Source organism: Amycolatopsis sp. NPDC058986 (assembly GCF_042741125.1).
GTDB lineage: Bacteria > Actinomycetota > Actinomycetes > Mycobacteriales > Pseudonocardiaceae > Amycolatopsis.
Map to the genome: position 1 here is coordinate 1 of NZ_JBHYJW010000015.1, position 54,424 is coordinate 54,424.

Sequence of the window (54,424 nt, forward strand, 5' to 3'; positions counted from 1 at the left end):
CCTTACGGGCGTCTGACGCCCGTAAGGTGGCCTTAACGGCATTACGCGGCGGGGGTCTTGAAGGGGTCGTGTTCGGCGAGCAGTTTGTCGAGCCGCGCCTGGTCGACCCGGGTGACCACGGAGTTCTCGTCCTGCCGGTCACGCACGCATTTGGCCAGCGTGAACGCCGAGGTGACCAGGTACAGCATGCCCAGCGCGAGGAAACCACGGACCCAGCCGTTCACCGGCAGGAACACGATCCCGGCGCTGACCGCGACCAGCGCGAGACCGAACGACAGCGCCGCCTGGGCGAAGAACGCCGCAGTGGTGGACGACGCGGAGGAGACGGTTTTTGTCATGTCCTCACGGTCGCCGACCGGCCCCGCGAAGTCTTGAGTACGACTACTCGACCACCGGTCTCGAACCGGACACGGCTCAGAGCTCGTAGACGTCCAGCACCGTCGGCGCCACCGGGCTCAGGTGGGTGTCGGGGCGCTCGTTCACCAGCCCGCGCGCCATCCGGAACACGCGGAACTCGTTGTCGTGCTCGGTGTCCTGGTCGTCCCAGACGTGGAGCAGGCCGTACGAGCCCGCCGCCAGCTCGCCGACCCGGGTGAACAGCTCAAGCAGCCGCGGCCCGATCGTGCCGCCGTGCTTGTCGAGCCCGCCGAGGTGCAGCATCGGCATCCCCGCGCTCCAGCGCAGGTCCACCAGATCGACCATGTCGGCGTCACGGACGGCGCGATGTACTCGCTCGACGAGGCGCTCGAGCAGCGCGGCGTCGTCGTCCCCGCTCGCGGTCGCTTGGATCGTCACCCAGCCGTGGTATTCGAACACGCCGATGAAGGTAGCAGCGGACCTGCGCTTTCCGGGGCGCGGGCGGTCAGCTGGCCAGTGCGATCGGGGAACCGTTGCGGCGCAACACGTTCTTGAACACGCCCTCGCCGTGCCGCCCGAACGCGGTCAGCAGCGGCTCGCCGAACACGCACAGCGTCCGCTCCCACGGATGCCCGAGCGTGCCGAAGCGGAAGTCCTCGGCGAGGAACATGTGGTAGTCGACGCGGGGGAAGACCGGCACGGTCCAGTTGTCGGCGGCGGCCATCCGGTGCGGCCAGAACCGGTAGGACTGGTGCTGCCAGTGGAGCACCCACACCCACTCGTCGGGTCGCACGGACTCCTTCAACGCCGCGAGCGCGACATCGGCGACTTCGCGCTCCTCGACGGCGTACGGGCCTAGACGGAACTCGGGGGACGCGCGGTCGAGGTCGCCTGGCGAGAGGTCCCAGGTCTTGGACGGCGAGGGCTCGCGAAAGCCCGGCCAGGCGTGGGAGAACACGCTCGGCGCGAACCCGAGCTCGTCGTAGACCCAGTACCAGGCGGGCTCGTCGGCAACGCGGGAGAGGGGTTCCCAGGCAGCGTTCACATTCGACCTCGAAGCTTTCGGCCGGTTCAAGACTGCGGAAAGCTTCGTGTTCGTCGCCGAGATTGTCCAGTCCGGCTCCCGTCCCGCGCGAAATCCGTCACCCGTCCGGGTGCACCTCGCACGGTGACGGCCATGCCCTGATCGGGTCGTCGTACGAGTAAATCTCCAGCCAGGACAGGTAGCCGCCCTCGACGAACAGCACGATGCCGCCGCGAGGTGTCCCGTCGGCGGCTTCGATCCGCGCGGACGCGAACTCCCGCCGCGGCGCCTCGACCGGCGCCACCGCACCCTTGGCGACGTGCAGGTGCACGGTCGCGCAGCCGCATTCGCAGCCCGGCGACATGCGGGTGTGCGGCAGCTGCGCGCGGAGCCCGGCCGCGACCGGGTCGTCCGCGGGCAGCAGCCGGTCGAGGACGGCGAGTACCGCGCCACTCAGCGGGACCGGCACGGCACCTCCAGGTCTACGCGGCGTTCCACAGGGTCATGAACGCCGTGGCCTCGCTCTGCGCCCACGGCCGCAGCCGGGCGCGATCGCGGGGACTCAGCATGAACTCCTTCGCCCGCCGGACGTCGATGACCAGTGCTTCACCGCCCGGCAGCAGATCCGGCATGGCCTTCTCCATCAGCCAGAGTGCCAGCAGCGCGGCGTCCCTGGTGAGCGGCTCCTCCTTGAAGTACAGCCAGGTCGCGAACCGGCGGCCGTTGCTCTTGCGCAGGCCGAGCTGCGGGCTGATGCCGATCTCCAGCTCGCCGAGCACGCAGCGGGCCCGGCCGACCTCCACCAGCCGTGGGTTGCGCCGCCCCAGGTACCGCAGCCACCCCTCGGCGATGGCGGCGTAGTGCGGCTTCGTCCGGTCGTCGGCGGAATTGACCAGCGCGCGCAGGGCCACCTCGTCCTGCCCGGCCGCGCGCCCGGCGCGGACGGCGTTCGCCGCGCGGCGGTAGTAGTTGAACGCGGCCCGCGCCGGGTCCTCGTACAGCCGGCGCTGACGGCGGACGAACGAAGATCGCGCCGGACCCGAGCTCGCGCTGTAGCCCACGAAAGTGGGCAGGGTGATGTAAGCCATGAGGCCGCCTTTCGCCGCTTCGCCACCCGGCGCCCTGGTTGACCGCCGAGCGACATCTCCCCTGGACAACGCCAATTTTAGAACATACGTACGACAGTTTCGGCGGCCTTGCGGGTGACGCGGGAGAGGTCTTGCGGGCGTCACTCCTCGGCGATCCAGCGGAGGATCTCGCGGGCGGTGCGGGCCGGGGCTTCCCGCGGGACGAAGTGGCCGACGCCGTCGATCACGAGGCGCTGATAACGCTCGCCGAACAGCTCGGCCTTGCCCTCGCTGGTGGCGGGCAGGTTGTCGCGATCGTCGGCGCCGTGCAGCACCAGCGTGCGTACCCGGACGGCCGGGACCTCGGCGAGCCGCTCCTCGATGTCGTCGTACGCCGGGTCTCCGGCGATCTCGCCCCAACGGTGCAGGTACGCGGTGACCGTGATGTCCGGCCAGTCGTCGTTGTCCCAGGCGCTGGCGGCCGTGTCGAACTCGGCGTCGGTGAAGTCCCAGCCCGGCGACCAGCTCTCCCAGAGATACCGGCTGAACCCGCGCCGGTCCGTGCGCACGGTTTCCCTGCCCCGGCGCGTCGCGACGAACCACTCGTACCAATAGGCGTGGCCGAGCGGATAGGGCAACGGCGCGTGCGGGCCGCTCGCCCCGTGGCCCGCCGACATCGCGACCAGCGACCGGACCCGATCGGGGAACAAGGCGCCCACCACGTACCCGGCCCGCGCGCCCCAGTCGTGTCCGGCGATGACGACGTCGTCGAGTTCGAGGGCGTCGAGGAAGTCACGAAGGTCAGCGCCGAGCGCGCCGGCCTGCCCACTGCGGGGTTTGCCGGCCGAGTGGAACCGGGTCGGCCCGAAGCCACGCAGATGCGGCCGGTACACGCGGAAACCCGCGGCGGTCAGCACCGGCACGACCCCGTCCCAGCAGTGCACGTCGTCCGGCCAGCCGTGTACCGCCACTACGGCCTGACCGTCGGCGGGACCGTCCACTTCGTACCCGATCGCCAGATCGGCCGTCGTCACGAACTCCGTCATGTCGTCGGCCTACCCGACGGGAAAACGACGCAAACCGGCGGTCAGGCGCCGCGCGGCGGCCACGTTCCGGCGAGCAAGGACCGGGCCTGCTGGAGCAGCTGGTCCTCACAGAACGACGTCGGCGTGACGTCGGTCGGGATCCACGTTTCGAGCATCGCCGCCCAGCGGACCAGCTCGCGCAGCGCGGCCGGGTCACCGAGCCGTTCGCTCGACACGCGCAGCAGCCTGCCGCCCGGCAGCGGGGCGAGCCCACCCTGGACGAGGTCGTGCAGATGGTCACGGACGAGCGCCCACTCGTCGGCGTTCGCCGAGGTCATGGGTACAGCTTGTCAGTGCACGGTGAACGTCACGAGATCCGCGGTCTCGGTCCTGGTGAGACGCAGGAGGTCGACGGGGCGCCTGAGAACCTCGGCGGACGGGCCCGCCGCCTTCAGCACGACGACCTTCCGGATGCCGTACTTCTGCAGCACCGCGATGCTGTGCGCGTCCGGGAAGGTCTTCGAGGCCGCGACGATTTCCTCGTACTGCGGCGGAAAGTTGCCGGAGTAGCCGTTGGCCAGCTTCGGGAAGCCGTCGGTGGACCACAGCAGGTAGGTGTACTCGCTGAACGTGTCCGGCGACAGGCTCACCGGCAGAACGAGCATCGGCTCCCGCGACTGGGTGAAGGCCTGATGGAGATCCGGGGGCATCTCGGGCGGCGTCACGTGGGGCTGGCTCGGGACGCCTTCGAGCAACGCCCCCAGCGCGGGCAGGAGCAGCAGGAACGCGACCAGGCGCTTTCGCCAGGCGGACGGCGTCGGCGAGCGCTCGGCCCACAACTGGCCGAAGCGGGTGACCGCACCCGCCGCGAGCAGCGCAAGCAGGAGACTCACCCAGAGGATCAGCCGTCCGGGAGTGCGGAGTGCCTCCCAGCCCGGAAAGTGCTTCCACAGCAGGAGGTAGGTGAACTCGCCGCCGAAGAACGTCGTGCCGAGCGAGAGGATCGTCAGGACTGCCGTCGCGATGCCGAGACCGACCCGCACCCGGACCGGCCAGGCGCTCACCACCAGGCCCACCATCGCGAGCACCAGCACGACCAGCCCGGGGAACAGCAGTTTCTCCGCCGCGCCCGGCTCGGCGATCCAGGAGTGGTCGATCACGCCTTCGTGCCACATGTTGAACGGGGTGCCACGCCACACCGAGGTCTGGTTGGACGCGGTGAGCAGTCCCTCCGGCGGCGGGGAAAGCAGTTCGAGATCGTGCGCCGACCGTGTGAACCGGTAGCTGTCGACGACCCGTAGGTACGGTCGCGTCAGGAGGTAGGTGACGACGAGGAAGACCACGATCCCGACGCCGTTGGCGAGGTGGACGCGGCGGCCGAGTTCGCGCCGCTTCACCACCCCGGCCACGACGATCACCAGGCCCACCAGCCCCATCACGTAGACGAACGGGATGCCGATGGTGAACCCGAGGGTGACCTGCCAGGTGGCCAGCAACCAGCCGGCGAGCACCCACCACGGCCGGGCCCGCTCCGGCCGCAGCCCGGTCCGGAACGAGAACCCGTGGCCACGGGCCAGCGCGAAGAGCGCCAGCGCGATCCCGCCGGTGGAGAGGATGTTGAGGTGGCTGGCGTGGGCGAGCCGCCATGGCGCCCACGCGAACACCACCCCGGCCAGCGCCGATGCCTGCCAGCTTCCCCCCAGCTGCCGCGTCAGCAGGTAGCAGCCGATGAACGCGAGCGCGTAGGCGAAGACGTACGCGAGGTTGTAGCGCATGACCGCGGCGTCCGGGCCGTCGCCGAAGACGCTGAGCGGCAGGTAGCCGAGCAGGGTGTCGGAGAAGGCGAAGTTGTCCGGCGCCGGGAAGAACATGTTGGCGGTCCAGAAATCACCACCCCCGGTGAGGAAACGGTGCTGCCACGCCATTTCCCAGATCTGCAGGAACGGGTCGCCGATCCCGCCGAGGACCGCGGACGCCGGGCGCACGACGATCGGCCAGTTGAACACCACCGAGATCGCCAGCCCGGCGAGGACGACGAGCGTCCCTTCCCGCGAAAACCACCGGCCGACGGCGGTGAGCCGGGAGCCACGGCCCGAACCGCGCTCGACCGGAAGCGTGTCGGTGGTCAAGGGCCCCCCTTGCGCGTCCTGGCGGTCCCCGCGCCGCGACAAGGAAAGACGTGACCGTGCGCCGACCGCGCAGACGGACCTTAGTGGCTGTCCCGGTCAGCACTCCAGCCGGTCATCGCCCTACCGATTCAGCCCTGTGTGACCGATGCCCCACGCCGCATCCCTTGCTGCCCGGCCACACTCGACGTACAGTATTTTGTACGTCGAAGGGAGGGTGCTGATGAAGACCATGAGCTACTCCGAGTCTCGCGCGAATTACGCCGAGACGCTCGACTCCGTGGTGAACGACCGCGAAGAGGTCGTGATCACTCGCGCAGGACACGAGCCGGTCGTGATCGTGTCGCTCGAGGACTACCAATCACTCAAAGAGACCGCTTACCTGCTCCGCAGTCCCGAGAACGCGCGACGCCTGATCACCGCCATCGAGCGACTGGAATCCGGCGGCGGGACACAGCACGACCTCGTTGAATGAAACTGGTCTGGGACGAACTCGCCTGGAACGACTACCTCTGGTGGCAGACCGAGGACCGGAAGGTCCTCAAGCGAGTCAACGAGCTGCTCAAGGACATCCAGCGCAACGGCAACGAAGGAATCGGCAAGCCGGAGCGGTTGAAGGAAGGCCTCAGCGGCTACTGGTCGCGTCGCATCACCGACGAGCATCGGCTGGTCTACAAGATCGTCGGCGACGAGATCCGTGTGGCGCAGTGTCGCTACCACTACGGCAAGTAGCGGTAGCGACGCGCCAGGCTAGGAACCCTGAACGTCGAGGCCGATCGGGCAGCTCACACCGGTGCCGCCGAGGCCGCAGTAGCCGTTCGGGTTCTTGGCGTCCGAGAGGTACTGCTGGTGGTACTCCTCGGCGTAGTAGAACTCGCCCAGCGGCGCCAGCTCGGTGGTGATCGTGCCGTGCCCGGACGCGGTCAGCGCCGCCTGGAACGCCTCGCGGGAAGCCTCGGCCGTCGCCTTTTGCTCGTCGTCGGTGTAGTAGAGCGCCGAGCGGTACTGGGTGCCGAGGTCGTTGCCCTGGCGCATGCCCTGCGTCGGGTCGTGGCCCTCCCAGAAGATCTTCAGCAGCGTCTCGTAGGACACCTGGACCGGGTCGAACACGACGAGAACGACCTCGGCGTGCCCGGTCTGTCCACTGCAGACCTCCTCGTACGTCGGGTTCGGCGTGTGGCCGCCCGCGTAGCCGACGGCGGTGGAGTACACGCCCGGCGTCTGCCAGAAGATCCGCTCGGCGCCCCAGAAGCAGCCGAGCCCGAACACCGCCGTGCGCAGCCCTTCCGGGAACGGCGGGGTGATCCGCCGGTCGGTGAAGACCGCGTGCACGCCGGACACCGTGATCGGCTCCGCCCGACCGGGCAGGGCCTCGTCCGCACCCACGATTTGCGTCTTGTCTCGCCCGAACCACGACATACCTCAACTGTACGCAGTTCGCCGGGCACGGGCCGGTGCCGGAAAGCCGTCCATTCCCGGCGACCCGCAGGTGTGCGGACAGTACGCATGTCACACTGGTGCCCCATACGGGTGGCAGGGGGTGCGGGATGAGCTGGCAGGACGAGCTGCGCAGGCTGGACGCGGAGCTGGCCGCCGGTCGCCTCGGTCAGGCCGAACACCGCAGGCTGCGCGACGATCTGCTCGCCGAGGCCTCCGGGCGCACCGTGCCGTCACCGGTCGCGTCGCCGCTGCGGCATCCGGGGACCACCTGGCACAGCACCAATCCGGCCGCCCCGCCGCCCGAGGCCCGGCCGTGGCCACCGGCGCCGGTGCACCAGCAGCCACCGTCCCAGCCCACCCCGGCGCAGCCGCATCCGTCCCAGCCCACGCCCGCCCAGCAGCCGCCGTCGCAGCCGACCCCCGCACAGCCAGGCCTGACCCGTCCGGTGCCCGCCCAGTCGGTCCCGCCGATGACGATGCCGCTGCGGTCCTCCGGCCACAACGGCATGGCCTACAGCACCGACCGGCCGACCACCGCGCCCAGCCCTGCCGACGTCAACCCGACCCAGTACCTCCGCGTCGACGGCACTCCCGCGCAGGTCAGGCCGGACACCAGCCCGCTGCCGAGCCGGTTCCCGCCGCTGGTTCCCGAGCCGGTCGACGCCGGGAACGAGAACCGCTGGGACGACGAGCCGGCGACGCCGGAGCGGTCACGCAAGCTGCCGACGTGGTTGTTCCTCGCCGCCGGTGTGCTGCTGGTGCTCGCGCTGATCATCGGCGGCACGTGGTGGCTCGGCAGGCCCACCGGCACCGATACGGCGTCGAGCACCGCGCCGACCGGAACGAACGCCAACGCCGCGACGGGCAGCAGCATCGAGGACAGGCTCCCCGTGCTGCCCGGCACGCCGAACCCGAACAACTCGACGATGTCGGTCGCGAAGGGGCTCGAGACGGGCCTCTACCCGAACCAGACCGCCGACACCCTGACGAAGAACGGCGCGAGCGAGGTCATCTTCCGCGGCTCGGCCGACGGTCAGTCCAGCTACCTGCTGCTGGTGATCCCGACCAGCGGCCCGACCGGGGCCAAAGCGGTCGTCGACACGCTGCTCCAGAACGCCGTCGCGGGCGGGTTCACCCAGGTGCCCTCCGAGCAGCTGAAGATCGTCACCGGGTTCGACGGCAAGAGCACGCTCAAGACGACGTGGTACGCCTCGGGCGGCACCGTCGTCTACTTCGGCGCCGGTTACCCGAAGACGTCGGACTCGCCCGAGATCACCGCACGTCAGGACCGGATCCTGGACGCGGTGAAGAAGGTCCTGCCCCCGGGCTGAGACACCGTCACCCGGGCAGGTCACGATTCGACCCTCTGGGAGGGGCCCGAGGACGCTGAGTGCACAATGTGGGGGGTCTGTGCGGCTCAGGGCGCCGGCTCGAGGCGCTTCGTGAGAGAAGGGGGCCGGGTTTGTCCTGGCAAGAAGAACTTCGCCGGTTGGACGAAGAGCTGGCCGCTGGCCAGATCTCGGCCGATGACTACCGGGTCCGGCGGGACAACGTGCTGTCCTCGGCGGTCAGCTACGACCCCCAGGGTACCCCGCAGCAGGCGCCGGGGCAGGCGGACAGCACCCAGATCATCGCCCCGGTCGGCGGGCAGCCGCAGCAGGGCGCGCCCCAGACCGGCCCGCCGCAGCAGCCTCAGCAACCGCAGCAGGGGTCCACCGCGGACCGGACCCAGATCGTCAACGTGCCGGACAGCGCCGAGCGCACCCAGGCCGTCGGCCAGGGCACCTGGCAGGCCAACGCCGGTGAGGCGGAGCGGACCCAGGTCGTCCCGGGCGTCCCCTCCCCGCAGGGCGGCTTCCCCGCCCCGAACTCCGGTGGCTTCCCCGCGCAGCAGCAGCAACAGCCGCCGTACCAGCAGCAACAGCACCCGCAGCAGCCACCGCAGGCGCCGTGGAACGCGCCGAGCGGCGACAGCGTCCCGCCGTGGGGCGGCTCGGACTTCCCGCCGCTGTCCTCGACCGACCACAGCTGGGTCGGCCAGGGCCCGGAGCCGTTCGAGACGAAGCCGTCGAAGGGCAAGGGCAAGATCATCGGCATCGCGGTCGCGGTGGTCGTGGTCATCGCTCTCGGCGTCGGCGCCTTTTTCGTCTTCGGCAACAACGGCGACAACACCGCCCAGCCGCCCGCCAGCACGAGCCAGACCGCACCTCCGGCGCCGCCCGCGCCGAAGGACGACCTGGAGATCGCGAAGCTGCCCGGCACGCTCAAGGAGAAGACGGACTTCCCGTCGTTCGGCGACCTCGCGCCGCGGAAGGTCCTGACCGACGACGAGAGCGACGCGTACAAGGCCGCGGACGCCAGCAAGGCCCGGCTCGCCGTCTCGAACCTCCCGTCCGAGGTCCACGCGGTCGTGCTGACCGCCCAGACCTCGTCGCCGGCCGCCGCCCGCACCGCCGCCGACAAGCTCGCGCAGCTGCAGATCAAGTTCAAGATGCAGACCTACAGCGGCACCGTGCCGCCGGGCGTCGACGTCGTGCAGCTGGCCGGGCAGAACGGCGGCGCGTCCCTGATCCGGGCGCACTACGTCTACCGGAACACCGTCGTCCGCGTGCAAGTCGACGGCGCCGACCTCGCGTCGATCAGCAGCGTGTTCGACGAGATCCTCGCCGGGCAGCTGAAGGTGCTGCCGGCCAACACCTGACGTGTCCGGTAGCAAGCTCGGGGGGAAAAGCTTGCCGGACCGTCCGTATCGGAGCGCGGCCTGCACCGTGCTCACCCGGAGCCGGCTGGCCGCCGGTCGTGTGCTCGCCGAGAGCTATCTCGAGCACCATCCGGGCCACGAGTTCGTCGTCCTCGTGGTCGACGGCCCGTCGGACGGGACCTCGGGTCCCGCCGGGCTGCGGGTCGTCGGCCACGAGTGGCTCGACCTCGATTCCGACGAGTACCTGCGGCTCGCGACGTCCCACGCGGCCGACGGCCTGCTCGACGTGGTCAAGCCGCTGGCGCTGCGGAAACTCCTCGAAGACTTCGACGTCGCCGTGCTGCTCGCGCCGGAGATCGACGTCCACGCCTCCTTCGCCGACATCACCGCGCTCGCCGTCGAACACGGTCTCGTCGTGACGCCCTCGGTGCTCACCCCGTTTCCGCAGGACGAGCGCAAACCCGGCGACGTGCCGGGGATCTTCGACGGGTTCCTCGCGGCGGGCCGTGACGCCCGTGGATTCCTCGACCTGTGGGCCGAGCGGGCCCGGTGCCGGAAACCCCGCGCGCGGGTCCGGCACTGGTTCGACCTGGTCGCCGGGCTGTTCCCGCACACCATCGTCCGCGATCCCGGCCTCGCCCTCGGCTACTGGAATCTGCACGAGCGAGCCCTGGACGACGCGCCAGCGAAGTTCGTGGCGTTCCGCGGTTACGACCCCGAAACCCCGTGGCTGCTGAGCGCGGACACTCCCGAGCGACCCCGCGTGACACTGTCCGCGAATCCGTCACTCAGGCACCTTTGCGACGCTTACCGCGAGAAGCTGCTGGCTGCCGGACACGGCGAAGAGGTCCCGTACGGCTTCGCGGAACTGCCGGACGGGACCCCGATCACCCCGCAGATGCGCCAGCTCTTCCACGCGGCGTGGGTGAAGACGGACGAGGACCCGTTCGGTCAGTCCGCCGAGGAAGCACCGCCGCATCCCTTCGGTGACGACGGTGGAAAAGCGTTCCAGGACTGGCTTTCCGCGCCCGCCACCCCGCTCGAAAAGACCGCCGGGTTCAGCAGGCTGACCATGCGGGTGTGGGCGACGCGTGTCGATCTGCAGGCCGTGTTCGCGCACCCGACGGGCCGGGACGCGCCGGGGTTCCGGCAGTGGTGCTCGACCCACGGCGTCGACGAGGGTCTCGTGCCGTCCTGGGCGGTGCCCACCGAACCGGCCGCGCCCACCGCCCCGGTCGACGAGTTCGGCGTCAACGTCGCCGGGTACCTGACCGCGGAACTCGGCCTCGGCGAGATGGGCCGGATCGTGCACCGCGTCGTGCGGGACTCCGGCATCCCGATGGTGTCCGTTGTCGAGAAGCGGTCGCTGGCGCGTTCGGTCCGGACCACGGCGCTGGCCGATCCGGACACCGTCGGCGACCCGAAGTTCCCGCTGAGCCTCCTCGCGGTGAACTCCGATTTCGCCGAGCTGCTGCTGAACAGCCACCCCGACATCGGCCACGAGCGGTATCGGATCGGCCTGTGGGCGTGGGAGCTGGAGGACTTCCCGGAGTCCATGCGGGACGGTTTCGCGTTCGTCGACGAGGTGTGGACGCCGAGCGAGTTCGCCACGAAGGCGATCGCCGAGCACGCCCCGGTCCCGGTGAAGACCATCCCGCTGCCCGTCCCCGACCCCGGCCCGGTCTCCCGCGCGGCACGCGAACCCGGCGCGCCCGTCCGGTTCCTGTTCGCCTTCGACTTCAACAGCACGGGCGGCCGCAAGAACCCGTGGGGCGTGGTGACCGCGTTCCAGCGCGCGTTCCCCGGCCGCGACGACGTCCGGCTGGTCATCAAGGCCACCAACGGACATCTGCACGCGGCCACGGTGGAACGGCTGCGCTACGCGATCGGCGACGACACGCGGATCGAACTGTGGGAGCGCTACCTCAGCGTCGAAGAACTCAACGCGCTGTACGCCGAAAGCGACGCGTACGTCTCCCTGCACCGCAGCGAGGGATTCGGGCTGACAGTCGCGGAGGCGATGATCCGGGGGCTCCCGGTGATCGCGACGGACTACTCGAGCACGACGGAGTTCTTCGGCGCCGACGTCGGCTGGCCGATTCCGTACGAGCTGGTCAAGGTCGGCCCCGGCTGGGTGCCCTACCAGGAGGACGGCCACTGGGCCGATCCCGATCTGGACGCGGCGGCCGCGGCGATGTGTGAGGTCGCCGACAATCCGGCCGAAGCCCGGCGGCGCGGCGCGGCGGCACGCGACCATCTCCTGCGCACCCGGTCGATGGACATCGCGACGACGTGGGTGCGCGGGCAACTGGAGGAGGCGTACCGCACCTGGCGTGCCCGCCGGGAGCCCGCACCGGCACCACCGCCGCCTCCGCCGAGCCCGCTGCGCAGGGCGCTGCGCCCGGTGGCCCGGATCGTCCGCCGCGCGGGCGTGTTCGCGAACCGCAGACACGACACGGGAGCGACGGCATGACGACGAAGAACGACAAGCCGTCGCCGCTGCCCCCGGTGTACGAGGCCTGGCTGCCCCGCGAGCACTCGCTCTACCGGCCAAGACACGCGCGCAGACAGACCATCGCGCTGGCGTGCGCGGTCATCTTCTTCGCGACCCCGCTGATCACGGTCGCTTTCGGCGCCCGGCCGAGCGAGTTCGAAAACCGGGCACTGACCCCCTTCCCCAGCCCCGGCCAGGGCTGGTCGTTCTTCACCCAGCTGTCCGCGTGGGCCACCGATCACCTGATGTTCCGCGAGCAGGCGGTGCACGCCGCCGACGGCATCAGCCGCGGCGTCTTCGGCGAACCGCCGCCGCTGAACCACGAGAACCAGCAGGGCCCGCTGCAGTCCCCGCCGGTCAAGACCGATCCCCGCCAGTTCCCCCCGATCATCGAGGGCAAGAACGGCTGGCTCTACCTCGGCGACGAGGTGTCGAGCCACTGCGCACAAGCACATCCGCTGGCCGACACGTTCGGCAAACTGCAGCGGCTCAAGGAGGGCATCGAAGCCTCGGGCCGTCAGCTCGTGGTGGTCGTCGCGCCGGACAAGGCGACCGTGGTGCCCGAGAACCTGCCCGACGCCTACATCGGCAAGGACTGCCACACCGCGATGGCCGCCGAGTTCTGGCGGATGGTCGACGCCCGGCAGGACTACATCCTCGACCTGCGCGGCCAGATCACGAGCTGGGGCGCCAGCAAGGGCCAGCCGATCTACGGACCCCAGGACGCGCACTGGTCGGACGAGGGCTCGGTGATCATGGCGCGCTCGGTGGCGGAGAAGCTACGGCCCGGCATCAGCGCGACGTGGAAGGTCACGCCCACCGCGGGCTGGCAGGTCCCCGCCGATCTGCCGCCACTCATCGGCCGGTCCGGTACGACCAGCGGCACCCACTACGCGCTCATGCCCGACGGCACCCAGGACATGACGCGCCCGACGCCGCCGGACTACACGACGCCGCTGCACCTCAACACCGCGTCCGGCCCGGGAACCTACGGGCTGAACGTCGCCCTGCTTGGCGACTCCTTCACCATCCGGACGCTGCCGTACCTGGCCGCGTCGTTCCGCAACCTCACCGCACTGCACGCCAGCACCGCCGACCGCGACCAGGGCGCTGCCGCGAGCGCGGTGCTGGCCCCCAGTAATGTCGTGGTCCTCGAACTGGCCGAACGCTCGCTGGTACGGGGAACCGTGGCACTCCTCGACAAACCGGGCCTGGACAACATCCTCGGCAGGCTCCCCCGCTGATCGATCCGGAAAGAACACCACATGCCTGAACATCGCGTGGCACAGGCGCTGGCCCGCCTCGGCGAGCACCAGCAGCTGCACCTGCCGCTGAAGCGGACCGATCTGCTCGGCAGGCTGGCCCTGCGGTTCCTCTGGCGCCGCCAGCTCAAATGGCAGATCGAATCCAACCTCGCGATCCACGACGCGCTGGCGGGCCTCGACGAGGCGGGCCGCGTCCAGCGTGCCCGGGTCGACCAGCTGGAAGGCGCCGACAGGGTGAGCCACGAGGAGCTGGCCCACGAGGTCGAGCTGCTCAAGCGCAGCGATCAGAACCTGATGGCCGGGCTCAACCAGCGGCTTTTCTCCTCGCTGGGCCGGATCGAGTCGCAGCTGGGCGATCTCCGGCTCCGGCTGGCCGAGACGGCGGAGCACGGCGAGGACGCGGAACAGCGGATCAAGGCTCTCGAAGCGCAGATCGCCACGCTGACCGGGGCGGCCCGCGACGTCCGGCTCCGGCACGCGCAGCTCGACGGCTTCCTCGACCAGGTCCGCGCGAACCGTCCCGAAACCGCGCCCACGACAGACGTCGCCGAGCGCGATTCGTTCCTGGAACTCGCCCTGTCCGAGCTGCTGGACGGGCCCGCCGATCACGTCCGCGCCGAACGCGGGCGGTACGTGCCCGCGGTGCGGAAGGCACACGAGAACGGCGCGAACGGCCCGGTCTTCGACGTCGCGCCCGCGCGCGGCGAATGGCTGGAAGTCCTCCGCGCCGAGAACCTGCCCTACCGTGCTGCGTCCGCGAACTCCTTGGTGCGGCGGCACATTGAAGGCCTCGGCCTGCGGATAGAGGACGCCGACGCGCTCGAAACGCTGGCCACCGCACCCGCGCGCTCGCTCGGCGCCGTGACCGCGTTCCGCTACGCCGAGCGGCTCGAGCCGAGCGCGCTCGCCCGGTTCGTCGACGCCGCCGCGACGGCGTTGCAGCCGGGTGGCGCGCTGATCGTCGAAACCCCGGCAGCGGACGACAACGCGAGCGGCGACTTCCGGATCGACCCGTACGCACGCAAGCCGCTGCACCCGGTTTTCCTCCGCTTCCTCGCGGAGTCGGCGGGCTTGACCGACGTCGAGATCGTCGGCGCGGGCGATCGCTACAGCCTGATCGCGTGGCGATGACCCGGTACGCGATGTGGACCCCGCTGCCGCCCCAGCGCAGCGGGATCGCCGACTACAGCTTCGAACTGCTCGAAGCGCTGTCCGGCCGGATCGAGATCGCCGCGGTCGACGACGCCGACAACGCCGAGACTCCGGCCGGGATCCCGCTTCTCGCGCCGGATTCGTCCGAAGTGGACGATGCGCTGAACATCTACCACATGGGCAACCACGCCGGGATCCACGCGAAGATCTACCGGCGGGCGCTGGAAGTCCCCGGTGTCGTGGTGCTGCACGACCCGTCGCTGCTCGACTTCCACTCGGGCCTGTTCGGCGGCACGTCGACCGACGCGTTCCGGGAAGAAGTCCGGTACGCGCACGGCCCGATCTGGGGCCACCCCACCGATCCCGCGCTGCTCGACTGCTGGCCCGCTATCGAGGTCGACGGTGTCCGGACCATCGACTACGGCACGCTGACGCTGGAACGCCGTCTGGTGACCGCCAGCAAGGGCGTGCTCGTCCACGATCCGCACACCGCCGCGTTCCTTCGCGGCCGGTATCCGGAGACGCCGGTGCACGTCGTCCCGTCCGGGGCGCCGATCCGCGACGACTCCGGCCGCGCCGAGACCCGCGCGCGGCACGGCTGGCACGACGAACACGTGGTGTTCGGGGTGTTCGGCGGGCTGGTCGGCATCAAGCGGGTGACCGTGGCGGTGCTGGTGTTCGCCGAGCTCCGCCGCCGCTGGCCGAACGCGCGTCTGGTGATCGCGGGCCACCCCGGCCAACCGGGCCTGCTGGACGACATCCGCCGCACGATCGCCGAACTCGGTGTCAGCGACTCCGTCCACTTTGTCCTGTCGCCGGAGAAGGCCGAGTTCGAGGAGCTGATCAGCGCCACCGACGCGGTCGTCAACCTGCGCTGGCCGACAGCGGGGGAAACAAGTGCGACGATGATGCGCGCGTTCGGCGCCGGACGCCCGGTCATCACCAGCGATCTGCCGCAGCACCGCCATTTCGACGAGGCGTTCTGCTGGACGATTCCCACGGACGCGGCGTCGGAGGCCCAGGAGCTGTACAACGCGCTCGAACGCGCCGTGTGCTGGCCGGACGAACTCCGTGCAGCGGGGGCGAAAGCCCGCGAATACATGCGGCGCCACGCGTCGCTTCCGGTCGCCGCGCAGTCCTATGTGGACGCACTCGCGGCGATCGAGCAGCACCGCCCGACGACCATCGAACGAACCCGGCCGGGCGTGAACGTCTTCGCCGACGCGCGGGCGACGACCGGGCTTTCCGAATCGGCCCGCCGCCACGTGCAGGCGCTCGCGTTGCCGAGCACCGGCGTCGAGGCAACCTTCACCGAGTTCAACTCGCAGGCCCCGTACCGCACGGTGCCGATCCCGCCGGACATCGCCGCGTTGCGCCGGGGCAAGGAATTCCCGCTCGACTTCTGGCTCGTCAACGTCAACGAGTTCCAGCTGATCCCGGAGCACGCGCTCGACCGCTACACGATCGCGATGTGGGCGTGGGAACTCCCGGACATGCCGAAGTACGCGCTGGCACAGCTCCCCCGCATCGACGAGCTGTGGGTGCTTTCCACGTACGTCGCCGACGCCTGCCGCACGGCGACCGACATCCCGATCACCGTCGTGCCGAGCGTGGTCCCGCAACGACCCGGCATCCCGGGCGACAAGGCCCGTTTCGGGATTCCGGACGACAGGCTGATGGTGCTGTACACCTTCAGCGCCTCCTCCAGTGACGCGCGGAAGAATCCGTGGGGCGTCATCGAGGCGTTCCGTCGCGCCTTCCCGCCGGAAGAGCAGGGCACCAAGGCGCAACTGGTCATCAAGGCCAACGACCTCGACCGGTTCCCCGAGCTGGCAACGCATCTGGCGCAGGCCGTCGCGAGCGTGAACGGGACGCTGCTGTCGCGGCAGATGTCGCGCGCGGACATGGACTGTCTGCTCGCCAGCTGCGACATCTACATGTCCCTGCACCGCTCGGAGGGTTTCGGGCTCGGCATGGCCGAGGCGATGGCCATGGAGAAGCCGGTGATCGCGACCGGTTACGGCGGCAACGTCGACTTCATGCCGCCCGGCGCCGCGGCCGTCGTCGGGTACGACATCCGGCCCATCACCGCGCGGGATCACCGGTTCGGCGCGGAGTTCGGCGACTGGTACACCGAGGGCCAGCTGTGGGCGGAGCCCGACGTCGACCAGGCCGCCCGCTGGCTGCGGTGGCTCGCCGAGTCCGCATCGCGCCGTCGCGCGATGGGTGTCCGCGGCGCGGAAGCCGTTGCGGCGCGGTGCAGTCCGGAGGCCGTCGGGGCAACGATGGCGCGCCGGCTCACCGAACTCCAGCGGAACCTGTCACGGCCCGATCGGGCATTGGCTACCGTGTCGGACCATGACCGCCTTGAGCGCACAAGCACGGCAGGAAGCCGTTGACGCCGTTCCCTTCTGGTTCCATTCCGTCGACGTCGGCGAGGGCGTCGTCACGCCGGGCGCGAAGCCCGCGGACTTCAGCGTCAAGGAGTGGAACAGCTGGCAGGTCCCGGACCTGACCGGCCGTACCGTGCTGGACATCGGCGCGTGGGACGGCCGTTACTCCTTCGCCGCCGAAGAAGCGGGCGCGGAGAAGGTCGTCGCGCTCGACCACTACACCTGGTCGATCGACTTCCCGACCTACTACGCCGCCATCCACGGGATGCGGGAGCGCGGCGAGCACGTCCCCGACGCCATCGACGTCCCCGGCGCGTGGCGGCCGGACACGTTGCCGGGCAAGGCCGGGTTCGACACCGCGCGGCGCCTGCGGGACAGCAAGGTCGAGGACATCGTGCTCGACTTCTCGCACGACGACGTGACTTCGGTCGGGCAGTACGACGTGGTGTTCTTCGCGGGCGTGCTGTACCACCTCGTCGACCCGATCGGCGCGCTGCGGCAGCTGTACAAGGTGACCGGTGAGATGGCGATCGTCTCGACGCACGGTGTGCAGATCGCCGGTTTCGAGGACCGCGAGTTCGCGCAGTTCTACCCCTTCGACGGCTTCCGCGGCGACCCGACGAACTGGTGGGTGCCGAACATGAAGTGCCTGACCGGCTGGTGCCAGGCCGCCGGTTTCGACCGGATCGAGGTCGCGCTCGGCCCCGACGAGGGCAAGCAGATGGCGCCCGGCGAGGCGGAGACCTACACCGCGATCGTGCACGCCTACCGCTGAGCGCGCGCGGCCCGCAGTTCGGCTTCCAGTTCGGCGATGCGCCATTCGAGCGCGGCGGCCCGCCGCTGCGCCCGGGTGGCGTCCCGCTGGCTGTCGGCCAGCGCGGTCTCCACCTTCCGCACGTACTCCTCGCGGTCGGCGCGGGACTGCTGCGCTTCCTGCACCGCTTCTTCCAGACGCCGGATGTAGCCGACCTCGCCGGGCCGATTCGCCTGTGCCGCCCGCAACTGCGCGACGTCGTAGCGCTCGAAATCGTCGAAGACGTTGGCAGGGACGGCGAGGCGGCTCAGCGCCTCCTCGTCGTCCGCCGGAGCGTAGAACCGGTTGAGCCCGTCGAAAAGCGCGCACCGGTATCCGGCGTCGAGCAGGATCGGTTCCCATTCGCCGTGCGACGGCTGGGGCGAGCCGGGTTCGGTGGCCTCGACGACGACCACTCGCGGGCGGTGCCGGGTCCAGTCGGCGCCCTCGATCACGTCGCGTTCGGCGCCCTCGACGTCGATCTTGACGAAGTCGAGCTGGCCGGGGTGCTCGTCGAGCAGGTCGGCGAGCGTGACGACGTCGACCTCGACGTCGTGGGTCGGCCAGTCCTCGTCCGCGCGGTAGTGCGCGGCGAGGTCGTCGTCGAGCGTCGCCCGCCCCCACTGGCCCTCGACCACGTGCAGCACGGTCTTGCCCGGCTTCGCGCCGACGGCGATCGCGAGGTTGAGGTCCTCGGGCCGTTCGCACCGCAGCTGATCGAACAACGACGGCTCGGGTTCGACGTTGATCCCGCGCCAGCCGAGGTCGTAGAAGTGCTTGGTGACCGAGTCCTGGAGCGGGTATCCCGCCCCGATGTCGACATAGCGACCGGTGGTTCTGCCCGCGAACACCCTGGCGAGAACCACGTCCTCCGCGTTTTGCGCGTAGGAGATCATGGGAGATCTATTCCGGCCTTTCTGGCTTCGAGCTGCAGGTCGTTGTCCACCATCATGGACACCAGCGTTTCGAAGTCGACCTCCGGCTTCCAGCCCAGCTCCTCACGCGCCTTGGTGGCGTCGCCGACGAGCAGGTCGACCTCGGCAGGGCGGAAGAACCGCGGGTCCTGGGTGACGAAACGCTCCCAGTCTTCGAGGCCGACGTGCCCGAAGGCCGCGTTCAGGAAGTCGCGCACGCTGTGCGTCCGGCCGGTCGCGACGACGTAGTCGCCCGGCTCGTCCTGCTGCAGCATCCGCCACATCGCGTCGACGTAGTCCCCGGCGAAGCCCCAGTCGCGGCGTGGTTCGAGATTGCCCAGCGCGACCGTTTCCTGGAGGCCGAGCTTGATGCGCGCCACCGCGTTGGTGATCTTGCGGGTGACGAACTCGATGCCGCGGCGCGGGCTCTCGTGGTTGAACAGGATCCCGGAGCAGGCGAACAGGCCGTAGCTGTCCCGGTGGTTGACGGTGATGTCGTGGCCGAAGACCTTCGCGCAGCCATACGGCGAACGCGGGTAGAACGGCGTCTCCTCGGTCTGCGGCGATTCGCGGACCTTGCCGAACATCTCCGAGCTGGACGCCTGGTAGAAGCGGATCTTGTGGTCCGGCCCGCCGACCATGCGGATGGCCTCGAGCAGCCGGAGCACCCCGAGCCCGGTGACGTTCGCGGTCAGCTCGGCCTGCTTGAAGCTCAGCGCCACGAACGAAATCGCGCCGAGGTTGTACACCTCGTCCGGCTGCACCTGCTCCAGCGCGCCGACCAGGCTGGAGAGGTCCTGCAGGTCCGCCGACACCAGCTCGACGTAGGGGTACTCCGCGCGGATCATGTCGATCCGCGGGTTGTTCTGCCCCTTGACCAGGCCGAACACCTCGTAGTTCTTCGAATGCAGCAGCTCTGCGAGATATTGGCCATCCTGACCGGTGATACCGGTGATCAACGCACGACGCACCCGAGCAGGATAGCCGTCCCGGCCCCGCCCCGAGCCGTTACGTGGTGTTTTGCGGGGAACTATGCGCCGTCGTCGTCATCGCGCAGGGAATGGATCATGCTCCGCAGGATCCGGAACGCGTTCGCCTGCTCGGCTTCGGTCAGGCCGGCCAGCATTCTGACCTCGACGGACCGGACCGCCGCACTCGCCTTCTCCAGGCTCCGCCGGCCGCGAGGTGTAAGCCGCGTCGGGAGAACCTTCCCGACGGGCGCCTCCGCGGGCCTGGTCACGTAGCCCTCTCGTTCCAGGGCCTGGAGCAGCACGTTCATCGACTGCCGGGTCACGAACGCGCCCCGCGCGAGCTCGGAGTTCGACAAACCCGGCCGTTGCGCCAGCAGTTCGAGGCAGGCGTAGCGCGTCACGTTCATCCCGAGCGGCCGCAGCACCTCCTCCATGGCCGCGCGCAGGGCGCTCGACGCCTCCTTCAGCAGGTAGCCCAGTGACTTCTCCAGGTCGACACCGTCTTGACTCATGTCAGCATTCTGACATAGATTGGTGGATGTCAGAAGACTGACACGAAAGAAGGAGCATCATCTTGTCCGCCATCGGCCCCGACTTCATCTCGCTGCAAGCGCGTGACCTCGCCGCTTCGCAGGCGTTCTACGAGCAGTACCTCGGCCTCGTCCGCTCGCAGGCCGGGCCTCCGCACGCCGTCGTCTTCGAGACGAAGCCGATCGCGTTCGCACTCCGCGAGATCGTTCCCGGCACCGATCTCGCATCCGTTGCCCAGCCCGGCATCGGTGTCGCGATCTGGCTCCACGCCACAGAGGTCCAGGCCATTCACGACGCTCTCGTCGCCGACGGTCACACCATCGTCTCCGCACCGATCGACGGCCCGTTCGGCCGGACATTCACCTTCGCCGACCCCGACGGCTACCAGGTCACCCTCCATGACCGCGCCTGAGGCGAGCACGCTGGTCTTCGGGGCTACCGGGGCACTCGGCGGCCACGTCCTGGACGCGCTGGCCGCCCGGGGAATCCGCCCCGAAACGATCACCGCGGCGGGCCGGAATCCCTCGCGCCTCGGGGAACTCGCTTCCGCCGGGTTCGGCACCGCCGCCGTCGATCTGTCGGATTCGGCCGGCGTCGCGGAACTGGTCGCCAGGCACTCCGACATCGTGTTGATCTCGGGCGGCGACCCGAATCGCCTTGCACAGCACGAGTCGGTGATCGAGGCCGCGAAGAACGCGAATGTCCGACACGTCTACTACACCAGCGGAGTCCGGGCCGACGATGACCGGTTCGAGATCAATGCCGACCACAGGGCGACAGAGAATGCTCTCACCGCTTCCGGTGTGACGTACACGATCCTGCGGAACACCTGGTACATCGAGAACTACATTCAGGCGCTGGCAGGCCCCCGCTACACCGGCGTTCTCGCCGCGGCGGCCGGTGACGCCGTCGTCGCGGCAGCCAGCCGGAAGGACCTGGCTGAGGCGTTGGCCGTCGTCGTCACCACAGAGGGGCACGACAACGTCACCTACAACCTCTCCGGCGACACGAACTTCACCTACGCCGACATTGCCGAAGCGATGTCGGTCGTGCTGGAGCGAGAGGTCACTTACCGGCCTGTCACTTCCGAAGAGTTGCAGGTGGCGTTCGTCAATTCGGGCATGGAGAGCGAGCTGGCCGGTTTCTTGGCAAGTCTCGACGAAACCATCGCCGCCGGGGTTTTCGCGCGGGTCGGTGACGATCTTTCCCGGCTCATCGGCAGGCCGACGACCGGTCTCGTCGAGGGACTGACGGCAGCGTGAGCAGCGGGGCGGGCGAGCCGGCGATCTCGGCTCGCACCGCCCTTCTCCCGATCAGCGATTCTTAGCCCGAAAGTGTGAGCTGAGTCGTGTCGGCCAACGTCCTCCCACCCTCGGACGCCTTCTGATCGGAGCATCGGTTCGATGCGTCCATGAGAGGAGCCGAGATGGCCTGGCAGATCGTCGTGGTCGCCGCGGTGGCCGTGGTGTTCCTGGTCCGCCTCGTCCTGCAGTTCAAACGCGGCTAGCCACGTTTCGGGGTGACCAGGCCGGATTCGTAGGCGAGGACGACGAGCTGCGCCCGGTCCCGCGCGCCGATCTTGGTCATGATGCGGCTGACGTGCGTGCGCGCGGTGGCCGTCGAGATCACCAGGTGCGCGGCGATCTCGTCGTTCGACAGGCCGCCCGCGACCAGGCCGAGCACCTCGCGTTCGCGGTCGGTGATCTCGCGGACGGCGCTCGTGTCGATCCGCCGGTTCTCCGGGCGGCCGACGAACTCCGCGATCAGCCTGCGGGTCACGGTCGGCGCGAGCAGCGCCTCCCCGGCGGCGACCACGCGCAGCGCGCGCAGCAACTCGACCGGGTCGGTGTCCTTCAGCAGAAAGCCGCTCGCCCCGGACCGCAGCGCCTCGTAGACGTACTCGTCGACGTCGAACGTCGTCAGCACCAGCACCTTGACCCCGGCCAGTTCCGGGTTCGCGGTGATCCGCCGGGTCGCTTCGAGGCCGTCGGTGCCGGGCATCCGGACGTCCATCACCACGATGTCCGGTTTGTGCTCGACGGCCAGTGCCACGGCCTCCTCGCCGTCGCCCGCCTCGCCGCAGACCTCGAAGCCGTCCTCGGTCTCCAGCAGCACCCGGAATCCGGCGCGCACCAGGGCCTGGTCGTCGGCGAGAACCACCCGGATCGTCATGCTTCACCTTCCACAGGCAGTTCCGCGCGGACTTCGAAGCCTCCGGCGACAACGCCCGCGGTCACCTGGCCGCCGAGCGCGGCAGCCCGCTCACACATGCCCCGCAGTCCGTGTCCCGGCGTCGGTTCCGCCGTGGTCCGGCCATCATCCCGCACGGTCATCCGCAGCACGCCCACCCGCCGCTCGAACCGGACGTCGACGGCGGTGGCGGCCTCGGCGTGGCGGACGACGTTGGTCAGCGACTCCTGCAGGATCCGGTACGCGGCGCCGTCGACGGGCGCGGGCAGCTCACCGGGGTCGCCCTGCACCCGGATGTCGAGGCCCGCCGCCTCGACGTGACACACCAGTTCGTTCATGTGCGCGAGACTCGGCGCGGGTGCCTTGTCCTCTCCCGACCGCAACACGGCCAGCGTCGCCCGCAGGTCCTTCAACGCCGACGCGCTGGCCTCCTTGATGTTCAGCAGCGCCTCTTTCGCCTGCTCCGGCCGCCGATCCGCGACGTGCGCGGCGACCCCGGCCTGCACGTTGATCATGGCGAGACTGTGCGCGACGACGTCGTGCACCTCGCGGGCGATGCGCAGCCGCTCCTGCTCGGCCATCCGGTGCCGGTGCTCGGTGGCCTGCTCGCGCCGGGCCTGCACCGCCGCCCACTGGTACCGCACCGCGGTGCCGGCGCCGATCACCGCTGCGATCCACACCACCGCGAGCCCCGAGCCCGCGGTGATCTCCAGCGCGCCACGGCGGATGAAGAAGGCGGTGAACCCCGCGACCAGGACCGCGGCGCCGGTGATCCCCGCCGTCAGCGGACCGCGCAGCCGGGTGAGCATGAACAACGCGATGGTCGGGACGACGATCACCGGACCGCCGGGAAACCCGCTCGCGTAGTAGAGGTAGGCCGAGGTCACGGTCAGCAGGAACACCGTGAGCGGGAAGCGATGGACGACGAGCAGGGTCAGCGCGGTCGCGGCCAGCCACGCGTACCCGGCGAAGGTGAGCGGATGGGCGTGCGGCTGCCAGTGCGACGCGCTGGTGGTGACGCCGAGCACGAAACCCAGGATGAGCACGGTGCGCACGACACGGCCCACCCACGGGTTCCGCCTCTGCCACCACTCCGGTCTCATGCCGCGAAAACTACCCGCCGCCGAGCGTCGGCGCGTCCGTCCGCAAGCGACTCCCCGCCTACGCCGTACGCGGTATCCGCCGCAGCACCGCGACCATCGCCAGCACGCCGACCGTCACTTGGACGGCGTAGACGGCGGCCTGCGCCAGCGTCGCGCCGTCGGCGAGCGGACCGCCGAGAACCGTGGTGAACAGCATCCACGAACCCCAGCCGACCATCGAACCCGCGCCGGTCCACACCACGACCAGCCGCGGCCAGAGCCGTCCGCGGTGCAGCGTCAGCAGCGCGGCGACGGCGAGCAACGTCAGCACACCGACCACGACGTCGAGGAAGCGCGCCGAAAGCCCGGCGGTCCGACCGGGGACCAGCGCGAATGTCGAACCGGCGGCCCACGCGAAGTGCAGCGCCGCGGTCCCGATGGCGGCGACACCGGCGATCCGGCCCAGCACACCGACGGGACGGGTTCGTGTGGTGGTCAGCACCGGCCAGCGATCCCGGACGTAGAAGACGAACGCCGTCAGCAGCGCGAGGCCCTGCCAGGTGAAACCGCCGTAGACCACGGCCCACACCCAGTCCTCCAGCGGCAGCGCGCTGGTCGACGAGCGGAGTAAGTCGACGCCGATCACCGGGCTGCTCAGCACGATCGGAGCGAGCAGGCCGGTCGCGGCCCACGCCGGGAACAGCACCAGCGGCGCCGGGATCCGGCGGCCCCACGCGTAGGTGAGCGCGAAGGCCAGCGCGATCGCCACCGCGTCCATCCCGGCGGTGAGCAGATTCGCGAACACCATCGTCGGCGTGTCCACAAAGGACGGATCACGCAGGCCGAGCGTACCGCCGGTGACCCACGCGATCTTCAGTGTCAGATAAGGAAAAGTGCCGAGAATCGCGGCATAGCACGCGACGAGCCGCGCGTGCGGGATCGGCATCCGCGCCGGAGGAGCGAGTGTGGTGGTCATACCCGCAAGCGTCGCCCGCACGACGCCGGATCAGTTCCCTCCACGGCGTTGTCCGGCTCCCTCTCGCGAGGGAACGGCCCAGGTCAGGGTCAGAACGACGTCGGCAGCTTCGCCGCCGTCTCCTCGTCGGCCGGGGTGTAGGCCGACAACGTGATCTCCGAATTCCGCCCGAAGTAGAGGTAGGTGAAGGTGAACTTGAGCAGGCCGACCTCGGGATGCAGGTACCGCTTGCAGAGGATCGGCTCGGCGTTGACGTCGTGCCGGGTCCACAGCTCCTCGAACAGCGGCGACTCCGCCTTCAGCCGCTTGACCAGCGACTTCCACGCCGGCTCGGCGACGTGTTCGGCCATCGACGCGCGGAACTTGGCGACCACGCGCGGGATGTTGCTGTCCCAGTCGAGCATCCGCGCCTTCCACTCCGGGTTGGTCAGGCACTGCACCAGGGTGTTGCGGTCCTCGAACGGGATCGCATCGACGTCACCCATCAGCCAGGTGTAACCGCGGTTGTAGGCCAGCAGATCGCAGCGGGCGTTGCGCACCGCCACCGGATAGGGCTCCAGCTTCTCCATCATGGTGAGCACGGGACGGGAGATCGAATTGCATTCCTTTTCGTAGCTGGGTTCGGGCGCACCGGCGAGGGTGAACAGGTGCTTGTGCTCGTACGGGTCCAGCTTGAGCGTGCGGGAGATCGCGGCGAGCACCTGCTCGGAGGCGTTGATGTCGCGGCCCTGTTCGAGCCAGGTGTACCAGGTGACCCCGACACCGGCGAGCTGCGCGACCTCCTCGCGGCGCAGCCCCGGCGTCCGGCGGCGCCCGGCTGTCGGCAGGCCGACCTGCTCGGGCGTGATGCGCTCACGACGGCTTCGCAGGAACGCGGCCAGCTCGTTGCGCCGCACGCGCTCTTCGACGGCGGTGGTCATGATGCCAGGCTCCCATACTCCCGATGCTGTTACCAGGTAGTCCCAATACCCGGATAAACACTATCTGGTACCAGGTTAGGACGTCGTCGATCGTAGTACCCATGACCACGACTGAAACCGTCCCGGCGGTGCGCACCCGCGCCGCCGAGGCACCCGTCAGGCCGGGCCTCACCCCTGCCGGCCTGGTCACCGTGCTGCTGGGGGCGGCACTCACCATCATCGACTTCTTCATCGTCAACGTCGCGCTGCCCACCATCGACGCGGACCTCAAGGCGTCCACCGCGACCCTGGAACTGGTGGTCGCCGGGTACGGCATCGCCTACGCCGTGCTGCTGGTCGTCGGCGGCCGTCTCGGCGACTCGCTCGGCAGGCGCAGGATGTACACGATCGGGCTGGCGCTGTTCACGCTGACGTCGCTGGCCTGCGGACTCGCCCCGACAGCGGGGACGCTGGTGATCGCCAGGGTCGCGCAGGGCGCGGCCGCGGCCATGATGCTGCCGCAGGTGCTCTCGATCATCCAGGCCAGCACCGACGGCGAGCACCGCTCGCGCGCGCTCGGCATGTACGGCGCGACCGGTGGCATCGCGACCGTCATCGGCCAGCTGCTCGGCGGCGCGCTCGTCGCGGCGAACGTGTGGGACCTGTCCTGGCGGCCGATCTTCCTGGTCAACGTTCCGATCGGCATCGTCGGCCTGATCATGGCGCGCAAGCTGCCGGAAACCCGCGCGCACAACCCACTCGGCGTCGACCGCTGGGGCACCGTGCTGCTGGGCGTGGCTCTGCTCTCGCTGCTGGTCCCGCTGATGGAGGGCCACGCGCTCGACTGGCCACTGTGGACGGTCGCACTGCTCGTGCTCTTCCCGTTCGCCGCGTTCGCGTTCGTTCGCGTCGAACGTCGGCTGGAACGGCGCGGCGGACACCCGCTGCTGCCGCCGTCGGTGATGCGGATGCCGAGCGTCCGGCTCGGGCTGCTCGTCGGCGTCCCGTTCTTCAGCGGCTTCGGCGCGTTCATGTTCGTCTACGCCATGACGTTGCAGGGCGGACTGCACCTCGGCCCGATGGGCGCCGGGCTCGCGCTGACCCCGATGGCGATCGGCTTCTTCACGATGTCGCTGATCAGCAGCCGGCTGGTGGCGCGGTTCGGCCAGAAGGTCGTCGTGACCGGCGGGGTGCTGTTGCTGCTCGGCGTGCTGACGCTGATCGGCTCGACGTTGCTGGCGTGGCCGGACCTGAACGTGCTGGACCTCGCACCCGCGATGCTGCTCATCGGCGTCGGCAACGGCCTCGCGATGACCACGCTGTTCCGCATCGTGCTCTCGAAGGTCCCGACCGACCTGGCCGGTGTCGGCAGCGGCGTGATGACGACGAACCAGCAGACGTCGCTCGCACTGGGCGTCGCGACTCTGGGGAGTCTGTTCGCCTCGCTGAGCGCGCCGGACTCGCTGGGGATGAAGAGCGCGTTCGTGCTGGTGATCGGTTTGCAGGCGGTGCTGGTGCTGGCGGTGATCGCAGGCGCGCGGCGCCTTCCCGACCCACGAGGCTGACCGGGGTGGTCCGTTCCCGCGAGCGCACGCCGTGAAGGAGTCCTTCACGGACTTTGCGCCACCCCCGCTGGCGTGGCCGGAACGACGCGTAAGGGACGTTGAACGTCCCTTACGCGTCGTTCGGGACATGAGTCGGGCGGAGCTGAGCCCGGCCGGTTGCGACAAGGGCGTCCCTGGGTGCGTTGAGTGCCCATGCCAGGGACTTGACGGGTGCGGCCAGGCGCGAGTGAGCCGTGTGCGTGCAGGTCGCGACGGCCGGGCGGGCACGGCGTGGGCCTTCGCTCACCGTTCCCCGTGTCTTGGCGCACGGTGGTAAGCCGGAACAAGCAAGCCGGACAAACACGACACAACGAGAAGTTTTTCGGGGAGCCGTGATGCCGGTAAGGCCACCTTGAGGACGTCAGACGCCCCCAAGGTGGCCTTACCGGCACGAGAGTCCTCTGTGGACACAGGCCGCGACCTGATTCAGCGGCCAGGCAGCGTTTGTTACATCCTGAGTGTAATAAACGCCGCATCAGGATGTAATTTTTGCTGCACTGATCGCGTCGTCGACCTCGCGGAGCCAGGAGGTCCAGGCGGAGGGGGTGAGGAGGAGGGCGCCGGTTTCGGGGGACTTCGAGTCGCGGACAGCGACCGCCTCCGGCACGAACGCCACCTCGACACAGTCGCCGTTGTGCCCGTCTCCGCCGCTGTAGCTGCTCTTCCGCCAGCCAAGAAACGCGACCTCGACGCAGTTGCCGTTGGCCCCTTCGCCGCCGCTGTAGCTACTCTTACGCCACGAGGCGTTCGACAGGTCCACGAGTGCTCGCCTCTTCCGGATCGGATCAGGCCTCGGCGATCATCCGCTCGATCAGCGTGCGAGAGTCCTGCTCATCCAGCGCCAGATCGGCGAGATAGTCGAACATGAGCTTAGCAGCGTAGACCTCGTGCTCATCCTCGATCTGGAGCGACCCGAACCCGTATTCCACGTAGCACAAGTCCGGCTCAGCGGGATCCGGAAACCCAGTCAAGATAAAGTTGCCGTACATCCCGCTGTGCGCATCCACCGTCTGCGGAATCACCTGAAGCCGAACGCTCGGCAGATCACTCATCTCGACCAGCTTCAAGAGCTGCGCACGATCGCAGCACTTGCGCCGCAATGCGGTCTCGTCGACGATCGCGTGGACCCTGAGCACAGGCTCGTTGGTAAGCCTGAGCTGCCGACGCAGGCGAACGGCAATCTCGTTCTCCAGCCGCTCGCCCTCATAGGGAATCCGAGCCGACTCGAAAACCGTGCGCATGTAGCTCTCGGTCTGCAGAAGTCCTGGGACATAGCCAAGCTCGTAGTTGCAGATCCAGGAGGCCTCGGCTTCGACACTCACGAAACCGCGATCGTCCAGGCCGAAAGCGTGCCACCAGCCTTTTTCATTGGCGTAGTCGAACATCCGGATGTACTGGTCGTAGTCCGAGGTGATCACGCCATAGCGATCCAGCAACGCCAGGAAGTCGTTGTAGCTCGGGATGTGGCCCTGCTCGATCCGGCTCAGCTTCGAGCTGGAGATGCGAAACGGTTTTCCGGCTTCCTCTTGGCTGAAGCCCGCCGCCTTGCGTAACTTCTGCAGAGTGCGGCCGAGTTGGCGCCGCCGATAGTTGGGCCTGCTCCGCCGGCTCATCCGTTCTCACCCCTCGCCATGGTTCGATCACGAATAGTAAGGCGGGCGGCGGGATGTGGGATTCCCCCATCGACCCCGTGTCGAGCGAATTCCCCACGCAAATCTGCTGGTCATGGACGTTCGGGGTTATCCGCACCAACTCGAGTACTACCGCGAAGTCGCCAAGGAGCGGCGTGTGCACGAGTACACCGAACTCGTGGACGACATGGGGTTCATCCTCGAACATCACACCGAACGCTTGAAGAACTGGCGGGTCCGTTACGGCACCGCGTGTGCCGAGGACTTCCTGACCCGCAAGCGCGCCAAGCCCGGCCGGTTCGTCGTGCACATCTACCGGTTGTTCCCGGACAGCCGGAAGCATCTCGTCTCACTGCGGATGAAGTGGCAGCCGGCCAGGCACAAGCCGTAAGTTGCGAGCATGAAGGTGTTCGTCACCGGTGCGACCGGCGCGCTCGGCAGCCACGCCGTCCCGGCGCTCGTCGCCGCGGGCCATTCCGTGACCGCGCTCGCGCGCACGCCGAGAAAAGCCGCCGCGCTCACCGAGCAGGGCGCGACGCCCGTCCAGCTTTCGCTGTTCGATCGAGCCGCCCTCGCCGACGCCATGAAGGATCACAACGTCGTCGCCAATCTCGCGACAGCGCTGCCGTCGATGGCGAAGTTCATGAGCACCAACGCGCACAAGTACAACGAACACATCCGCACCGACGGTTCGGCGGCCGTGGTCGACGCCGCGCTGGCCGCCGGGGTCGGGCGGCTTCTCCAGGAGTCCGTCGCCATGCTCTACCCGGATCGCGGCTCGAAATGGGTAGACGAAGACGCGCCCGTCGACAATTACCCGATGACGCGGGGAAATCTCGCCGCCGAAGCCAACGCGCGCCGCTTCACCGCGGCGGGCGGCACCGGCGTCATCCTGCGGTTCGGCTGGTTCTACGGGCCCGGCGCGGCACACGCCGAGCAAATGCTCGCGCAGGCCCGCTACCACGTCGGCATGATGCCCGGGCCGCCCGACGGCTACCTCTCGGTGATCCACATGGCCGACGCGGGCAGTGCCGTCGCGGCCGCGCTCACCGCTCCTGCCGGGACATACAACGTGGTCGACGACGAGCCGCTGACCAAACGCGAGTTCACCGACGCGCTCGGCCGCGCCGCGGGCAAGAAACCGTGGCTGCGCGTGCCCGGGCGAGCCGCGCTGCTCTTCGGCGACAGGCTCACCTCGCTCAGCCGATCACTGCGCGTCAGCAACGCGCGCTTCCGCGAGGCCACCGGCTGGGCGCCGCGCTACCCCAGCGCTCGCGAAGGGTGGCCCGCCACCGCCGCAGACCTGCGGTCCTGAAGATTTCCGGTTCTCATCGCGCGCTTCCGAGGTTCCGATCCTCTTCGCCACCGGACAGCATGAGCGTGGTCTCCTCGATGCGGCGGAATCGCCCGTCGGGAGCGAACTCGGCGAAGACGTAGACCTCGGTGCTGACCGTGCCGCCGTCCTTCTTGGTGACGTCGATGGTGTGCCGGTCGGCATACAGCTTTCCATCAGTCAGTTCCTCGTGGACCTGGACGCTGCCACTGGCCACCACCTCGCGCAGGTGGGCGATGTGTTCGAGGAATCCGTCGCGGTCGGCCCACGTGCCGTCCGTGCGCTGACGGTAGTCAGGCGCGAAGTGACGGTCGGCGGCTTCTCGGAGATCGAGGTCCGGGGTCAGCAGGAGGTCACTGAGGGCGGCGGCGATGTTCGTGGTGCTCATGAATGTCCTCCGGTTGAGTCACGGATTTGCGTGCGCGGCGCACGCTTATCTGAAGCGTACACCAACTGCGTGCGCGACGCACGCTATTCTGGGGGCGTGGCGAACGAGATAGGGCACGAGATCGCGGACGCGCTGGGTGAACTGCTCAAACGCGGCTTCCGGGCGACCCTGTACCAGGCCCTGACCGAGAACCTCGGCGAGGCCGTCGACGAGGTCACCTACCCCGTACTCAGCGGGCTGGCCAGAACAGGGCCGCGCAGCGCCGCCGACCTCGCCGCCGATGTGGGCCTGGACCGCTCCGGTGTCAGCCGCCGGGCGTCGCGGCTGGAAGTGGCCGGTCTGGTGCGGCGAGAACAGGACCCCGCTGACGGACGGGCCGTTCTGCTGACCCTCACCGAGGAGGGCACCCACACGGTGTCGGTCATGCGGCGGCGCCTCGCCGCGCAGATAGAGGCGTCCTTGCGCTCATGGCCGAAGGAGGAGGCGCGATCGTTCGCCCGCAACCTGCGCAGGTTCATCGACGAAGGCCCCTTCGCGGAGTCTTAGACCGCGCCACCAAAAAAATCCCAAGTTCACCCGTCGGAGAAACGTGCTCCCGAGCGACGATGAGGGTGTGACGGAACCGCGGGTACGACCGGACCCGGCCTTCGCGCTGCTCGAGCTGTACGAGACGGCTCTGCCGGAGGTCTACGGGTACCTGCTGTCCCGGTGCGGAAACCGCACGATCGCCGAGGAACTGACTTCGGAAACCTTCCTCGGCGCGGTGTCCGCCTGTCGCAAGGAGTACGCGCCTCCAGTGAGCACCGGGTGGCTGATCGGCGTCGCCCGGCACAAGCTCGCCGATCACTGGCGGCGCAAAGAACGTGAGGAACGCGGGTTAAGACTGGTCCACGAGAGTGAACCCGATGTCACCGATCCGTGGGACGCACAGGTCGACGCGTTACGAGCCCGGCAGGTGCTCGCAACGCTGGGGGCGCACCACCAGGCCGCATTGACCCTGCGTTATGTCGACGGCCTCGGCGTGCCCGAGGTCGCCGCCCATCTCGGCCGCAGCGTGCACGCCACCGAGGCGTTGCTCGTGCGCGCCCGTGCCGCGTTCCGTCGCGCCTACGAGGAGAAGGAGGGTCGCGATGTCTGAGCCGTTCGAAGCGCTTCGCCGTCCCTCGACACCGGTCGATCCCGACCCCGCCTTCGCCGACGAACTGCGTGACCGCCTGCGTCGCGCGATCCTGAACGGAGCCGATATGACGACTACCGAAACGCCTGCGTCCACCGCCGAAGTGCGCTCGCTGACGCCGTACCTCGCGGTCACCGACGCCCGCGCCGCGATCGACTTCTATGTCGAGGTGTTCGGCGCCCAGCGCCGGTCCGACCCGATCATCATGGACGACGGCCGCGTCGGGCACGCCGAAGTGGGGATCGGCGACACCGTGCTCATGCTGGCCGAGGAATTCCCCGAAATGGGCAACGTCGTGGCACCGGAGGGTGGTCCACTGGTCCGGGTCGAAGTGTCCGATGTGGATGCTGCGGCACAGCGGGCCGTCGAGCTGGGTGCCGAGCTGCTGCGCCCGGTCGAGGACCGCGGCTACGGCAAGCACGGGGCGATCAAGGACCCGTACGGTCAGCGTTGGCTGGTCGCCCAGGCCGCGCCGCGACCCGCCGAAGACGCGAAGCCGGTCCGACACGGCGAAGCCGGGTACTTCACCTTCCAGGTTCCTGACGACAATGCGGCGAAGTCGTTTTACGGTGCCGTGCTCGGCTGGCAGTTCTCGCCGGGGCGGGTCGAGGGCGGCTGGGGCATCTCCGGACACGGTCTGCAGGGCGGGCTTTGGGGCGGTCCGGGACGGCAGGTCGGCTGGAAGCTCATGTACGCCGTCGATGATCTCGACGCCGCGCTCGCCCGCGTACGCGCGCAGGGCGGCCAAGCGGGTGAACCCGAGCACATGCCGTATGGCGTCACCGCGGAATGTGTCGACAACCAGGGCATCGAGTTCTGGCTGTGGCAGCAGCCCCGGTCGTGAGATAGGCCATTTGACGAGTAGCGACGTGGTCGTCCGGGGTCACACTGGAGCGCATGGCGGAGTGGATCCCGGGCGATCACGCCGAATTGACCGCGGGGTGGCGGTTGTGGCTCGCGCTGAGCTCGTCGGCATGGCCGGGCCCGGACTGGGACGGCAGCCCGTCCGACGCGGTCCGCGGGCTGCGGGAGTTCGTCGCGTCCTGTGACGACATCATGACCAGCTACCTCGCCGAAGGCGGCAAGAACGACACCACGGTGGTCGGGCTGCTCCGGTCGATGCACCTGGCGGCGAGCTGGATCTTCGAGCTGTGGAACGACGACACGCTCCCGCTCGACAGCGAGCGCGCCTCCTTGCTGCACGGCGACCTCGCCGGGTTCGCCGATCACGCGCAGGGGGTGCGCACGCTGCTCGCGGTCGGCGGCGGCTGGAGCGCGCTCCCGCTCTAGGAACACGCGAGATCTCCACTCCATCACGCCAGATCCCCGTTCCTTCACGCGAGTTCTCCACTCAAGCACACGAGGCGACCGAGTCACCATTCGTGCGTAAACGGAGACGTCACGTGATCAAGTGGCGAACTCGCGTGATTGGGCGGAGATCTCGCGTGATTCAGCGGCCGACGGCGTAGCCCTGCATGCCGCGGGGGTTGGCGGCGGCGCGCAGCAGGCCGTCACCGGTGCGGGACACGGCGGAGAGCCTGCCCAGGTTCCACGGGCCGGCGTCGACGACCTGGTGGCCGCGCGCGGCGAGTTCGTCCATTGTGGACTTTCCTAGGCGGGATTCGACCAGGATCTCCCCCGGCGTCCAGGAGCGCGGGTAGAAGGAACTGGGGAACGCCGAGGTGTGCCAGGCCGGGGCGTCGATGGCCTCCTGGAGGTTCAGCCCGGCGACGGTGTGCGCCAGCCAGAAGCAGGTCTGCCACTGGTCCTGCTGATCACCCCCGGGCGTGCCGAAGGCGACGACCGGTTCGCCGTGCCGCAGCGCCATCGACGGGGACAACGTGATGCGCGGGCGTTTGCGCGGCTGGAGCGAGTTCGGCAAACCCTGTTCCAGCCAGAACATCTGGCCCCGCGAATCGAGGCAGAAGCCCAGCTCGGGGATGGTCGGGCTGGACTGGAGCCAGCCACCGGACGGCGTCAGCGACACCATGTTGCCCGCCGCGTCGACGACGTCGAGGTGCACGGTGTCGCCTCGGTTCAGGCCGAGTTCTTCGAGCGTCGGTTCGCCGACGGCGCCTGATCCGGTCCCGCGTCCCTTCAGCTCGTCGAGGATCGCGGGCAGTTTCGCGGCGCCCCTGGCGTCCCCCGGCCGGAGTTCGCCGCTGGCCTCGTCGGTGACCAGCGCACGACGCGCGTCGGTGTACGCCTTCGAAAGCAGGACGTCGAGCGGGACTTCGCCGGTGTCGCCGTACCAAGCCTCGCGGTCGGCGAAGGCGAGCTTCGCGCACTCGACGGCCAGGTGCACCGTACGAGCGGTCGGGATACCATCCACATAGGACAGTTCGTCGCGAAAGCCGTCGAGCATCAGTACCTGCTGGGCCAGCGCCGGGCCCTGCGTCCACGCGCCCGCCTTGACCAGGCTCCACTCGCCGACGTCGACGATGAGCGCGTCCTCGTACGTAGCCTCCCAGCTCGCGAGGTCTTCGCCGGTGAGCAGCCCGGCGTGCTCGCGACGCGAGTCGTCGAGAAAAGCCTTGCGGCAGAAGGAATCCACGGCCTCGGCGATGAATCCCTCGGACCACGCGCGGCGCGCGGCCTCGATCTGGGCCTCGCGGCCGCGCACGGATTCGGCCTCGGCGATCAGCCGTTCCCAGGTGTCGGCGAGCACGGGATAGCGGTGCAATTCCCCGGCGACAGGCGGTTTTCCGCCGGGGAGCCACAGCTCGGCGGACGTCGTCCAGTGCTCGCGGAACAGCTGCTCGACGGTCTCGATCTTCTCGACGACCGGCGCGGCCAACGGAATTCCGTTACGCGCATAACCGATCGCGTACTGGAGGACGTCGCGCAGCGACTTGGTCCCGTGGTCACGCAGGAGGAGCAGCCAGCCGTCCCAGGCGCCGGGCACGGTCGCCGGGAGCAGGCCGCTGCCGGGGATCAGATCGAGGCCGAGCCCGGCGAAGTGTTCCGGCGTCGCCGCGGCCGGGCTGACGCCCTGACCTGCGAGAACGCGCGGCGTCCTGTCCTTGGCGGTGACGAAGATGCCCGGAACCTGGCCGCCCGGACCGCACATGTGCGGCTCGGCGACCTGGAGCACGAAGCCCGCCGCGACCGCCGCGTCGAAGGCGTTGCCGCCGTTCTCCAGCACCGCCATCCCGGCTGACGAAGCCAGCCAGTGCGTCGACGCCACCATCCCGAACGTGCCTTTGAGCTCCGGCCTCGTCGTGAACATGGCCCGATACTAACCATTGCTAAGGGAATCCAGATACTGCCGAAGGTACTGGTCCTCGGTGCGACTGTGCAGCGGGAACCGGAAACTCGAACCGTCCGGCCAGACCAGCGTCTGCCCGCGGAACCTGATCTCCGGAGCCTGCGGTTTGCGCGCCTGCCAGAGGATCTGCGGCGGCGGGGCGTCGGCCGGATCCCGAAAGGTCGAGCCGGTGTCCACCGCCGCGATGTACGAGGGTGAGAACGCCAGCCAGGGCCCGCTCACCGACCGGAGCCGGTCGACGAGGTCGAGCACCATCGCGTTCGCCGGGCCCCGGACGTGGACTTCCCGCTCTCCCTTGGGGCCGCCGCTGCCGCCCGAGCTGTTGGCCACGGCGAAGACGGCCGCCGCCGCGGTGCCGACGCCCCGCAGCGCGTTGCCGAAGAACCGGCCGACCTGGTTCTCCCCCTCGACCGTGCCGTCGCCACGCCGGCCGGGCACCTCGAACACCAGTTTGTTGTCGCTGAGCCGCAGCGCGATGACCGGCTCACGCCACTGGCCACGCAGGAACCCCTCGACCCGTTCCCGGAACCCCGGCCGCACCATGAGGCTTTCCTGCTGGGCGTCCAGCTGTTCCTGGTGGGCGAACATCTTCTCCGCCGCCTTACGACGGGCGTCGGTGGGCGCTCGGTTGACGAAGTCCTGCGGCGTGGCGCCTAGATGTCGAGGTTGCCCCGGGTCTCCTCCGGGCTCTTGTCCCCACCGATCTCGCTCTTGTTGAACCACGGCTCGTCTCCCTCGGTGCTGACCGCGTCCTTGCCCTCGTGGAAAGCGCCCTTTGCCGCGCCGGTACCGGCCTTGACGCTCGCGCCGACGACGAACGGTTTGACGCCGGCCGCGCCCCCGAGCATCGTGGTGGTCATCCGGTTGCCCGGTGTGAACGGGACCCTGGCCGTGTTCTCCAGCGTATCGAGGCCGAACCGCGATTCGCCGGCGTACCGGCCGAGTCGGAACTTCCTGGTCATCGCCACGATCTTGGTCGCGTACTTGGCCATGTACTCGATGAACTTCTCGAGCAGCTTGCCGAACTTGCCGAGGTAACGGGTGACCTTGGTGAGCACGCTGGCGGCCTTGGCGATGGATGCGGTCATCGCGGCGGCGACCGAGCTGCCGAAGCTGATCACCGACGCGGCGAGCGCGGGCAGCCAGAGAGTGATCAGCCAGGAGATCAGCTCGGTGATGATGCCCTTGATCAGCTCCTCGATGACCACCATGAGCATCGACCACATCTGCAGCACCTCGGCCACCGAACCGGCGGCCGAGCCGACCCCGCGGATGCCGGAGGAGAAGTCGCCGAGGGCTTCCTTCGCCACTTTGCCCGCCTCGTCCACCCATTCGGCGAGCGCGGTGTCACCGGTCTTCTCGAAGTCCTCGGCGAGTGCGACGAAACCGTGCGCGATCGCGGTGAAGTTCTCCGAGGCGTGCCCGATGGCGGGGCCGTCCCCGGTGACCTGGTGCAGCGCGTCCTGCAGCGGCTGGACCAGTTCGAGCAGCATGTTCAGGCCGTGACTGACCAGCCAGCCGATCGGGTCCATGGCGAAGGTGACCATGTCCATCGCGGCGCCCTGAACGAACTTCGCGCCGTCGCCGACCAGCGCGGCGCCCGCGGAGGCCAGTTCCTGCGGGTTGTCCGCCTGGGCCGCCTGCTGGGCGTGTTCGCCGATCGACTTGCCGGTCTTGTAGGCCGTCCCCAGCACCGGCACGTTCTCCGCCGCGCGATCGAGGTTCGCGCCCATGCTCTCGTCGTACGGCTTGACGTCCAGCGTGTCGGCGATGCTCTTCTTTTCCTCGGTCATTTGCCCGGCTTCCCGATCGCGTCGATTTCCGCCTCGTACTTGCCGAAGGTGATCTTCCCGGCGTCCTCGGCGCCCTTGTACATGTTGGCGGCCTTGTTCATCTTGTCGGTGAGCGCGTCGACGCCGTCCTTCAGATCGGTCAGCAGCGAACGCAGCTCGGTGAGGCGTTCGGTGTAGCCCTGCTTGGCGAAGATGCCGATGACACCCCACGCCTCGTTGGTCACGTCGGCGGCGTCGATCTTGGCACCGAACTTTTCCGCTTCCTGTTCGTAGAAGGGAAGTTTCTTCGAGTACCCGGAGATCGCTTCGATACTGGTGTGGATGTCTGGTGCCATCGGGGAGCCCCTCGGTCGGATCAGTCGCGGCGGAGGATGGAGTTGTCGTCGAAGTAGTCGTCGTCGTCATTCCGCGGGCTCGGCCGTCGCCGGGGTGGCGACGCCTGCGGCTGGGGCGGCTGCTGGTACGACGCAAATCCCTCCGCGGGGGTTCCCGGCTGTTGCAACGGCTGGTGCTGCTGCTGTTGTGTCGCGGGCGGTTCCGCGACGGCCCCGAACGCCTCGGTCTGGGCCTGCCGGACCTGCGCCGAGACGTCGACGTTGAACGCGTCGCCGAACGCGTCGTCCACGATTCCGGCCTGCTTCTGGACGGCACCGGCGACCGCCTGACGCAGGGTGTTCATGATGATCCCGGCCAGCTGGCCCGCTTCGAGGCGGGTGGCGCCCGCGGCGAGCCGGAGATCGGTGACCGTCCCGCCGGCACCGGCGGTCACCGTGACGTTGCCGTCCGGCGAGCGCACGGTGTTCTCGACCTGCGCGATCCGCTCCTGCATGTCCTCGACACCGGCGAAGCGAGCCTCGGCCTGCCGCACCTTGGTCTGGAAATTCTGGAACTGAGCGATCAGCTCGTCCATATGGGCGGACATCGCGTCTCCCTTGCGCGGTCGGCAAATCCAAATGTCCGGATTATGGCAGCCGGGTGTGTCCACCGTCCGGCTTTTGGCGAGTTCTCCACGGAACGGCTCCGTGCGCTGGGCAAATGCCGTTAAGGCCACCTTACGGGCGTCTCTTGCCCGTAAGGTGGCCTTAACGAATTTACCGCGGGAGAAGCTTTAGGCCTGACTCGTGGTGAGGGGGCGGTGGGCGGCGCGCGGGCGGCCGACGCCCTGCCAGTTCAGCCCGGCGTCGAGAATCCGGTGCGGGTCGAGGAGATTCCGGGTGTCGACCACGGTGTCCCCCTCCATCAGCTCGGCGAAGTACGTCCAGTCGAGACGCTTGAACTCGTTCCACTCCGTCAGCACGACGACGGCGTCCGCGCCCTTCGCGACCTGATAGGGATCGTCGACCACGATCATTCCGGCGATCTCACCGCCGACGGCCGGGTCGTACGCGGTCAGCTCGGCGCCGAGCGCGCCCAGCACCGACGACACCGCCAGAGCGGGCGAGTCGCGCAGATCGTTCGTCCCCGCCTTGAAGGCCAAGCCCAGCACGCCGATCCGCGCCCCGGCCAAAGTGCCCCCGACCGCGCCCGCGATCTTCGCGACGATCCGGTCCCGCTGCGCGATGTTCTCCTCGATCGCCGAGGTCAGCATCCGGAAGTCGTACTGCACCGATTCGGCCACCCGCACCAGCGCGCTGGTGTCCTTCGGCAGGCACGAACCGCCCCAGCCGGGGCCGGGCTTCAGGAACGTCCGGCCGATCCGCCGGTCGTAGCCCATCCCCGCGGTCACCAGGTCGATGTCCGCGCCGAGGCGTTCGCACAGCTCGGCGATCGAGTTCACATAGGACAGTTTCATCGCGAGGAAGCAGTTCGCCGCGTACTTCACCAGCTCCGCGCTCGCGGCGTCCGAGAGGACGACCGGCGCGTCCAGATCCTCGTAGAGGTCGCCGACCCAGCGGGCGGCGTCGAGGTCGTCGGAGCCGACGACGATGCGGTCCGGGCCGAGGAAGTCCGAGACCGCGGTGCCCTCGCGCAGGAATTCGGGGTTCGACACCACGGGGATGTCGGTGCGGCCGAGCATCGCCCGGATTCGCTGCGCCGTCCCGACCGGCACGGTCGACTTGGTGATCAGGGCACAGCCGGTGGGCAGGACGTCGCCGATCTCCGACGTCACGGCCTCGACGGCACGCAGGTCCGCCGAACCACCAGCACCCATCGGCGTCGGAACGCACAGGAAGACGCCCTCCGCGTCACGCACGGCCTCCCGCGCGCCGACGACGAAACCGAGTCTTCCGCTCGTGAGCCCACGGGTGACCAGTTCGGCCAGTCCCGGTTCCAGAATGTCCACCCGTCCGGCGGACAGCCGCGCGATCTTCGTCTGGTCGACGTCCACACAGGTGACGCGATGCCCCAGGCTGGCCAGGCACGCTCCCGTGGTCAGTCCGACGTAACCGGTCCCCACCACCACGATCCGAGCTGCGGTCATGCAGCCGAGGGTGACGGCCGGAGTTGACCACCGCGCTAACGGAAGGGGGCACCCCCGAATACTCCTCGCGTCTACTCCTGCCCGAAGTGAGGCAGCACACCCACGACGCCGATGCGAACGAGCGTTAACCTGTCTCAATCAGTGCGCTGGCCAGAAGGGAACGGGAGAACATGCAGATCACCGACACCGCGGCACTCGTCACGGGTGGCGCGTCCGGGCTCGGCGGGGCGACCGCGAAGGCGCTGGCCGGCAAGGGCGCCAAGGTGTTCGCGCTCGACCTCGCCTCCTCGATCGAGAAGGCCGAGCAGATCGACGGCGTCACGTACGTCGAGGCCGACGTCACCGACCCGGACCAGGTTCGGGTCGCGGTGGAGACCGCGGCGAGCTCGGGCGTACCGCTGCGGACCGTGGTGAACTGCGCCGGGATCGGCCCGTCCGCGCGGATCCTGTCCAAGAAGGGGCCGCACGACCTCGCGCTGTACGCGAAGGTCATCCAGATCAACCTGATCGGCACGTTCAACGTGGTGACGCTGGCGTCCGAGGCGATCGCGAAGACCGAGCCGCTCGAAGACAACGCCCGCGGCGTCATCATCAACACCGCGTCGGTCGCGGCCTACGACGGGCAGATCGGCCAGGTGGCGTACGCGTCGTCGAAGGGCGGTGTCGTCGGCATGACCCTCCCCGCGGCGCGTGACCTCGCCTCGCACGGCATCCGGGTGCTGACCATCGCGCCGGGCATCGTCGACACCCCGATGCTCGCGACGGTCAGCGAGGAGTTCCGCGAGGGCCTCGCGGCCGGCATCCCGTTCCCGAAGCGGCTCGCCCGGCCGGACGAGTACGCGCAGCTCGCGCTGTCGCTGATCGACCACGACTACCTCAACGGCGAGGTCATCCGCATGGACGGCTCCCTGCGCATGGCCCCGCGCTGACGCGCGAGCTGAAGGGGACTCCCGTCGCATAGGACGTACTGAAGGGGACTTTCCTCGCGTGTGATGCGAGGAAAGTCCCCTTCAGCTCACTTGCGCAGGGTGACCTCGATGCCGATACCGGGTGTGGTGATCTCGCAGGTCTTGAACGCGCTTTGGGCGACCATCAGACGGAACCGCTCCGGCGAATAGGCCCGGCGGCGCAGCATGCCGCCCAGCGTCAGCCGCGTGGTGAACCCGGCGACCCGCCCGATGTCCATGTTCTCGACCTCACGGGCAATGTCCTCGTCCGTGGCCTCGTAGTTCAGGTCCTGGACGACCGCGACCCCGCCCTGCCGCAATACCCGGTGCATCTCGTCGAGCGCGTCGACCGGGCGCGTGAAGTTCTTGAACGCCGCCTGGCAGACGACGAAGTCGAACGACTCCGCCTCGAACGGCATCGCCGCGACGTCCCCCTGCCGGAAGTCGACGCGCAGCCGTTCCTTCGCCGCGTGCTCGTTCGCCAGCTCGACGAACGTGCGCGCGACGTCCAGCCCGGTGACCGAAAAGCCGAGCCGCGCCAGTTCGACGGCGAAATAGCCGGGCCCGAAAGCCACTTCGAGGATGTCGGCGCCGTCCGGCAGATCCGCGGTCATCTCCGCCGCCTGTTTCCGCCACATCGCGAGCTGTGCCTCGGTGCCACGTTGCCTCGCGTACATCCGCGCCACCGTGCCGCCCATCTCGGGGACGAGCTTGCGGCGTTCGCGGGTGATTTCCTGGTTCTTCATGGGTTTCTCCGGTTTCGGTTCGTGTGTTTCGTCCGAACCGGCCCACGACAAGGCTCCCGGTTATCCTGACGCTGCCACCTCGTGGCCGGGATCCGTGCGCGGGTTCGGTTCGAGGTTCCAGACCCCGGCGTGGTGTGCCAGCACCCGCCGGGGTCGCCCCCTTCTCAGGCCTGTGTGCTCCCCCTCTCCGCCAGTTCGCTCATGTCGTCCGGGATTTCGCCGGTCTTGAACCAGTGCCGCCACGCTTCGACACCCGGCATTTCCCCGGAAGCCAGCTCGGCCACGAACGAGCGCACCCAGTTCAGCTCCGCCGAGCGCATGGCCAGGTCGTATTCGGCCTCGGCCAGCAGCAGCCGCGGAATCTCCTCGGCCACCCGCGCCAGCGTTTCCCGCTGCTCGGTGATCTCGGCGGCCAGCAGGTCGGCCCGGCGGGTCAGCAGGGCGACGACCTCGTCCGGGCCGAGCACCGCCATCACCGACAGCCCCGCCTCGAACCGCGGTTGCTCCCGCTCGGGCGTCGAAAGCAGCTCACGGACCCAGTCCTCGTACTCGGCGCGTCCCGCCGGGGTCAGCCGATAGACCGTCCGCTCCGGGCGCCCGCCTTCGCGCACGCTCTTCACCGCCGCGACGAACCCGTGCTTCTCCAGGTTGCCGACCACGGTGTACAGCGAGCCCCATTTGATGTTCATATCGCGCTCCTTGTTGCGTTCCCGCAGCAAGGAGGCGATCTCGTAGGGATGCATCGGCCGCTCGACCAGCGTCGACAGCACGGCGAGGCCCAGCAGGTTGCCGACCTTGCGCCGCTTCGCCATCACTTGATCCTTAGCTCGTGAACGAGTACTCGCCTACGAGTATGCGGAGATACCTCAGCCTCGTCAAGTATCTCACAAACTAAGAGATCAGAGGTCGAGTGCGAACGGGACTTCGGCCTGCGCGCGGGTGCTCATCCACTCGCGCAGCGCGTAGGTCGCGCGGACGTCGTCCTCGTTGTACTGGAGCAACCGCTCGCGCTGGACGTCGTCCGGCACGCCGCCGTCCATCCCGACCGCGTCGCGGTACCAGCGCATCGACGCCTCGCCGCCCGCCTCCGGATCCCGCCAGGCGAACCCGGCGACCGGCGCGATCACCTTCAGCCCCTTGCCGTGCGAGCACAGGAACTGGTCGGTGACACTGCGGAAGAGGTCCACCCACTCCTCGGAGTCCACAAAGGACTCGATCTCCTTGCGGGACGGGATGCCGGGGTGATCGCCGAAGCGCTCCACCGAGCCGAAAAGCCAGCGGTTCTCGGCGAGCGCGTTGTAGCAGTAGGCGCGGAAGGTCAGCCCTGCCGCCGCCGTGCGCTCGCGAACATCGCTCAACCACGCCCAGAACTCGGCGAACGAGCGGGCCTCGTCGTGCGTCGGCAACGGATCCCAGGTCGCGAACGCCTGATATCCCCGCGGCAGCCCGATGTCGGCGCCGGTGAGCAGCGAGCCCCACAGGTACGCGCCGGAATCGCCGAAGCTCTCCATGTCGACGTCGACCTCGACGTCCGCGCGCGGCACCTCGACGACGTCGACCCGGCGAACCATGGTGAGGTCGGCGAGCCAGGCGCGGGCGAGCATGATCGCGTCGGCGAAGGACCCGCCCGTCCAGTTCATCGGCGGCGGCTCGTCGGCCGGGTCCAGCGCGGCCAGCTTGTCCACTGTGGACACGCCGGACCGGCGCAGCTCCATCGCGTCCTCGCCGCGCACCACGAGACTCACGTCCCTGGTCTCGGTGAGCACCACCTCGCAGGTGGACCACCACGGGCAGCGGCGGCATTCGAGGATCCGGGACGGGCTCGCCAGCGGCTCGTCGCCGTTCGCGGCGGCGGTCGCCACGGCGACCCGGTCGGCGAAGCGGCTCTGGTACTCGGCGAGCGCGCTGCGCCCGCCCGGCCAGGTACCCGCGGTGAGGTCGTGCCAGACGACGACGTCCGCGTCGAGGCCGATCACCCCGCCGACCGCCCGCGAGTCGGCGTGTCCCAGCGACTGGAGCATGCGGTGCAGATGCGCCAGCTTCAGCTGATCGCGCGGCTGCGAGCGCACCTTGCGCTGCTCGTCCGCCGCGCGGTGCGCCGGGTCGAGATCGGTCACCGGGGTCGTCTGCGCTCCCGTGCCGCGGTCGGTGATGCGGTGGCGCACCACGAGAACCGGCACGTAGCCCTGTCCGGTGTGGACAAGAAGATCGACGCCGCCGCGCCGGTGGGCCGCGGGGTCGACCGGGAACAACGCGCCCCAGATGTGGCCGACGCCCTCGGCGAGCGCGGCTTCGGTGCGCTGCACACGTTCGGCCGCGGGCAGGTCACGCGGGATCGTCGCCCAGGTCGCATCCGGCCCGGTCGCGGCCATGAGCCGCCGCAGGATCTCCTCGCGGTGCGCCGTGGCGTCGGCGATCCGCTGTTGTGCCGTCGGGTCCGGCGGGGGCAGCGGAACGCCGCGCATCGCCGGGTCGTGCTCGAGGTGCACGCGACGACGGCAGCGGCTGACCGCCCCCGCGTCGAGCACCACCTCACGTTCCATGCCGATCACTTTAGAAGCACTCCCGCCGGCCGACATGCCCGCCACCTCGGGGACCAGTAAGTTCGACGTCGACACGTCGCGGAGGTGGGCTATGGCGCGTAAGGCCAAGCAGGTCGATGGTGAGGCACGGATCACGCCGAAGAAGGCGAAGAACGCCATCGCGGTGGCCAAGGTGATCGGCCCCGCCGTGATCCCGGTGGTCGCGCCCTACGCCGTCCGCGCCGCTGGGGCCGCGCGCGAGCTGTACGACCGCTACCAGGCACGGAAGCTGGGGGTGAGCGTCGACCAGCTCGGCGAGTACACCGGCCGCGGCGCCGCGCTGCACGCCAGGATCGCCGGACTGGCGCAGGGTTTGGCGGAACTGCGGAAGTCGTCGAAAGCATCGGAGGCCGACCTGTCCTTCGCCGCCGACGCGCAGGGAACGCTGGAGCAGCTCTCGGCCACCGTCCGCGCCGCGGAACGCATGCCCACCTCGCGGCGCAAGCCCGCCCACCGCGCCGTCGCCGGGGAACTCGACCGGCTCGAAGGCCAGCTCCTGCACCGCCTAGGCCTCTGACACGAAGGCCCCCTTCACAGCACTGAGCGCTGTAAAGGGGGCCTTCACGGACCTTCGGGCTACTTGATGAAGCCCTTCGAGACCATCCAGTTGTAGGCGACCTTGCCCGCGTCGAGGCCGTCGACGTCGACCTGCTTGCACAGCTCGATCATCTGCTTGTTGTCGATCGCCGCGGCCACCTTCTCCAGCGGTCCTCGGATCTCCGGATGTGCGTCCAGGAACGACTTCCGCAGCGTCGGAACGGCGTTGTACTGCGGGAACGCCTTCTTGTCGTCCTCGAGCACCCGCAGGTGCAGACCGGCGATCCGGCCGTCGGTCGTGAAGATCTCGCCGATGTTGCAGGTGCCGTTCGAGATCGCCGAGTAGATCGTCCCGATGCCGAAGTTCTTCACCTGCGGGTTCTGGAATCCGTACGCCTTGAGCGCCGCGGGCCAGCCGTCCTGGCGGCTGGTGAACTCGGTCTCCAGGCAGAACACGCCCTGATCCGGCTGTTTCTTGAGGAACGCCGCCAGATCGGACGTCGTCTTCAGGTTGTTCTTCTCGCCGTAGGCCTCGGTGACCGCGAACCCGTACTGGTCGTTGAGCGGCGAGTAGTTCAGCCACGCGACGCCGTACTTCTGCTCGTCGGCCGCCTTCGTCGCCTCGTACTGCGCCTTCTCGCCGCCCGGCACCGGCAGCTCGTTGCCCTGGTAGTTGATCCACCCGGTGCCGGTGTACTCCCATGTGACGTCGGTCTGGCCGTTGAGCAGCGCCTGCCGCGAGGAGTTCGAGCCCTTGATGTCGGTGAGGTCGATGACGTCCGCGCCCGCGGCGGAAAGCGCCATCTCCGCCATGTAGCCCAGGATGATGTTCTCGGTGAAGTCCTTCGACCCCACCGTCACCTTGAGCCCCTCGAGCGACGGGATCGGCTGGATCGACCCGGGATGGATCGTGTACGGCACCCCGGTGTTGACGTCGAGGCCGCATCCGGCCAGCGACGCCGAAAGCAGCACCGCCCCGGCCAGCGCCGCGACCCTGCGCGTAAACCGCCGCATCAGCGAAGTCCCTTCGGTCCGAAGTACTGCTCGGCGACCGCGCCCAGCCAGTCCACCAGCAGCGCCAGCGCGACGGCCAGCACCGAGCCGGTGATCAGCACCTTCGTCAGGTTGAGCTTGTAGCCGGTGTCGATCAGCAGACCGAAGCCGCCGGCGTTGACGAACATGCCGAACGTCGCCGTCCCGACCGCCAACACCAGTGAAGTGCGCAGACCGGCCAGGATGAGCGGGATGGCCAACGGCATCTCGACCCGCCACAGCACGCCGGAGGCCGACATCCCGATGCCGCGTCCGGCGTCGATCAGCGCCGGATCGACCTGCTGCAGGCCGACCAGGGTGTTCCGCAGCACCGGCAGCAGCGAGTAGAACGCCAGCGGCAGTGAAGCGACCCAGATCCCGCCGACCGCGCCGGTGACGATGAACCACAGCACCAGCACACCGAGCGCGGGCGCGGCCTGCCCGATGTTCGCGATCGCCAGGAACACCGGTGCCGCCCACTTCGCCCACGGCCTGCTGACCAGGATGCCCAGCGGCACCGCGACGGCGACCACGATCGCCGTCACCACCAGCGTCATCAGCACGTGGTCCTTCAACGCGGTGAGCAGCGACGTCGTGTTCAACGTCGCCTTCTCCGTCGCGGTCAGCCCGCTGGAGAACACCCAGATCAGCACCGCCGCGACGATCACGAGCACGACGACGGGCTGCGCGAACAGCCGGACGCGCTCCGCGCCACGCGAACTGGATTCGGTCGTGAAACCGGTGTCGACGGCGGCCGTCATGCGGGTGCGCCTTCCGACTCGTCGGCTTCGTGATCGTCCGCGTGGTCGTCACGCAGCTGCTGGATCGTCGAGATCACCGTCTCCAAGTGGATCGTCCCGGCGTACTCGCCGCGGGAGCCGGTGACCGGGACCGCGCCGCCCTCGGCGAGCATCGCTTCGAGCGCGTCCTGCAACGTCGACTGCAGGCTGACGACGTCACGCAGCGGGCGTCCCGCCGTTTCCAGCGACGTCGCCGAGGTGAGTTCCCGGAGGTGCACCCAGCGCGCGGGACGCCGCCGGGCGTCGAGCACGAGGACGAAGTGCTTCCGTTGTGCGGCAAGCTTTTCCCGCACCGCCGCCGGGGACTCGTCGATCCCGGCGGTGAGCGCTTCCTGCTTCAGTTCCACGTCACGGACACGCATCAGCGTGAGCTGCTTGAGCGACGCGCCCGCACCGACGAACCCGGCGACCGTGTCGTTGGCCGGGTTGGCGAGGATCGCCTCCGGGGTGTCGTACTGCAGGATCGACGACTTGTTGCCGAGCACCGCGATCTTGTCGCCGAGCTTGACCGCCTCGTCGAAGTCGTGCGTGACGAACACGATCGTCTTCTTCAGCTCGGTCTGCAGGCGCAGCAACTCGTCCTGCAGGTTGCCGCGGGTGATCGGGTCGACCGCGCCGAACGGCTCGTCCATCAGCAGCACCGGCGGGTCCGCGGCGAGTGCCCTGGCCACGCCGACGCGCTGCTGCTGACCGCCGGAGAGCTGACGCGGGAAACGGTCGCGGAAGTCGCGGGGATCAAGGCCGACCAGATCCATCATCTCCTCGACCCGGTCGTTGACCTTCTTCTTGTCCCAGCCCAGCAGCCCGGGCACCACGCCGATGTTCTGCGCGACGGTGAAGTGCGGGAACAACCCCGCCTGCTGGATCGCGTAGCCGATCCCGCGGCGCAGCTTGTCGACGTCGAACTTCAGCGCGTCCTCACCGCCGACGGTGATCCGCCCGGACGTCGGCTCGATCAGCCGGTTGATCATCCGCATCGTGGTCGTCTTGCCGCAGCCGGACGGGCCGACGAAGACGACGATCTTGCCGGCGGGCACGACCATCGAGAAGTCGTCGACGGCGGGTTCGCGCGTGCCGGAGTAGCGCTTGGTGACGTGTTCCAGCTCGATCTCGACGCCGGAAACCTGCTCGTGCTCAGCCACGGACACCCCTAGAAACGGTGAAACGGTTGATCAGGACGTAGATGCCGTCGAGGACGAGGGCGAGGATGACGACCCCGATCGTCCCGGTCAGCGCCTGGTTGAGTGAGTTGGTGCTCCCCGCGTTGGTCAGGCCGGAGAACACCTCGCCGCCGAGGCCCGGCCCCTTCGCGTAGGCCGCGATGACCGCGATGCCCATCAGCATCTGCGTCGCGACTCGCATGCCGGCGAGGATCGCGGGCCAGGCCAGCCGCAGCTCGACCCGGGTCAGCACGCCGACGCGGCTCATCCCGATACCGCGGGCCGCGTCGGCGACCGCCGGGTCGACGCCGTCGAGGCCGACGATGGTGTTCCGGACGATCGGCAGGAGCGCGTAGAGGACGAGCGCGATGACCGTCGTGGTCGATCCCAGACCGGACAGCGGGATCAGCAGACCCAGCAACGCGAAGGACGGCACCGTGAGGATCGTGCTGGCCAGCGCCGTGGCCACGGCCGAGCCGACCGGGCTGCGGTAGACCGCGACACCGATCAGCACGCCGAGGACCGCCGCCAGGATCGTGCACTGCACCACCACGCTGACGTGCAGGAGCGCTTCCAGATAAAGCTTGTCCCACCGGTCCGAGATGTACTCGAAGAGATTCATCCGTGTCTGTTCTCCTGCCGCGTGTGGAGGATCGCCGTCACTCGTTCGGAGTAACCGTCTGATCGGCAGTGTCACTACCCGGAACAGACTCGGCTCAAACCCCCTTGACCGCTGTCGGTAAAACACCGTTCCCCATCGCCCCGGGTTCGGCAACCGACGCCGCCGTCGTGTCAAGCCGCCTTAACCCGATCGAAATCGGCTGACCTGCCCAAACCCGCCGATGTCAACAATCCGGCTGCAATCCGTCCACGCTGTCTCACCACGTGCTCACTGGATGGCGAGTGCTCGCTCACGCTGTGGTGCTCCCTTAATCTGTTCGCGTGAGCGATCCTGTCCAGCACCGCGGCGCGTTACGCGCTGTGCGCGGCGGGCTGCTCGCCGTCAGCTCCGCGGCACTGGCCGTCACCGCGCACGCCCTCGCCGACGGCGGGGTGCCGGACGCGGCGCTGACCCTCCTGCTCACCGGCCTCATCGGCTGGACCGCGACCGCGCTCGCCGGGAAGGCACGCGGACCGCTCGCCACCATCGCCCTGCTCGGCAGTGGTCAGCTCGTCATGCACCTCGTGCTCACCACGCTCGCCGGGCACGCCATGCCGGACGCCGGCGCCGGGCTCACGATGACCGCCGCGCACGCCGTCGCCACGGTGCTCACCGCACTGCTGCTCGCCCGTGCCGACGCGATGCTGCTCGCGGTGCTTTCGGCCCTGCGTGCCGTCCTGCCACTGCTGCTCGGCACCCTTCCGGTGCCCGCCGCGGCCCCCGTCCCGCTGCCGGTGCGCACCGCGAGCCCCGGCCACCTGCTCGACATCCAGCTCCGTCGCGCACACGGGCGACGCGGCCCGCCGGTCCGCTCCTGAACCCCAGCTTCATCCCCCTTTCCCCGGCGAATCCCCCGAGATTCCGCCGCCCCCATACCCCGTTCAGGAGTTTTCGTGTCCAAGCACGTCTTCAAGCGCGCCGGTTTCCTGGCCGCCACCATCGGTATCACCGGTCTGCTCGGCGCCGGTGTCGCCTCCGCCCACGTCACCGCGAACGTCTACGGCACCCAGCCGACGAAGGGCGGGTACGGCGCCATCTTCTTCCGGGTGCCGAACGAGGATGCCAACGCGGCCACCGTCAAGGTGTCGGTCGACCTCAAGCCCGAGTACGGCATCGGCGGCGCCCGCACCCGCCCGATCCCCGGCTGGACCTCCGAGGTCACGAAGAGCAAGCTGCCCGCGCCGGTGACCACCGCGTCCGGCACGCAGATCACCGAGGCCGTCACCAAGATCACCTGGACCGCGCAGCCCGGCACCAAGATCGGCCCCGGCAACACGTCGTTCGAGGAGTTCGAGATCAGCGCGGGCGCGTTGCCTGCCAACGTCGACCAGATCGAGTTCCCGGCCGAGCAGACCTACGACAGCGGCAAGGTCGTCAACTGGAACCAGCCGACGCCGCCGAGTGGCGAGGAGCCCGAGCACCCGGCGCCGGTCGTGAAGCTGGCCGCGAAGGGCGCGAGCGGCGACGCCCACGGCGGGGCGCACGCGAGCAAGGATGGTGACCAGGCCGCGGCGACGTCGTCCTCCGACAACACGGCACGCTGGCTCGGCGGCGCCGGGCTCGTCGTCGGCGCGCTCGGCCTCGGTGTCGGCGCGGGCGCGATCCTGCGCTCCCGCCGTCCGGCTGCCACCAGCGCCACCAGCACCACCGACACCACGAAGAACGAAGAGGGAACCAAGTAATGCGCAAAGCGCTCACCGCGCTGGCGATCACCGGGGTGGCCCTGCTCGCCACGGCCACCCCGGCGCTGGCGCACAACGTGCTGGTCTCGTCCGACCCGGCCAAGGACGCCTCGGTCGCGACCGGGCCGTCGCAGGTCAAGCTGACGTTCGACCAGTACGTGCAGAACGCCGACGTCAACCAGATCGCGGTCACCGGCCCGAACGGCGGACAATGGGCCGAGGGCCCGGTCAAGGTGGAGAACAACGTCGTCAGCGCCCCGCTGCGCGCGCTCGGCCCGGCCGGGAAGTACACCGTCGGCTACCGGATCCTCTCCGCCGACGGGCACGCGGTGACCGGCGAGATCCCGTTCACCCTCACCACCGCGGGCACCGGCACCCCGGCGAGCGTCGACGCGGCGCGCTCCGGCGGCACCGGTCAGCCCGCGGGTGCGGCTCAGCCGTCCTCCGGCGGCGGAGTGCCGATCTGGGTGTGGATCGCGGGCGCCGTCGTGCTACTCGCGATCGGGCTGACCGTCGCGCTCCGGACCGGCGGCACCAAGGAGAAAGGCCAGTAATGACTCGGGCCGGGACCACCGCAGGAGTCCGCTACGCCACGCTGTTCTGCGTGGTGGCGGCGGGCATCGTCGGCGCCCTCATCGGCGTCGCGCTGACCGCCACCGCCCCGGTGCCCGGGGTGGCGCAGGTCAGCGAGGTGGTCTCGGCCGCCATCCCGGTCGTGCGGGTGCTGCTGGATCTCTCCGCGGTGACCACGATCGGGCTGGCGCTGCTCTCGGTACTGGTCGGCTACGACCGCCCGAAGCTCACCGAGCCGATCCTGCGGCTCGCCCGCCCCGCCGGCGTCGCCGCCGCGCTGGTGTGGGCGGCGACCGCGATCGTGACGCTCATCCTGCAGACCGCCGAGTTCAAACCGGGCTCGCCGAAGCTGTCGATGGCCGACATCGGCGGCTACATCGCCGAAGTCGGTGCCGGGAAGGCGCTCGTCATCGTCGCCGTGCTCGCCCTGCTGCACGCCGGGCTCGGCGCGTTGTCGCTGCGGCACGGCGAAAAGGTGCCCGCCGAGGTACGGGTCGGACTCGGCCTGTTCGCGCTGCTGCCCCTGCCGGTCACCGGGCACGCGTCGAACTGGAACTACCACGACTACACGATGATCTCGATGGAGCTGCACGTCATGAGCGCCGTCGCCTGGACAGGCGGGCTCGGCGCGATGGGCGTGCTCCTGGTCGCCAACCGGACGCTGCTCGCCCACGCGCTGCCACGGTTCTCGAAGCTGGCGACGCTGTGCCTGATCCTTTCCGCGGCCACCGGACTCTTCAACGGGCTCATCGAGATCTCGCTCAACCCGACCATCGGCTTCTGGGCAGGGGTGTTCACCACGCCGTACGGCCAGCTGGTGCTGCTGAAACTGCTCTGCACCGCCGCGATCGCCGTGCTCGGCGCGAACGTGCGCTGGCGGCTGATGCCGCAGATCATCCGGCACAACCGCACCGCGTTCGCCGCGTGGGCGGCGCTGGAGCTGACCGTGATGGGGCTGGCGTTCGGCTTCGCGGTAGTCCTCACCCGCGCCCCGGTCGCCGCTTCCTGACCGGACTCCCGGACGGGTGATCAACTTCCCAACCGTTAACACTCCGTGATTGCAACTTGCACATTTGGGGGAAGCGTGATCCATTGGAGGTGATAGGTCGGGCAGAATTATCTACTCTCCGAAGACGATTTTCCTAATGCGACGAACGGTCTTTTGTCATCGCCGAATGCACGTGCATTTCGCGCAGTGAGCGAAGTCAGCGATAGCGCGACCAGCGCGTTTCCGTACGGCCGTGCCGCAGGTCGTCCAGTCGCCGGTACAACTCCGCCCGCACCTGCGGATGACTGCGCAGAATGGGCAGCACGCTGGTCGTCAGCTTCAGTTCCCGCACCGCCCTGAGCACGGAGAACCCCGGCCAAGTGGTTACGTCGAAGCCGTACGCGGCGGCGAAGGTGCGGTACCGCTCCGGCGGGTCACCGAAGCGCGCACTGCCCACGGCGAGCGGCGTCAGGTCCCATTCCGGCGGCCCGATCCCGGAGGAGTCGAAGTCACAGAGCACCGGGCCGTCCGGGCCGGGGATGAGATTGCCGGGGTAGGCGTCGCCGTGTACCAGTCCGCAGGGCAGCGGGAAGTCCAGCGAGGCCAGTGCGTCGTCCAGTTCGGCACACCGGTCGAGCAGGAAACTCCGGTCGTCCTCGGCGATTTCCTCGGCATCCGACACCCTGGCGCGCACCGCGGCGAGGGGCGCCCACGCGGCAAGGCCGTCCGGGGGTTCGAGGGCGTGCACGCGGCGCAGCAGCCCGGCCAGTTCGGCCACGGTCGCCGAACGGCCGGTGCTCGGCACCTCGTGCCAGACGGTCACCAGGTGCTCGCCGACGTGCAGGGGCTGCTCGATGCCGTCGAGCAGGCGGATCGCCGGAACGTCGTGCCGTTCGAAGTGCTTCGCGACCCGGACCACCGTCCCGACGCGATGCCGTAGCCGGGTCGAGCCGACGATCCGGACGACGACCGGCGCGGAGGCCAGCGCGTACACCGCGTTGTTCGTGAAACGCAGCAGCCGTGCTCCGGCGGGGTCGAGTCCGAGCAACGCGCAGGTCGCTTTCAGCGCGCCGTACAGTTTCTCGGGCGTGAACCGGCCGTCCAAGACGGTCCCAGCGGCTCCTGCTTCAGGCCGCGTAGAAGATGTGCAGGCGATCGACCAGGTCACGCGCGTACGCATTGTTCTGACGGCGCACGGCTTCTTCCCGCAACGGCTCCATCCGGTCCTTCACCCGCTCCGATTTGAGCCCCTCGGCGCAGTCGATGGCCCTGCCGCCGACCTTCGCGCCGTGGTCGATGTCGCCTTCGAGCAGGTGGTTCGTGGCCAGCGCGCTGAGCATGAACGCCTTGCTGCGGGCCATGTCGTCGTCGTAGGAGTCGACCGCGCGGGTCAGCGCCGGGATGGCGTACTTGGTGTGGTCGGCGTTCTGCTGCGCGAGCACGGTGTGCACGGTGCCGACCATCGCGTAGACGTCGGTCTCGGTGAAGAACTTGACCCAGGACTCGGCTTCGGCGAGGTTGGCCCGCTCGAACTCGTCCTTGCTCCGGCCGAGCAGCTTCACCGCCTGCTCCTCGTTGCCCATCATCGCGTAGGCCCACGCCTCGTTGGCGCACAACACCGAAACCGCCAGTTCGGAGCCGGATTCCTGGGCCGCGATCTGGCCCAGCTGGAACAGCTTCAGCGCGTCGTTCGGCGCGTCCTGATGGAGGTAGACCCGGCCCATCCGGTAGAGCACGTTCGCGACCAGCGGGTGGTTGTCGCCCTGTTTCGCCAGGTCGAGCGCGTTGGCGAAGTGACCGCGGGCGGAGTCGAGCAGCCCGGTGTCGAACGAGGTCCAGCCGGCGAGGCTGTGCAGGTCGGCGAGCGCGACGAAGAGCCTGTTCTTGACCACCTCGGTGCCGTTGGCCTCGAGCATCTGCTGTCCCCACGACAGCTGCGCGACCACGGCGTCCCGGCAGAAACCACCGCCGTACTGGTAGTCCAGCGCCCGCAGTGCCCTGGTCGCGGCCTCCACCTGGCGCACGTCGGTCATCCCGATCCGGCCCGGTGCCGGCGTCCTCGCCGGTCCGGCCGACCACGTTCCCGATTCCGGTCCGAACACCGCCGCGCCCATGGTGACCTGGGCGGCGTGCGCGAGGAACCTCCGTCGCTTCACGGATTCGTCCTCCTCAGCCTGCTGGCCGCCGACGGTGCCGACGACCCGTATCGCTGTGGCCTCGTCGTAGGCGAGGCCCATGTATCCACGTTGGACACCCAACCCGTCGGCGATCCTCGTGAGCACGTCGTAGGCCATGACCTGGCGGCCCTTGAGGATCTCCGACACCTCGGACTGTGACTGGCCGGTCAGCGCGGCGATCTGGCGCTGCGAGATGCCGTGCTTGCGCAACAACCGGTACACGGCACTCACGTCCCGAACGGCGAGTGCCGCTCGCATCTCGGCCTGCTCCCAGGCCTCCGCGGGAACCGTGTGACCCTGCCGGGCCTCGGAACCGGGTCCGTTGCCGCCACCATTGGCGTCCATTGCGCCCCCTCACCGTCCGTCGGGCGTCTGTGAAACAGCGTAGGCAAAGCTCTTGAACCGTGTGAAACAGCGAAACCGCGCCCTGATCGGTCCGGGCGAAGTTCCTCGACCGCTTACCGTGGAACCGCGTCCGGTCACCGCTATGACGCCGTTTCGACCTTCTATCCCACTCGGTTTCACTTCACTGTAGTTGTCAGATCTCCGTCACCGACCGGATACCGGCAGCGATTACGGAGAGCTACGAAAACCGGTCGAGAGGAACCAGCGCCGGACAAGCGGACAGCAGGACTACAGAGCGGAGAAGAGCCAGTGGAGTTCGTGGACTCGATCGCAGCCGGGCACGCCGGTACCGCCATGCGACCTGTGCGGCCGGCGGCGATCACGAAGGCGGCGGCCATGAACACGACGCCACAGGCACCTCGCCCCATCGCCTCCGCGCCCGTCGACCCCCGTACCGCGAGCCTGCGCCGCTACGAGGGCGGGCAGCTGGTCTGGCGCGTCCAGTGCGGCGATCTGATCAGCCGCGAGCGTGCGGTCACGGTTTTCGTCGAAGACAACCAGGTGGTCCTCGTGTCGCCTCCCGGCGAGACGGCGCGACTGACCTCCGGCCAGCTCGGCCAGCTCAGGGCCGCGCTCAACGAAGCCGCCAAGATGGCGGAAAGGTAACGGTGAGCTCTCGATGGATCAGGTACTAGGCCAGGTCCTGCGCAACGCGGTCTGGGAACGCCTCGACATGCTGGCGGACCTCGCGAACCGCGCGGACGCGCAGTCGCTGGTGTCGGTGGCCCGCTCCGAACTGCCCCGGCTGGCCGAAGGCTGGCGCACCATGCTGAAGGCGCACGAGCCCGACGAGCGCGGTGACTGCCCAACCTGCTCGACGCGGTGGCACCGCTGCAAGGCGCCGTGCTCGGTCTGGCAGGCCGCGCACGAGCACCTCGTCGCGGGCGGCCTCGCCCCGCAGCAGACGACGAGCGCGAGCAGGCTGCGTGCGGGCAGGCGCCGCGCCGCCGTCCCCGGCCAGTCCCGCGGCGGCGCACCCACGCCCGCCGAAACGACGGGGCGGCACGCACTGGTCCCGCCGCGGCGGGCCGCCGCACCGGCCTGACCCGACCCGGCGAACGCGACAGCCTGCCGCCCCGCCCCCATCGGCTCGATGTCGTGTTCGCCCCGGCCGAAGC

Annotated in this window: 60 protein-coding genes; 26 read left to right on the forward strand and 34 right to left on the reverse strand. The window is 69.1% G+C overall.

Annotated features, from left to right (window positions below):
- Positions 1-41: 41 nt before the first annotated feature.
- The 8 genes from ACFW0G_RS15635 to ACFW0G_RS15670 form a co-directional block, all read right to left on the reverse strand.
- Positions 42-338 carry a YiaA/YiaB family inner membrane protein gene (locus tag ACFW0G_RS15635; RefSeq protein WP_378325907.1) on the reverse strand — a complete coding sequence of 99 codons (297 nt, stop codon included), beginning with the start codon at positions 336-338 and terminating at the stop codon, positions 42-44.
- A gap of 76 nt (positions 339-414) precedes the next feature.
- Positions 415-816: an immunity 7 family protein gene (locus ACFW0G_RS15640; RefSeq protein ID WP_378325908.1), complete on the reverse strand. Its 402-nt coding sequence runs from the start codon at positions 814-816 to the stop codon at positions 415-417.
- A gap of 46 nt (positions 817-862) precedes the next feature.
- Entirely contained in the window at positions 863-1,402 is a 540-nt protein-coding gene (locus ACFW0G_RS15645) for a DUF2716 domain-containing protein (protein WP_378325909.1), read from the reverse strand.
- Between the two features lie 97 nt (positions 1,403-1,499).
- Entirely contained in the window at positions 1,500-1,850 is a 351-nt protein-coding gene (locus ACFW0G_RS15650) for a hypothetical protein (protein ID WP_378325910.1), read from the reverse strand.
- A 13-nt stretch (positions 1,851-1,863) separates the two neighbouring features.
- Positions 1,864-2,469, reverse strand: coding sequence for a hypothetical protein (locus ACFW0G_RS15655; protein ID WP_378325911.1), 606 nt, complete (start codon positions 2,467-2,469; stop codon positions 1,864-1,866).
- Between the two features lie 140 nt (positions 2,470-2,609).
- Positions 2,610-3,494 carry an alpha/beta fold hydrolase gene (locus ACFW0G_RS15660; RefSeq protein WP_378325912.1) on the reverse strand — a complete coding sequence of 295 codons (885 nt, stop codon included), beginning with the start codon at positions 3,492-3,494 and terminating at the stop codon, positions 2,610-2,612.
- A gap of 41 nt (positions 3,495-3,535) precedes the next feature.
- Positions 3,536-3,811, reverse strand: a complete 276-nt coding sequence (locus tag ACFW0G_RS15665) for a hypothetical protein (protein ID WP_378325913.1) — start codon at positions 3,809-3,811, stop codon at positions 3,536-3,538.
- A 12-nt stretch (positions 3,812-3,823) separates the two neighbouring features.
- Entirely contained in the window at positions 3,824-5,602 is a 1,779-nt protein-coding gene (locus tag ACFW0G_RS15670; RefSeq protein WP_378325914.1) for a hypothetical protein, read from the reverse strand.
- 220 nt (positions 5,603-5,822) lie between these two features.
- Here ACFW0G_RS15670 and ACFW0G_RS15675 point away from each other — a divergent pair, with 220 nt between their 5' ends.
- A complete protein-coding gene (locus ACFW0G_RS15675) occupies positions 5,823-6,074 on the forward strand; it encodes a type II toxin-antitoxin system Phd/YefM family antitoxin (protein ID WP_378325916.1) in 252 nt (83 codons plus the stop codon).
- Positions 6,071-6,331, forward strand: a complete 261-nt coding sequence (locus ACFW0G_RS15680; RefSeq protein ID WP_378325917.1) for a Txe/YoeB family addiction module toxin — start codon at positions 6,071-6,073, stop codon at positions 6,329-6,331. Before ACFW0G_RS15675 ends, ACFW0G_RS15680 begins: the two co-directional genes overlap by 4 nt.
- 18 nt (positions 6,332-6,349) lie before the next feature.
- Here ACFW0G_RS15680 and msrA read toward each other — a convergent pair whose 3' ends face one another.
- Positions 6,350-7,018 carry a peptide-methionine (S)-S-oxide reductase MsrA gene (gene msrA / locus ACFW0G_RS15685; RefSeq protein WP_378325918.1) on the reverse strand — a complete coding sequence of 223 codons (669 nt, stop codon included), beginning with the start codon at positions 7,016-7,018 and terminating at the stop codon, positions 6,350-6,352.
- Between the two features lie 128 nt (positions 7,019-7,146).
- On the opposite strand from msrA, the gene ACFW0G_RS15690 reads away from it, so the two are divergent.
- The 7 genes from ACFW0G_RS15690 to ACFW0G_RS15720 all read left to right on the forward strand — a co-directional run bounded on the left by ACFW0G_RS15690 (position 7,147) and on the right by ACFW0G_RS15720 (position 17,819).
- Positions 7,147-8,370, forward strand: coding sequence for a hypothetical protein (locus ACFW0G_RS15690; protein WP_378325919.1), 1,224 nt, complete (start codon positions 7,147-7,149; stop codon positions 8,368-8,370).
- A gap of 131 nt (positions 8,371-8,501) precedes the next feature.
- The gene (locus tag ACFW0G_RS15695; RefSeq protein ID WP_378325920.1) at positions 8,502-9,740 is read left to right on the forward strand and encodes a hypothetical protein; all 1,239 of its coding nucleotides are present in this window, start codon (positions 8,502-8,504) and stop codon (positions 9,738-9,740) included.
- Between the two features lie 31 nt (positions 9,741-9,771).
- The gene (locus tag ACFW0G_RS15700; protein WP_378325921.1) at positions 9,772-12,213 is read left to right on the forward strand and encodes a glycosyltransferase; all 2,442 of its coding nucleotides are present in this window, start codon (positions 9,772-9,774) and stop codon (positions 12,211-12,213) included.
- Positions 12,210-13,478, forward strand: a complete 1,269-nt coding sequence (locus ACFW0G_RS15705; RefSeq protein ID WP_378325922.1) for a hypothetical protein — start codon at positions 12,210-12,212, stop codon at positions 13,476-13,478. The genes ACFW0G_RS15700 and ACFW0G_RS15705 overlap by 4 nt, the downstream gene beginning before the upstream one ends.
- Positions 13,479-13,499: 21 nt before the next feature.
- Entirely contained in the window at positions 13,500-14,630 is a 1,131-nt protein-coding gene (locus ACFW0G_RS15710; protein WP_378325923.1) for a methyltransferase domain-containing protein, read from the forward strand.
- Positions 14,627-17,050 carry a glycosyltransferase family 4 protein gene (locus tag ACFW0G_RS15715; RefSeq protein WP_378326074.1) on the forward strand — a complete coding sequence of 808 codons (2,424 nt, stop codon included), beginning with the start codon at positions 14,627-14,629 and terminating at the stop codon, positions 17,048-17,050. The genes ACFW0G_RS15710 and ACFW0G_RS15715 overlap by 4 nt, the downstream gene beginning before the upstream one ends.
- Entirely contained in the window at positions 17,010-17,819 is an 810-nt protein-coding gene (locus tag ACFW0G_RS15720) for a DUF1698 domain-containing protein (RefSeq protein WP_378325924.1), read from the forward strand. Before ACFW0G_RS15715 ends, ACFW0G_RS15720 begins: the two co-directional genes overlap by 41 nt.
- On the opposite strand, the gene ACFW0G_RS15725 is transcribed toward ACFW0G_RS15720, so the two are convergent.
- Genes ACFW0G_RS15725 through ACFW0G_RS15735 form a run of 3 tightly spaced genes read right to left on the reverse strand, consistent with a single transcriptional unit; the run spans position 17,810 to position 20,234 of the window.
- Positions 17,810-18,733 carry an FkbM family methyltransferase gene (locus ACFW0G_RS15725; RefSeq protein ID WP_378325925.1) on the reverse strand — a complete coding sequence of 308 codons (924 nt, stop codon included), beginning with the start codon at positions 18,731-18,733 and terminating at the stop codon, positions 17,810-17,812. The two genes, ACFW0G_RS15720 and ACFW0G_RS15725, sit on opposite strands and share 10 nt — an antisense overlap.
- The gene (gene gmd, locus ACFW0G_RS15730; RefSeq protein ID WP_378325926.1) at positions 18,730-19,722 is read right to left on the reverse strand and encodes a GDP-mannose 4,6-dehydratase; all 993 of its coding nucleotides are present in this window, start codon (positions 19,720-19,722) and stop codon (positions 18,730-18,732) included. The genes ACFW0G_RS15725 and gmd overlap by 4 nt, the downstream gene beginning before the upstream one ends.
- 59 nt (positions 19,723-19,781) lie before the next feature.
- Positions 19,782-20,234, reverse strand: coding sequence for a MarR family winged helix-turn-helix transcriptional regulator (locus tag ACFW0G_RS15735; protein WP_378325927.1), 453 nt, complete (start codon positions 20,232-20,234; stop codon positions 19,782-19,784).
- A gap of 62 nt (positions 20,235-20,296) precedes the next feature.
- Here ACFW0G_RS15735 and ACFW0G_RS15740 point away from each other — a divergent pair, with 62 nt between their 5' ends.
- Positions 20,297-20,665 (forward strand): VOC family protein, encoded by a 369-nt coding sequence (locus tag ACFW0G_RS15740; protein ID WP_378325928.1) that lies wholly within the window; start codon positions 20,297-20,299, stop codon positions 20,663-20,665.
- On the forward strand, positions 20,652-21,515 hold the full coding sequence (locus tag ACFW0G_RS15745; protein WP_378325929.1) for an NAD(P)H-binding protein: 864 nt from the start codon (positions 20,652-20,654) through the stop codon (positions 21,513-21,515). Before ACFW0G_RS15740 ends, ACFW0G_RS15745 begins: the two co-directional genes overlap by 14 nt.
- 241 nt (positions 21,516-21,756) lie before the next feature.
- Here ACFW0G_RS15745 and ACFW0G_RS15750 read toward each other — a convergent pair whose 3' ends face one another.
- The 4 genes from ACFW0G_RS15750 to ACFW0G_RS15765 all read right to left on the reverse strand — a co-directional run bounded on the left by ACFW0G_RS15750 (position 21,757) and on the right by ACFW0G_RS15765 (position 25,421).
- Positions 21,757-22,425, reverse strand: a complete 669-nt coding sequence (locus ACFW0G_RS15750) for a response regulator (RefSeq protein ID WP_378325931.1) — start codon at positions 22,423-22,425, stop codon at positions 21,757-21,759.
- Positions 22,422-23,546, reverse strand: coding sequence for a sensor histidine kinase (locus ACFW0G_RS15755; protein WP_378325933.1), 1,125 nt, complete (start codon positions 23,544-23,546; stop codon positions 22,422-22,424). The genes ACFW0G_RS15750 and ACFW0G_RS15755 overlap by 4 nt, the downstream gene beginning before the upstream one ends.
- A gap of 58 nt (positions 23,547-23,604) precedes the next feature.
- Positions 23,605-24,501: a hypothetical protein gene (locus ACFW0G_RS15760; RefSeq protein WP_378325934.1), complete on the reverse strand. Its 897-nt coding sequence runs from the start codon at positions 24,499-24,501 to the stop codon at positions 23,605-23,607.
- 89 nt (positions 24,502-24,590) lie between these two features.
- The gene (locus tag ACFW0G_RS15765) at positions 24,591-25,421 is read right to left on the reverse strand and encodes a helix-turn-helix transcriptional regulator (RefSeq protein ID WP_378325935.1); all 831 of its coding nucleotides are present in this window, start codon (positions 25,419-25,421) and stop codon (positions 24,591-24,593) included.
- A gap of 101 nt (positions 25,422-25,522) precedes the next feature.
- Here ACFW0G_RS15765 and ACFW0G_RS15770 point away from each other — a divergent pair, with 101 nt between their 5' ends.
- On the forward strand, positions 25,523-26,965 hold the full coding sequence (locus ACFW0G_RS15770; RefSeq protein WP_378325936.1) for an MFS transporter: 1,443 nt from the start codon (positions 25,523-25,525) through the stop codon (positions 26,963-26,965).
- Positions 26,966-27,479: 514 nt separating this feature from the next.
- Here ACFW0G_RS15770 and ACFW0G_RS15775 read toward each other — a convergent pair.
- Both ACFW0G_RS15775 and ACFW0G_RS15780 read right to left on the reverse strand, forming a co-directional pair.
- Positions 27,480-27,764 (reverse strand): DUF397 domain-containing protein, encoded by a 285-nt coding sequence (locus ACFW0G_RS15775; protein ID WP_378325937.1) that lies wholly within the window; start codon positions 27,762-27,764, stop codon positions 27,480-27,482.
- Between the two features lie 25 nt (positions 27,765-27,789).
- The gene (locus tag ACFW0G_RS15780) at positions 27,790-28,617 is read right to left on the reverse strand and encodes a helix-turn-helix domain-containing protein (RefSeq protein ID WP_378325938.1); all 828 of its coding nucleotides are present in this window, start codon (positions 28,615-28,617) and stop codon (positions 27,790-27,792) included.
- A 112-nt stretch (positions 28,618-28,729) separates the two neighbouring features.
- On the opposite strand from ACFW0G_RS15780, the gene ACFW0G_RS15785 reads away from it, so the two are divergent.
- A complete protein-coding gene (locus ACFW0G_RS15785) occupies positions 28,730-29,026 on the forward strand; it encodes a hypothetical protein (protein WP_378325939.1) in 297 nt (98 codons plus the stop codon).
- Positions 29,027-29,035: 9 nt separating this feature from the next.
- Positions 29,036-29,950 carry an NAD-dependent epimerase/dehydratase family protein gene (locus ACFW0G_RS15790; protein ID WP_378325940.1) on the forward strand — a complete coding sequence of 305 codons (915 nt, stop codon included), beginning with the start codon at positions 29,036-29,038 and terminating at the stop codon, positions 29,948-29,950.
- Positions 29,951-29,963: 13 nt separating this feature from the next.
- On the opposite strand, the gene ACFW0G_RS15795 is transcribed toward ACFW0G_RS15790, so the two are convergent.
- Positions 29,964-30,356 (reverse strand): nuclear transport factor 2 family protein, encoded by a 393-nt coding sequence (locus ACFW0G_RS15795; RefSeq protein ID WP_378325942.1) that lies wholly within the window; start codon positions 30,354-30,356, stop codon positions 29,964-29,966.
- A 96-nt stretch (positions 30,357-30,452) separates the two neighbouring features.
- Here ACFW0G_RS15795 and ACFW0G_RS15800 point away from each other — a divergent pair, with 96 nt between their 5' ends.
- From ACFW0G_RS15800 to ACFW0G_RS15815, 4 genes are all read left to right on the forward strand, one after another.
- Positions 30,453-30,902, forward strand: coding sequence for a MarR family winged helix-turn-helix transcriptional regulator (locus tag ACFW0G_RS15800; RefSeq protein ID WP_378325943.1), 450 nt, complete (start codon positions 30,453-30,455; stop codon positions 30,900-30,902).
- A gap of 67 nt (positions 30,903-30,969) precedes the next feature.
- The gene (locus ACFW0G_RS15805) at positions 30,970-31,494 is read left to right on the forward strand and encodes an RNA polymerase sigma factor (RefSeq protein ID WP_378325944.1); all 525 of its coding nucleotides are present in this window, start codon (positions 30,970-30,972) and stop codon (positions 31,492-31,494) included.
- Positions 31,487-32,377, forward strand: coding sequence for a VOC family protein (locus ACFW0G_RS15810; RefSeq protein ID WP_378325945.1), 891 nt, complete (start codon positions 31,487-31,489; stop codon positions 32,375-32,377). The genes ACFW0G_RS15805 and ACFW0G_RS15810 overlap by 8 nt, the downstream gene beginning before the upstream one ends.
- A gap of 53 nt (positions 32,378-32,430) precedes the next feature.
- Positions 32,431-32,823 carry a hypothetical protein gene (locus ACFW0G_RS15815; RefSeq protein WP_378325946.1) on the forward strand — a complete coding sequence of 131 codons (393 nt, stop codon included), beginning with the start codon at positions 32,431-32,433 and terminating at the stop codon, positions 32,821-32,823.
- A 160-nt stretch (positions 32,824-32,983) separates the two neighbouring features.
- On the opposite strand, the gene ACFW0G_RS15820 is transcribed toward ACFW0G_RS15815, so the two are convergent.
- From ACFW0G_RS15820 to ACFW0G_RS15845, 6 genes are all read right to left on the reverse strand, one after another.
- Positions 32,984-34,762, reverse strand: coding sequence for a gamma-glutamyltransferase family protein (locus tag ACFW0G_RS15820; protein WP_378325947.1), 1,779 nt, complete (start codon positions 34,760-34,762; stop codon positions 32,984-32,986).
- Between the two features lie 9 nt (positions 34,763-34,771).
- Positions 34,772-35,389: a hypothetical protein gene (locus tag ACFW0G_RS15825; RefSeq protein WP_378325949.1), complete on the reverse strand. Its 618-nt coding sequence runs from the start codon at positions 35,387-35,389 to the stop codon at positions 34,772-34,774.
- Positions 35,390-35,454: 65 nt separating this feature from the next.
- Entirely contained in the window at positions 35,455-36,594 is a 1,140-nt protein-coding gene (locus tag ACFW0G_RS15830; RefSeq protein ID WP_378325951.1) for a hypothetical protein, read from the reverse strand.
- Positions 36,591-36,929 (reverse strand): hypothetical protein, encoded by a 339-nt coding sequence (locus ACFW0G_RS15835; RefSeq protein WP_378325952.1) that lies wholly within the window; start codon positions 36,927-36,929, stop codon positions 36,591-36,593. The genes ACFW0G_RS15830 and ACFW0G_RS15835 overlap by 4 nt, the downstream gene beginning before the upstream one ends.
- A gap of 20 nt (positions 36,930-36,949) precedes the next feature.
- Complete coding sequence (locus tag ACFW0G_RS15840) at positions 36,950-37,516, reverse strand: YbaB/EbfC family nucleoid-associated protein (RefSeq protein WP_378325953.1); 567 nt, start codon at positions 37,514-37,516, stop codon at positions 36,950-36,952.
- Positions 37,517-37,702: 186 nt separating this feature from the next.
- Positions 37,703-39,016 (reverse strand): UDP-glucose dehydrogenase family protein, encoded by a 1,314-nt coding sequence (locus ACFW0G_RS15845; RefSeq protein WP_378325954.1) that lies wholly within the window; start codon positions 39,014-39,016, stop codon positions 37,703-37,705.
- Between the two features lie 170 nt (positions 39,017-39,186).
- Here ACFW0G_RS15845 and ACFW0G_RS15850 point away from each other — a divergent pair, with 170 nt between their 5' ends.
- A complete protein-coding gene (locus ACFW0G_RS15850) occupies positions 39,187-39,945 on the forward strand; it encodes an SDR family NAD(P)-dependent oxidoreductase (protein ID WP_378325955.1) in 759 nt (252 codons plus the stop codon).
- Between the two features lie 86 nt (positions 39,946-40,031).
- On the opposite strand, the gene ACFW0G_RS15855 is transcribed toward ACFW0G_RS15850, so the two are convergent.
- The 3 genes from ACFW0G_RS15855 to ACFW0G_RS15865 all read right to left on the reverse strand — a co-directional run bounded on the left by ACFW0G_RS15855 (position 40,032) and on the right by ACFW0G_RS15865 (position 43,252).
- A complete protein-coding gene (locus tag ACFW0G_RS15855; protein WP_378325956.1) occupies positions 40,032-40,709 on the reverse strand; it encodes a class I SAM-dependent methyltransferase in 678 nt (225 codons plus the stop codon).
- A gap of 164 nt (positions 40,710-40,873) precedes the next feature.
- The gene (locus tag ACFW0G_RS15860) at positions 40,874-41,521 is read right to left on the reverse strand and encodes a helix-turn-helix transcriptional regulator (protein ID WP_378325957.1); all 648 of its coding nucleotides are present in this window, start codon (positions 41,519-41,521) and stop codon (positions 40,874-40,876) included.
- Between the two features lie 87 nt (positions 41,522-41,608).
- Positions 41,609-43,252, reverse strand: a complete 1,644-nt coding sequence (locus tag ACFW0G_RS15865) for a TM0106 family RecB-like putative nuclease (RefSeq protein WP_378325958.1) — start codon at positions 43,250-43,252, stop codon at positions 41,609-41,611.
- A 91-nt stretch (positions 43,253-43,343) separates the two neighbouring features.
- Between ACFW0G_RS15865 and ACFW0G_RS15870 the strand changes: the two genes are divergently transcribed.
- A complete protein-coding gene (locus ACFW0G_RS15870; protein ID WP_378325959.1) occupies positions 43,344-43,808 on the forward strand; it encodes a DUF6474 family protein in 465 nt (154 codons plus the stop codon).
- A 59-nt stretch (positions 43,809-43,867) separates the two neighbouring features.
- Here the strand turns inward: ACFW0G_RS15870 and ACFW0G_RS15875 are convergent, their stop codons facing one another.
- Genes ACFW0G_RS15875 through ACFW0G_RS15890 form a run of 4 tightly spaced genes read right to left on the reverse strand, consistent with a single transcriptional unit; the run spans position 43,868 to position 47,442 of the window.
- Positions 43,868-44,842 carry a glycine betaine ABC transporter substrate-binding protein gene (locus ACFW0G_RS15875; protein ID WP_378325960.1) on the reverse strand — a complete coding sequence of 325 codons (975 nt, stop codon included), beginning with the start codon at positions 44,840-44,842 and terminating at the stop codon, positions 43,868-43,870.
- Positions 44,842-45,621 (reverse strand): ABC transporter permease, encoded by a 780-nt coding sequence (locus ACFW0G_RS15880; RefSeq protein WP_378325961.1) that lies wholly within the window; start codon positions 45,619-45,621, stop codon positions 44,842-44,844. Before ACFW0G_RS15880 ends, ACFW0G_RS15875 begins: the two co-directional genes overlap by 1 nt.
- On the reverse strand, positions 45,618-46,808 hold the full coding sequence (locus ACFW0G_RS15885) for an ABC transporter ATP-binding protein (protein WP_378325962.1): 1,191 nt from the start codon (positions 46,806-46,808) through the stop codon (positions 45,618-45,620). The genes ACFW0G_RS15880 and ACFW0G_RS15885 overlap by 4 nt, the downstream gene beginning before the upstream one ends.
- Positions 46,795-47,442, reverse strand: coding sequence for an ABC transporter permease (locus tag ACFW0G_RS15890; protein WP_378325963.1), 648 nt, complete (start codon positions 47,440-47,442; stop codon positions 46,795-46,797). Before ACFW0G_RS15890 ends, ACFW0G_RS15885 begins: the two co-directional genes overlap by 14 nt.
- A gap of 371 nt (positions 47,443-47,813) precedes the next feature.
- Between ACFW0G_RS15890 and ACFW0G_RS15895 the strand changes: the two genes are divergently transcribed.
- The 4 genes from ACFW0G_RS15895 to ACFW0G_RS15910 all read left to right on the forward strand — a co-directional run bounded on the left by ACFW0G_RS15895 (position 47,814) and on the right by ACFW0G_RS15910 (position 50,745).
- Positions 47,814-48,299 carry a hypothetical protein gene (locus ACFW0G_RS15895; protein ID WP_378326075.1) on the forward strand — a complete coding sequence of 162 codons (486 nt, stop codon included), beginning with the start codon at positions 47,814-47,816 and terminating at the stop codon, positions 48,297-48,299.
- Positions 48,300-48,374: 75 nt separating this feature from the next.
- A complete protein-coding gene (locus ACFW0G_RS15900; protein ID WP_378325964.1) occupies positions 48,375-49,163 on the forward strand; it encodes a YcnI family protein in 789 nt (262 codons plus the stop codon).
- Positions 49,163-49,717, forward strand: coding sequence for a copper resistance protein CopC (locus ACFW0G_RS15905; RefSeq protein WP_378325965.1), 555 nt, complete (start codon positions 49,163-49,165; stop codon positions 49,715-49,717). Before ACFW0G_RS15900 ends, ACFW0G_RS15905 begins: the two co-directional genes overlap by 1 nt.
- Positions 49,717-50,745, forward strand: coding sequence for a copper resistance D family protein (locus ACFW0G_RS15910; RefSeq protein WP_378325966.1), 1,029 nt, complete (start codon positions 49,717-49,719; stop codon positions 50,743-50,745). Before ACFW0G_RS15905 ends, ACFW0G_RS15910 begins: the two co-directional genes overlap by 1 nt.
- A 196-nt stretch (positions 50,746-50,941) precedes the next feature.
- Here ACFW0G_RS15910 and ACFW0G_RS15915 read toward each other — a convergent pair whose 3' ends face one another.
- Together ACFW0G_RS15915 and ACFW0G_RS15920 are read right to left on the reverse strand one after the other, a co-directional pair.
- Positions 50,942-51,829 carry a phosphotransferase gene (locus ACFW0G_RS15915; RefSeq protein ID WP_378325967.1) on the reverse strand — a complete coding sequence of 296 codons (888 nt, stop codon included), beginning with the start codon at positions 51,827-51,829 and terminating at the stop codon, positions 50,942-50,944.
- Positions 51,830-51,851: 22 nt separating this feature from the next.
- Positions 51,852-53,246 (reverse strand): tetratricopeptide repeat protein, encoded by a 1,395-nt coding sequence (locus ACFW0G_RS15920; RefSeq protein WP_378325968.1) that lies wholly within the window; start codon positions 53,244-53,246, stop codon positions 51,852-51,854.
- 309 nt (positions 53,247-53,555) lie between these two features.
- Between ACFW0G_RS15920 and ACFW0G_RS15925 the strand changes: the two genes are divergently transcribed.
- Both ACFW0G_RS15925 and ACFW0G_RS15930 read left to right on the forward strand, forming a co-directional pair.
- Positions 53,556-53,912 (forward strand): hypothetical protein, encoded by a 357-nt coding sequence (locus ACFW0G_RS15925; RefSeq protein ID WP_378325969.1) that lies wholly within the window; start codon positions 53,556-53,558, stop codon positions 53,910-53,912.
- A 13-nt stretch (positions 53,913-53,925) separates the two neighbouring features.
- Complete coding sequence (locus tag ACFW0G_RS15930) at positions 53,926-54,351, forward strand: hypothetical protein (protein ID WP_378325970.1); 426 nt, start codon at positions 53,926-53,928, stop codon at positions 54,349-54,351.
- The last annotated feature ends 73 nt before the right edge of the window (positions 54,352-54,424 follow it).

Bases quoted from the DNA above. Each gene is read 5' to 3' on its own strand.
- ACFW0G_RS15675 (WP_378325916.1), top strand. From the start codon at position 5,823: ATGAAGACCATGAGCTACTCCGAGTCTCGCGCGAATTACGCCGAGACG.
- ACFW0G_RS15690 (WP_378325919.1), top strand. From the start codon at position 7,147: ATGAGCTGGCAGGACGAGCTGCGCAGGCTGGACGCGGAGCTGGCCGCC.
- ACFW0G_RS15835 (WP_378325952.1), bottom strand. From the start codon at position 36,929: ATGGCACCAGACATCCACACCAGTATCGAAGCGATCTCCGGGTACTCG.
- ACFW0G_RS15710 (WP_378325923.1), top strand. From the start codon at position 13,500: ATGCCTGAACATCGCGTGGCACAGGCGCTGGCCCGCCTCGGCGAGCAC.
- ACFW0G_RS15890 (WP_378325963.1), bottom strand. From the start codon at position 47,442: ATGAATCTCTTCGAGTACATCTCGGACCGGTGGGACAAGCTTTATCTG.
- ACFW0G_RS15905 (WP_378325965.1), top strand. From the start codon at position 49,163: ATGCGCAAAGCGCTCACCGCGCTGGCGATCACCGGGGTGGCCCTGCTC.
- ACFW0G_RS15665 (WP_378325913.1), bottom strand. From the start codon at position 3,811: ATGACCTCGGCGAACGCCGACGAGTGGGCGCTCGTCCGTGACCATCTG.
- ACFW0G_RS15855 (WP_378325956.1), bottom strand. From the start codon at position 40,709: ATGAAGAACCAGGAAATCACCCGCGAACGCCGCAAGCTCGTCCCCGAG.
- ACFW0G_RS15750 (WP_378325931.1), bottom strand. From the start codon at position 22,425: ATGACGATCCGGGTGGTTCTCGCCGACGACCAGGCCCTGGTGCGCGCC.
- ACFW0G_RS15850 (WP_378325955.1), top strand. From the start codon at position 39,187: ATGCAGATCACCGACACCGCGGCACTCGTCACGGGTGGCGCGTCCGGG.
- ACFW0G_RS15820 (WP_378325947.1), bottom strand. From the start codon at position 34,762: ATGTTCACGACGAGGCCGGAGCTCAAAGGCACGTTCGGGATGGTGGCG.
- ACFW0G_RS15785 (WP_378325939.1), top strand. From the start codon at position 28,730: ATGGACGTTCGGGGTTATCCGCACCAACTCGAGTACTACCGCGAAGTC.
- ACFW0G_RS15770 (WP_378325936.1), top strand. From the start codon at position 25,523: ATGACCACGACTGAAACCGTCCCGGCGGTGCGCACCCGCGCCGCCGAG.
- ACFW0G_RS15755 (WP_378325933.1), bottom strand. From the start codon at position 23,546: ATGAGACCGGAGTGGTGGCAGAGGCGGAACCCGTGGGTGGGCCGTGTC.
- ACFW0G_RS15725 (WP_378325925.1), bottom strand. From the start codon at position 18,733: ATGATCTCCTACGCGCAAAACGCGGAGGACGTGGTTCTCGCCAGGGTG.
- ACFW0G_RS15655 (WP_378325911.1), bottom strand. From the start codon at position 2,469: ATGGCTTACATCACCCTGCCCACTTTCGTGGGCTACAGCGCGAGCTCG.
- ACFW0G_RS15840 (WP_378325953.1), bottom strand. From the start codon at position 37,516: ATGTCCGCCCATATGGACGAGCTGATCGCTCAGTTCCAGAATTTCCAG.
- ACFW0G_RS15845 (WP_378325954.1), bottom strand. From the start codon at position 39,016: ATGACCGCAGCTCGGATCGTGGTGGTGGGGACCGGTTACGTCGGACTG.
- ACFW0G_RS15715 (WP_378326074.1), top strand. From the start codon at position 14,627: ATGACCCGGTACGCGATGTGGACCCCGCTGCCGCCCCAGCGCAGCGGG.
- ACFW0G_RS15860 (WP_378325957.1), bottom strand. From the start codon at position 41,521: ATGGCGAAGCGGCGCAAGGTCGGCAACCTGCTGGGCCTCGCCGTGCTG.
- ACFW0G_RS15930 (WP_378325970.1), top strand. From the start codon at position 53,926: ATGGATCAGGTACTAGGCCAGGTCCTGCGCAACGCGGTCTGGGAACGC.
- ACFW0G_RS15635 (WP_378325907.1), bottom strand. From the start codon at position 338: ATGACAAAAACCGTCTCCTCCGCGTCGTCCACCACTGCGGCGTTCTTC.
- ACFW0G_RS15760 (WP_378325934.1), bottom strand. From the start codon at position 24,501: ATGACCACCACACTCGCTCCTCCGGCGCGGATGCCGATCCCGCACGCG.
- ACFW0G_RS15865 (WP_378325958.1), bottom strand. From the start codon at position 43,252: ATGGAACGTGAGGTGGTGCTCGACGCGGGGGCGGTCAGCCGCTGCCGT.
- ACFW0G_RS15660 (WP_378325912.1), bottom strand. From the start codon at position 3,494: ATGACGGAGTTCGTGACGACGGCCGATCTGGCGATCGGGTACGAAGTG.
- ACFW0G_RS15830 (WP_378325951.1), bottom strand. From the start codon at position 36,594: ATGACCGAGGAAAAGAAGAGCATCGCCGACACGCTGGACGTCAAGCCG.
- msrA (WP_378325918.1), bottom strand. From the start codon at position 7,018: ATGTCGTGGTTCGGGCGAGACAAGACGCAAATCGTGGGTGCGGACGAG.
- ACFW0G_RS15735 (WP_378325927.1), bottom strand. From the start codon at position 20,234: ATGAGTCAAGACGGTGTCGACCTGGAGAAGTCACTGGGCTACCTGCTG.
- ACFW0G_RS15880 (WP_378325961.1), bottom strand. From the start codon at position 45,621: ATGACGGCCGCCGTCGACACCGGTTTCACGACCGAATCCAGTTCGCGT.
- ACFW0G_RS15765 (WP_378325935.1), bottom strand. From the start codon at position 25,421: ATGACCACCGCCGTCGAAGAGCGCGTGCGGCGCAACGAGCTGGCCGCG.
- ACFW0G_RS15870 (WP_378325959.1), top strand. From the start codon at position 43,344: ATGGCGCGTAAGGCCAAGCAGGTCGATGGTGAGGCACGGATCACGCCG.
- ACFW0G_RS15815 (WP_378325946.1), top strand. From the start codon at position 32,431: ATGGCGGAGTGGATCCCGGGCGATCACGCCGAATTGACCGCGGGGTGG.
- ACFW0G_RS15680 (WP_378325917.1), top strand. From the start codon at position 6,071: ATGAAACTGGTCTGGGACGAACTCGCCTGGAACGACTACCTCTGGTGG.
- ACFW0G_RS15795 (WP_378325942.1), bottom strand. From the start codon at position 30,356: ATGAGCACCACGAACATCGCCGCCGCCCTCAGTGACCTCCTGCTGACC.
- ACFW0G_RS15920 (WP_378325968.1), bottom strand. From the start codon at position 53,246: ATGGACGCCAATGGTGGCGGCAACGGACCCGGTTCCGAGGCCCGGCAG.
- ACFW0G_RS15705 (WP_378325922.1), top strand. From the start codon at position 12,210: ATGACGACGAAGAACGACAAGCCGTCGCCGCTGCCCCCGGTGTACGAG.
- ACFW0G_RS15745 (WP_378325929.1), top strand. From the start codon at position 20,652: ATGACCGCGCCTGAGGCGAGCACGCTGGTCTTCGGGGCTACCGGGGCA.
- ACFW0G_RS15910 (WP_378325966.1), top strand. From the start codon at position 49,717: ATGACTCGGGCCGGGACCACCGCAGGAGTCCGCTACGCCACGCTGTTC.
- ACFW0G_RS15720 (WP_378325924.1), top strand. From the start codon at position 17,010: ATGACCGCCTTGAGCGCACAAGCACGGCAGGAAGCCGTTGACGCCGTT.
- ACFW0G_RS15875 (WP_378325960.1), bottom strand. From the start codon at position 44,842: ATGCGGCGGTTTACGCGCAGGGTCGCGGCGCTGGCCGGGGCGGTGCTG.
- ACFW0G_RS15790 (WP_378325940.1), top strand. From the start codon at position 29,036: ATGAAGGTGTTCGTCACCGGTGCGACCGGCGCGCTCGGCAGCCACGCC.
- ACFW0G_RS15780 (WP_378325938.1), bottom strand. From the start codon at position 28,617: ATGAGCCGGCGGAGCAGGCCCAACTATCGGCGGCGCCAACTCGGCCGC.
- ACFW0G_RS15810 (WP_378325945.1), top strand. From the start codon at position 31,487: ATGTCTGAGCCGTTCGAAGCGCTTCGCCGTCCCTCGACACCGGTCGAT.
- ACFW0G_RS15825 (WP_378325949.1), bottom strand. From the start codon at position 35,389: ATGTTCGCCCACCAGGAACAGCTGGACGCCCAGCAGGAAAGCCTCATG.